Below are 44,728 nucleotides of genomic sequence, written 5' to 3' on the forward strand. Positions count from 1 at the left end.
GGGAGAGGGCTGGGGTGAGGGTGCTGTTGATCCTGACCTCAGGTTACCTGAGCCTTCAACGCCCGGCGCAACGCCACGAGCAATTTCACGATGTCCTGCGGATCCAGTCGCTGCGGCACTTTTACGTCCATGTTGTCTTCCTTGTAATGGTTTGGCCGGGGGAGTCTGGCCAAAAGCTGTTCGTCCTTGGAGGGCTTTCATGCAAAAAAGATCCTTCCTACAGCGCAAGGGAAAATAGCCTTCTTATTCCTTCCCGGCAAACCCACAGGATAGTTTTTTGCGTGATATCAATATGCTTTAACGGTATTTAAATTCTTGTTTTTATACCTATAAAGTCAGCGCCTGCCGGACAGTTACCCGCTGTCCATGGACTGCATGACCGTCGCTTACCGAGCGACGTCCAGGATGCTTCATGACTTTCGATTACGCATTTATCCTCAGTACCCTGCCGGCCTTTCTCAAGGCTGTGGGCGTGACGCTGCAAGTCGGGTTCATCGCCATCGGCACGTCGCTGCTGGTGGCGCTGCTCAACGCGACGATCCTGGTGTTCCGCACACCGTACCTGCAAAAACTGGTGGGCCTTTATGTGGAACTGGCGCGCAACACGCCGCTGCTGATTCAACTGTTCTTCGTCTACTTCGCCTTGCCGGCCATCGGCATCCAGGTTTCCGGATTCACCGCGGCAATCATCACCATGACTTTCCTTGGCGGCGCCTATCTCACCGAAGTGCTGCGCGCCGGCGTCGATGCGGTACCGCAGGCGCAACTCGAATCGGGGCGTTCCATCGGCCTGTCCCACGGCCAGTTGCTGCGCTACGTGATCCTGCCGCAAGCGGGGATTCTCAGCCTGCCGTCGCTGTTCGCCAATTTCATTTTCCTGCTCAAGGAAACCACCGTGGTCTCGGCGGTGGCCGTGCCGGAAATCCTCTACACCACCAAGAGCTACATCGCGCTCTACTACAAAACCTACGAAATGCTCGCCGTGCTGACGCAGATCTGCGTGCTGTTGTTCTTGCCGCTGTCGCTGTTGCTCAGCCGTCTGGAAAGGAGGCTCCAGCATGGCCAGTTCGGGTCTTGAACTGCTCTGGGTGTCGTTGCCGCAATTGGCAGCAGGCGCCGGACAAACACTTTCGATCTCGTTTCTGAGCATTGCCATCAGCACCATTGGCGGGGTGCTCTACGGCGTACTGCGCACGCTCAGCGTGACGTGGCTGAACGCGATCCTGCGGATCTATCTGGAACTGTTCCGGGCGATTCCGGTGCTGGTCTGGCTGTACCTGCTGTTTTTCGGCTTGCCGATTTTCTTCGGACTGAGTCTGCCGAGCTTCTGGTGCGCGGTGCTGGTGCTATCGCTGTGGGGCGCCAGCGAGGTCGGCGAAGTGGCGCGCGGTGCGTTGCATTCTTTGCCGCGCGGGCAGCGTGAAGCAGGGCTGTCGATCGGCCTGAACGCGGCGCAACTGTACGGCTACGTGCTGCTGCCGCAGGCGCTGAAACGCATGACGCCGCCGACCATCAACGTCTACACGCGAATCATCAAGACCAGCTCGCTGGCGGTGCTGATTGGCGTGGTCGATGTGATCAAGGTCGGCCAGCAGATCATCGAGCGCACTTACGAATCGGTGCTGATCTACGGCGCGCTGTTTCTGTTTTTCTTTTTCATCTGCTACCCGCTGTCGGCCGCTTCGCGCGTGCTGGAGCGGCGCTGGACGCAAGCATGAGCGCATTGATCGAGTTTCACGGTTTCAACAAATTCTACGGCGAACAGCAGGTGCTCAACGGCATTGATCTGCAAGTGCGCAGCGGCGAAGTGATCGTCATCCTCGGCCCCAGCGGTTGTGGCAAAAGCACGTTGCTGCGTTGCCTCAACGGCCTGGAAAGCGCCCATAGCGGCAGCCTGAAATTTGCCGGGCGCGAGCTGCTGGACAAGGCCACCGACTGGCGTGAAGTGCGTCAGCAGATCGGTATGGTGTTCCAGAGTTATCACCTGTTTCCGCACATGAGCGTGCTCGACAATTTGCTGCTCGGCCCGCTCAAGGTGCAAAAGCGCCAGCGCCGTGAAGCGCAGCAGCAAGCCGAAGCCTTGCTCGAACGGGTGGGCCTGGCGGACAAGCGCGACGCCTTCCCGCGCCAGCTCTCCGGCGGCCAGCAGCAACGCATCGCCATCGTCCGCTCGTTGTGCATGAACCCGCGGGTCATGCTCTTCGATGAAGTCACCGCCGCCCTCGATCCGGAGATGGTCAAGGAAGTGCTGCAAGTGATTCAGGGCCTGGCCCGCGAGGGCATGACCCTGCTGATCGTCACCCACGAAATGGCCTTCGCCCGCGCGGTGGCCGACCGCATCGTGTTCATGGATGCCGGACGCATCCTTGAACAGAACCCGCCCGAGATTTTCTTTACGAACCCGCAAACCGCACGCGCGCAGCAGTTTCTGGAGAAGTTCTCCTTCGTTGCAACACTGCCTGAAACGAATCCGACAAAGGAACTGGAACCGCTATGAAAACTGCCAAGTCATCCCTGTTTTTACTGCCGCTGCTGGGGCTCGCGCTGCTCGCTGGCTGCAACAAATCCGAAGAACCGGCCAAGCCGAAAGTCGCCAGCGAAAGCACCGCGCCGGCCAGCTATCTGGACAAGATCAAGGCCCGCGACAAACTGATCGTCGGCGTATTCACCGACAAGCCACCGTTCGGTTTCGTCGATGAGGCCGGGCGCTACGTCGGCTTCGACACCGACATCGGCCGGCGCTTCGCCAAGGATCTGCTGGGCGACGAGAACAAGGTCGAGTTCGTGGCCGTGGAACCGGCGAGCCGCATTCCGTTCCTGCAGAGCGACAAGGTCGACCTGATCCTCGCCAACATGACCGTGACCCCGGAGCGCAAGGAAGCGGTGGAATTCACCAACCCGAACCTTAAGGTCGCGGTGCAGGCACTGGTACCGCAAGGCAGCTCGGTGAAAAAACTCGATGACCTGGCGACCCGCACCACCATCGTCACCACCGGCACGACTGCAGACATCTGGCTGACCAAGAATCATCCGGACTGGAAACTGCTGAAGTTCGAGAAAAATTCCGAGTCGTTGCAAGCACTGGCCAACGGGCGCGGCGATGCCTACGCGCAGGACAATCTGGTGCTGTTCAGCTGGGCCAAGCAGAACCCGGGCTACCGCGTGCTGGACGAAAAACTCGGCGCAGAAGCACCGATTGCGCCGGCAGTGAAGAAGGGCAACGTCGAGCTGCGTGACTGGGTGAATACCGAGCTGGCCAAGTTGGGTGAAGAGAAATACCTGCTCAAGCTGTATGACCAATATGTGCGTAAAGAGCTGAGCGATGACACTAAGCCTGAGAGTGTGATTGTCGAGGGTGGCAAGTGGCAGGGGTGATTGGCCGTTAAATCTGCGCTGACCTGAAGGCCCTCTTCGCGAGCAAGCCCGCTCCCACAGGGGTACGCATTCCAACTGTGGGAGCGAGCTTGCTCGCGAAAGGGCTCGCTCAGGTGCCGCTCAATCCGGCCAGTTCCACGCCGGCTCATCCAGCACCCGCTGGCCAACAATTCCGGTCTGCCCCAGTGTCTTCTCCAGCACGATGCAGTTGCATTCGGGATCTTCCTGCAACGCCGAAATCAACCGTCGCGCATGGGACACCACCCACACCTGACAAGCCTGCGATGCGCGAATGATCAAGCGCGCCAGCGCCGGCAACAGATCCGGATGCAGACTGGTTTCCGGTTCGTTGAGCACCATCAATGACGGCGGGCGTGGCGTCAACAGCGCGGCGATCAGCAGCAGATAACGCAGCGTGCCGTCCGACAACTCTGCCGCCGACAATGGCCGCAGCAACCCCTCCTGAAAGAACTCGATGGCAAAGCGTCCGCCGGCCAGCGGTGCGATGTTCAGCCGTGCGCCGGGAAACGCGTCGCTGATCGCCGCCTGCAACGCCTCGGGGTCGCCGATTTCATTGATGGTCTGCAGGGCTGCGGCGAGGTCGCGACCGTCGTGGTGCAGCACCGGCGTGCGCGTACCCAGTTGCGGTTGGCGCACCGGGGCGTCGGCGTCGCTGCGAAAGTGATCGTAGAAGCGCCAGCGGCGAATGAACTCGCGCATCTGGAACACTTCCGGCGAACTGCGCAGGCTGCCGATCTGATCGAACAGACTGTCGAAATTCGGCGTGTGCTGTGCCAGCACGTCCCAGCTGCGGCCTTCGCGGGCGCGAATCATCGGGCCGTTGCGATCCACCAGCAGGCTGGCCGGGCGATAGAGCGGCCCGGCCCAGATGCATTCGCGCTTGATCTGCGGATCGAGACTGAAGCGCGAGGGGCTGGGATGAGTATCCCCCGGCAGCATGAAATGTCCGTTGGAGTCGGGCAATCCGAGGCTGATGGAGTAGCTGAAATCCTCGCCGGCAAACCCCAGGCGCAGACGTTTGACGCCCTGACGCACCGTCGGCTCGATCGCCACTTCGCCGTTGCGCATTCGCCGACTGATGGTTTCCGGCCCGGCCCAGAACGTCGAATCCAGCCCGCCCTCGCGGGCCAGCGCATTGACCACGCCGCCCTGGGCGGTCTCCGCCAGCAGGCGCAAGGCCCGATAGAGATTGGACTTGCCGCTGCCGTTGGGGCCGGTGATCAGGTTCAGCCGGCCCAGCGGAATCACCAGTTTGTTGATCGAGCGGTAATTGGCCACCGCGAGGGTCTTGAGCATGAAAATCCTTCTCTTGAGGCGACCATTGTAGGAGCTGCCGAAGGCTGCGATCTTTTGATCTTGCTTTTGTAAAGTCAAAAGATCGCAGCCTGCGGCAGCTCCTACAGGGGAAATATGGAGATCACGCAGGCGAACGTTGAACCCTGTTCTAAGCTCACAGTCGTATCGTCACTTGCACGTTCGTACACAGGAAGGAGTCTGCATGGCGAGTCCCGGATTGAAAACAGTTGTCGTGCTGAGCCTGCTCACGTTGCTGACCGCTTGCGGCAAGAAAGAAGCCCCGGCGGAGTACCTGCCACGGGTCTTTGTGCAAGAGGTCAAACCGGCGGACTATGCCGCTGCCGTGACTCTCACCGGTGACGTGCAGGCGCGGGTGCAGACCGAACTGTCGTTCCGGGTCGGTGGCAAGATCATTCAGCGCATGGTCGATGTCGGCGACCGGGTCAGCGCCAAGCAGGTACTGGCCAAACTCGATCCCAAGGATTTGCAGACCAACGTCGATTCCGCGCAAGCCCAGGTCATCGCCGAACAGGCGCGGGTCAAGCAGAGCGCGGCGGCGTTCGTGCGTCAGCAGAAGCTGCTGCCCAAAGGCTACACCAGCCAGAGCGAATTCGATTCCGCACAAGCCGCCTTGCGCAGCAGCCAGAGCGCCCTGAGCGCGGCGCAGGCGCAACTGGCCAATGCCAAGGATCAACTCAGTTACACCTCGCTGGTCGCTGACGCCCCCGGCATCATTACCGAGCGCCAAGCCGAAGTCGGCCAAGTGGTCCAGGCCACCGCGCCGATTTTCAAACTGGCCCGCGATGGCGATCGTGACGCGGTGTTCAACGTTTATGAATCGTTGCTGGCTGAGCGCCCGGCGGAGCGTTCGATTGTCGTCAGCCTGCTCGACAACCCCAACATCAAGACCACCGGTACCGTGCGCGAAATCACCCCGGCGGTGTCGGCGCAGTCCGGCACGGTGCAAGTCAAGGTCACCCTCGACAGCCTGCCACAGGGCATGCAGCTCGGCTCGGTGGTCAGCGCCACGGCCAAGGGCAGCGGCAAGTCGGCGGTGGAATTGCCGTGGTCGGCGCTGACCAAAAACATCAGCGATCCGGCGGTGTGGATGGTTGACGACAAGGGCGAAGCGCAGCTGCACAACGTCACCGTCAGCCGCTACCTGATCGGCAAGGTCATCATCAGCGACGGCCTCAAGGGCGGTGAGAAAGTGATTGTCGCGGGTGGGCAACTGCTGCACCCGGGCATGAAAGTCGAAATCGCCGAAAACACCTACGAAGGTCTGCAACCGGGAGCGCAGCCATGAAGCGTCTGGGGCTGTTGTCCATTGGTGTGCTGCTGGCCGCCTGCTCGAAAAGCGAGCCACCGCCGGAGCCGGTTCGGCCGGTATTGTCGATCAAGGTACAGGCGCTGAACGAGGAAACCCTCGGGCGTTTCGCCGGCAGCATTCAGGCGCGTTACGAGAGCAACACCGGGTTCCGCGTCGGCGGGCGCATTGCCAGTCGCAACGTCGATGTCGGCGCCGAGGTGCAAAAGGGTACGCTGCTGGCGACCCTCGACCCGTCCGATCAGCAGAACCAGTTGCGTTCGGCCCAAGGCGACCTGGCCAAGGTCCAGGCGCAACTGATCAACGCCCAGGCCAATGCCCGTCGGCAGCAGGCGCTGTTCGATCGCGGGGTTGGCGCGCAGGCGCAACTGGACATCGCCACCACCGACCTGAAAACCACTCAGGCCTCGCTCGATCAGGCGCGGGCGGCGGTCAACCAGAGCCAGGATCAACTCGCTTACACCGAATTGCGCGCCGACCACAAAGCTGTGGTCACCGCGTGGAATGCCGAGGCCGGTCAAGTGGTGACAGCAGGTCAGCAAGTGGTGACCCTGGCGCAACCGGACATCAAGGAAGCGGTGATCGATCTGCCGGACACGCTGGTCGATGAAATTCCTTCCGACGTGGTGTTTCTGGTGGCCGGGCAACTCGACCCGAGCATCAACACCACCGCAATTATTCGCGAAATCGAACCGCAGGCCCAAAGCGCCACGCGCACCCGCCGCGCGCGGCTGACCCTGGCCAACACGCCGGACGGTTTCCGCCTCGGCACGGCGATCAGCGTGACCCTCAGTTCAGCGATCAAGCCGCGCATCGAATTACCTGCCACCGCCCTGCAGGAAGCCGACGGCAAGACCCGCATCTGGGTGATCGACACCCAAAGCAAAACCGTCGCGCCCCGTGACGTCAGCGTGATCAGCCGCACCGACGGCACGGTGGTGCTGGCCGGCGGGGTCAAGTCCGGCGAGCAGGTGGTCACCGCAGGCGTTAACAGTCTCAAACCCGGACAAGCCGTGAAACTCGACGAGGACAGTCAATGAAAGGCTCTTTCAATCTCTCCGAATGGGCCCTCAAGCATCAGTCGTTTGTCTGGTACCTGATGTTCGTCGCGCTGCTGATGGGGGTGTTTTCGTATTTCAATCTGGGCCGCGAAGAAGACCCCTCGTTTACCATCAAGACCATGGTCATCCAGACCAAATGGCCGGGTGCGACCCAGGAGGAAACCCTCAAACAGGTTACCGACCGCATCGAGAAAAAACTCGAGGAGCTCGACTCCCTCGACTACGTGAAAAGCTACACGCGCCCCGGCGAATCAACGGTTTACGTGTACCTGCGCGACACCACCAGCGCCAAGGACATTCCAGAGATCTGGTACCAGGTGCGCAAGAAGATCGATGACATTCGCGGCCAGTTTCCCCAGGGCATTCAAGGCCCCGGGTTCAACGACGAGTTTGGCGATGTGTACGGTTCGGTCTACGCGTTTACCGCCGACGGCCTGACCATGCGCCAGTTGCGCGATTACGTGGAGCAGGCCCGCGCCGAGATCCGCAACGTCCCGGGGCTGGGCAAGATCGAAATGATCGGCCAGCAGGACGAAGTGATTTACCTGAACTTCTCCACCCGCAAACTCGCCGCGCTGGGCATCGACCAGCGTCAGGTGGTGCAGAGCCTGCAATCGCAGAACGCCGTGACCCCGGCGGGGGTGATCGAGGCCGGCCCGGAGCGCATTTCGGTGCGCACCTCGGGGCAGTTCGCTTCGGAGAAGGATCTGGCCGAGGTCAATCTCAAGCTCAATGACCGCTTCTATCGTCTGGCCGATGTCGCCGACATCAGTCGCGGTTACGTCGACCCGGCCACGCCGGAATTCCGTTTCGACGGCAAGCCGGCAATCGGTCTGGCGATTGCCATGCAGAAGGGCGGTAACGTCCAGGAATTCGGCAAGGCGCTGCACCAGCGGATCGACCAGATCACCGCTGATTTGCCGGTTGGCGTCGGCGTCCATACGGTGTCCGATCAGGCCGTGGTGGTGGAAGAGGCGGTCGGCGGTTTCACCAGTGCGCTGTTCGAAGCGGTGGTGATCGTGCTGGTGGTCAGCTTCATCAGCCTCGGCGTGCGCGCCGGGCTGGTGGTGGCGTGCTCGATTCCGCTGGTGCTGGCGATGGTCTTCGTGTTCATGGAATACAGCGGCATCACCATGCAGCGGATTTCCCTCGGGGCGCTGATCATCGCCCTTGGCCTGCTGGTGGACGACGCGATGATCACCGTGGAGATGATGGTCACGCGCCTGGAAATGGGTGAGACCAAGGAGCAGGCGGCGACGTTCGCCTACACCTCGACCGCATTCCCGATGCTCACCGGTACGCTGGTGACCGTCGCCGGTTTCGTGCCCATCGGCCTCAACGCCAGCTCCGCCGGCGAGTACACCTTCACCCTGTTTGCGGTGATCGCGGTGGCGATGCTGGTGTCGTGGGTGGTGGCGGTGTTCTTTGCGCCGGTGATCGGCGTGCACATCCTCAGCACCAACGTGAAACCCCATGAAGCCGAGCCGGGCCGCATCGGTCGGGCGTTCAACGGTGGTTTGCTGTGGTGCATGCGCAACCGCTGGTGGGCGATCGGCATCACCGTGCTGCTGTTTGTGCTGGCGGTGTTCTGCATGCGCTTTGTGCAGAACCAATTCTTCCCGTCCTCCGACCGCCCGGAAATCCTCGTCGATCTGAACCTGCCGCAAAACGCCTCGATCGACGAAACCCGCAAGGCTGTCGACAAGCTCGAAGCCACGCTCAAGGGCGACCCGGACATCGTGCGCTGGAGCACTTACATCGGTCAGGGTGCGATCCGTTTCTACCTGCCACTCGACCAGCAATTGCAGAACCCGTACTACGCGCAACTGGTGATCGTCAGCAAGGATTTCGAGGCCCGTGAGGCGCTGAGCCAACGCCTGCGCGAGCGTTTGCACAAAGACTTCGTCGGCATCGGCAGTTACGTGCAGGCGCTGGAAATGGGCCCGCCAGTGGGACGTCCGATTCAGTATCGGGTCAGCGGCAAGGACATCGATCAGGTGCGCAAGCACGCCATTGATCTGGCGACCGAGCTGGACAAGAACGAGCACATCGGCGAGATCATTTACGACTGGAACGAGCCGGGCAAAGTCCTGCGCATCGACATCGCCCAGGACAAGGCGCGTCAGCTCGGGCTGTCCTCGGAAGATGTGGCGAAGTTGATGAACAGCATCGTCAGCGGCTCGCCGTTGACCCAGGTCAACGACGACATTTACCTGATCAACGTGGTCGGCCGGGCGGTGAACTCGGAACGCGGCACGCCGGAAACCCTGCAGAACCTGCAGATCGTCACACCCAACGGCACGTCGATCCCGCTGCTGGCCTTTGCCACCGTGCGTTATGAGCTTGAGCAGCCGCTGGTGTGGCGTCGCGACCGTTTGCCGACCATCACCATCAAAGCTTCGGTGCGTGACGAGATCCAGCCGACCGACCTGGTGAAATTGCTCAAACCGAGTATCGATGCGTTCGCCGCCAAGCTGCCGGTCGGCTACAAAGTGGCCACCGGCGGTACGGTCGAGGAAAGCGGCAAGGCCCAGGGGCCGATTGCCAAGGTCTTGCCGTTGATGCTGTTCCTGATGGCGACCTTCCTCATGATTCAGTTGCACAGCGTGCAGAAGATGTTCCTGGTGGCGAGTGTCGCGCCGCTGGGGCTGATCGGCGTGGTGCTGGCGCTGGTGCCGACCGGGACGCCGATGGGCTTTGTGGCGATCCTCGGGATTCTGGCGCTGATCGGTATCATCATCCGCAACTCGGTGATCCTCGTGACGCAGATCGATGAATTCGAGCGCAACGGCTCTGCGCCATGGGATGCGGTGGTGGAAGCGACCGAGCACCGCCGCCGACCAATCCTGCTGACCGCGGCGGCGGCGAGCATGGGCATGATTCCGATTGCCCGGGAAGTGTTCTGGGGGCCGATGGCCTACGCGATGATTGGCGGGATCGTGGTGGCGACGTTGCTGACCCTGCTGTTTTTGCCGGCGCTGTATGTGGCCTGGTACAAGATTCGCGAGCCGCAGAAAGAGACCCGCTAAAAGCGAGTGCTGCGCACTCTATTCGCGAGCAAGCCCGCTCCCACAGGGGGTACGCATTCCAACTGTGGGAGCAGGCTTGCTCGCGAAGGCGTCAGAACTGACTACGCAGATTTACGCCAGACGCTGGCCAGCCAAGGCTGTTGCTCGCGCGGCAATCCCGCCGGCCGGTAGTAATGCTCAAGCTCGACAAACCCCGCTGCCGTGAGCAACCCGCGCCACGCGTCCAGGTCGTGATATGAGCCGTAGCGTGGCCCATTCCAGCCCTCACGGTTATCCCCGCGCGGATTGGAACTGAACAACACCCCGCCCGGTTTCAGCGTGCCATGCAACTGCTTGAGCACTCGCGGCAATTCCTGCAACGGCACATGAAACAGCACCGCATTGGCGAAGATCCCGTCGAAGCGTTCGGCCGGCAGATCGAGCTTCAGAAAGTCCTGACACCACACCTCGCAGCCACTGTCTTCGCGGGCCATCTGCGCAAATTTTTCCGCGCCGTCGAGGCCGACCGCGACATGGCCCAGGCGGGTGAACGTCTGCAAGTCGCGTCCCGGGCCGCAGCCAAAATCGAGAAGGGTGAACGGCGCAGTGCCGTGGATATGCCGTAGCAGCGCGTCGATGTTCTGGCTGACATCGTGGTCGCGGGTGCCTTCGCGGAAGTCTTCGGCCACCGCGTTGTAGTGGCCGAGGGTGGTGGCGGTGATCTGTTCCAGATCGGAGGGCGTTTGCTTCATGGTCGAGGGCTGCGCGGGCAATGAGGATTTGCCGAATATACGCCATCAGGTCTGGGGCTGCTGCGCAGCCATTCGCGAGCAGGCTCGCTCCCACAGGGGAACGCATTCCAATTGTGGGAGCGAGCCTGCTCGCGAAAGCGGTTTCAAAAGCGTCGAATGAGCCCTGCTGAAATCAGCGCTTGTTCAGGCCCCGTGCCAGACGATCTCCACCCAACTGAATCACCGCCACCAACGCCACCAGCAACACAATCACCGTCAGCATGATCTGGCTGTCAAAGCGCTGATAACCGTAGCGGTAAGCGATGTCGCCGAGGCCGCCGGCACCAATCGCCCCGGCCATGGCTGACGAGTTGATCATCGTCACCAGCGTAATCGTGAACCCGCCGACGATCCCCGGCAGCGCTTCAGGCAACAGCACATGCCAGACGATGTGCCAGCGTCGGCAGCCCATGGCCTGCGCCGCCTCGATCAAGCCGTGATCGACCTCACGCAGACTCACTTCGGCAATCCGCGCAAAGAACGGCGTCGCGGCGATGGTCAGCGGCACCACCGCCGCCCACACACCGTACGTGGTGCCGACAATCAGCCGGGTGAATGGAATCAGCGCGACCATCAGAATCAGAAACGGGATCGAGCGGAACAGATTCACGAACGCGCCCAGCGCCCGGTTGAGCAGCGGCGCCTGATAGATCCCGCCCTTGTCGCTGGTGACCAGAATCACCGCCATCGGGATCCCCACCAGCAACGCGATCAGCGACGACACGCCGACCATCAGGAAGGTGTCGATAAAGCCCTGCAGCAAACGATCAAACCACATAACCCGATACCTCCACTCGTTGCGCCCACTGCCCGGCGCGCTCGCGCAATTGTTCGGCGCTCAGGGCCGAGCCGCTGACCGCCAGTAACAGTTGTCCCAGCGCGTGGCCCTGAATCCGCTCAACGCCGCCCTGCAGCAACTTCACGCGTCCACCGAGGGCGGCGAACAGCGCCGCCAGATCCGGCTCGTCGGCGGCACTGCCAGTGAACTGCAAACGCAGCACCACCGCCGCGCCCGGGGAGGGTGGCTGAGCATGCAGACGGCTTTGCAATTCTTCCGGCAGTGCGTGTTGCAGCGGCGCGAGCAAGGTCTGGCTGACCTCGTGCTGCGGATTGCCGAACACTTCCCAGACCGGGCCTTGCTCGACGATCCGCCCGTGTTCCAGGACCACCACGCGGTCGCAGATTTCGCGGATCACCGCCATTTCGTGAGTGATCAGCACAATGGTCAGGCCCAGGCGCTGATTGATCTCGCGCAGCAGGCCGAGGATCGACTGAGTGGTCTCGGGATCGAGCGCCGAAGTGGCTTCGTCGCACAGCAGAATGTCCGGGTCATGCACCAATGCGCGGGCGATGCCGACACGCTGTTTCTGCCCACCGGAGAGCTGCGCCGGATAGGCCTTGTGCTTGGCTTGCAGGCCGACCAGTTCGAGCAGTTCACGCACCTTCTGTTCGCGTTGCGCCTTCGGTACGCCCGCGACTTTCAGCGGCAGTTCGACGTTCTGCCACACGGTCTTGGCCGACATCAGGTTGAAGTGCTGGAAGATCATCCCGATGCGCCGGCGCAGGGCGACCAGACGGTCTTCGTCGAACTCGCCGATGTCGATCTGATCAATCAACACCCGCCCCGCAGTCGGTTGTTCCAGACGATTGATCGTGCGGATCAGCGACGACTTGCCGGCGCCGCTGCGCCCGATGATGCCGAACACCTCGCCGCGCTGGATCGCCAGATCGATGCCTTGCAGGGCCGCCACCGGGCCTTGTCGACCTTCGTAGGTTTTACCCAGGCCGATGAAGCGCACATGGGCGCGATTCAGCTCGGGATGCAGTTCGGTTTTTTCAGCACTTTTTGGCTCTGGAATCTCCAGTCGCCGTTGGATCGCGGCCGTCATGCTCAGCTTTCCCAACCGGCCTGATACAGCTTGCCGTGAGCCTTATCCAGCGCAGCGCGAACGGCCGGCGAGTGCTGGTAGATGTCGACGAATTTGATCAGGCGCGGGTCGTCTTTGCTCTTCGGCTGGATGACGAACTGGATCACGTATTCCTTGTGGTCGAGACCGTCGAACAGCAGCGCCGAGCCGGCATCGAAGGTTTTCGCCAGACGGATGTAGGCCGGGTAGCCCTGGACCAGATCGGCGTCATCGTAGGCGCGCACCAGTTGCACGGCTTCGACTTGCAGGATCTTGATCTTCTTCGGGTTGGCGACGATGTCGTCTTCGGTGGCCTTGTAGCCGACCCCCGGTTTCAGGGTGATCAGACCAGCCTTGGCCAGCAGTTGCAGACCGCGACCGCTGTTGATCGGGTCGTTGGCGATGGCGACGCTGGCGCCTTCCGGCAACTCGTCGAAGCTTTTGTATTTTTTCGAATAGAGGCCGACGTTGTTGATGATCCCCGGGGCGAACGGCACCAGGTCAAAACCGGAGGCGGCCTTGGCGTTTTCGAGGAACGGGATGTGCTGGAAGTAATTCACATCGATGTCGCCGGCAGCGAGGCTGACGTTTGGTGCGATCCAGTCGGTGAACTCCACCAGCTCGACTTTCAGGCCTTGTTTAGAGGCCTCTTCGACGGCGGCTTCCAGTGGAATGGCGAAGGCGGCGGTGGTGCCGATTTTAAGGGGTGCATCGGCGGCGAACACCGCCGAGCTGAACAGGCCGAAGGCCAGGGCCAGTGCTTTGACTGGGTGGGACAGGAATTTCTGGGTCATGGTGTGGTTTCCAGTCAGTGCTGAATTTTGTGGTGTCTGGTCGGGCCTCTTCGCGAGCAGGCTCACTCCTACATTTGGAATGCATTCCCCTGTAGGAGTGAGCCTGCTCGCGATGCTTTTAGCGGCGGTATGAAGAGCCGGTGTGTTGCTCAGGCAAATGCGCCTCACCGTGAAACAGCTTTTCGCGCAAACTGCCGCTGTCATACGCAGTCTTGTACGACCCACGCCGTTGCAGCTCCGGAATCACCAGCTCAATGAAATCGACATAGCTTTCCGGGGTAACGATGCGCGTGAGGTTGAAGCCGTCCAGCCCGGTTTCGGCGATCCACGATTCCAGTTCATCCGCCACCTGCTCAGGCGAGCCGACCACGGTGATGTAGCGGCCACCGAGGGCGTGCTGCTCGAGCAATTTGCGTCGGGTCCAGTCGTTGTTCTGCAGGTTTTTGGTCGCGGACTGGATGGCATTGCTCTTGACGTACTGGATCGGTTCGTCGATTTCGTACTGGGAAAAGTCGATGCCGGTGGAGGCCGAGAAATGCGCGACGCCGGCCTCGGCGCTGGCATAACTCAGGTACTCGGCGTGCTTGGCCCACGCGGCCTCTTCGGTCGCGCCGACGATCACGTTGAGGCCCATGAACACCTTGATGTCCTCGGGATTGCGTCCGGCTTCGACGGCGCTGGCGCGGACCTTGTCCACCTGCACTTTGGTCGACGGTTTGTTCTGCCCGCTGATGAACACGCACTCGGCGTGACGTCCGGCGAACAGCAAACCGCGATCGGAACTGCCGGCCTGGAACAGCACCGGCGTACGCTGCGGCGACGGTTCGCAGAGGTGATAACCCTCGACTTGATAGAACTCGCCGTGGTGCTCGACCTTGTGCACCTTCTCCGGCTGCGCGTAGATGCGCTGCTCACGGTCATTGAGCACCGCGCCGTTTTCCCAACTGCCCTCCCAGAGTTTGTAGAGCACTTCGAGGTACTCGTCGGCCTGATCGTAGCGACGGTCATGCTCGACCTGTTCGCGCAGGCCCATGGCCTTGGCGGCGCTGTCGAGGTAACCGGTGACGATGTTCCAGCCGACCCGACCCCGGCTCAGATGATCGAGCGACGACATGCGCCGGGCGAACAGATACGGCGGCTCGTAAGTGAGGTTGGCGGTCAGGCCGAAGCCGAGGTTTTTCGTCACGGCGGCCATCGCCGACACCAACAGCAGCGGGTCGTTGACCGGCAACTGGATCGACTCTTTGAGCGTGACGTCCACCGAGTTCTGGTAGACGTCGTACACGCCGACGATGTCGGCGATGAACAGCCCGTCAAACAGCCCGCGCTCCAGCAACTGCGCCAGTTCGGTCCAGTATTCGATTGTGTTGTAGCGGGTCGAGGTGTCGCGCGGATGCGTCCACAGGCCATGGTTGATGTGGCCGATGCAGTTCATGTTGAACGCGTTGAGCAGGATCTTCTTTTTTGCGGCGCTCATCAGATCGTCCCTCGCAGCGGAGGGTTTTCATCGTTGAGGTAGTAGTTGCCCACCGCGTGATACTTCCAGCGTACCGGGTCGTGCAGGGTGTGCACCCGGGCGTTGCGCCAGTGACGGTCGAGGCCGTGCTCGATCAGGGTCGCCTGACTGCCGGCCAGTTCAAACAGGGTGCTGCCGGCCGCCAGGGAAATTTCAGTGCTGATCGCCCGTGCTTCGGCGACGGCAATCGACGCGGCAGCGACGGTTTCGGCATTGGTCTCGGCCTGGGCCTTGTCGAGGAATTCGCCAGAGCGCTCAAGCAGCGCTTCGGTGGCGTGCAGGCGAATACTCAAGTGGCCGAAGCTCTTCAGGGTCAGCGGGTCTTCGGTGGCCTTGTCGTTACCGGAGTCGATCCATGGCCGGGTCTTGCTGCGCACGAAGTGCAGCGCATCTTCATAAGCGGCGCGAGCGATGCCGGTGTCGATGGCGGCGTGAAGGATCTGCGCCAGCGGGCCGACCGTGGTCGGACGCTCGAAAGCGCTCTGAAACGGTATTACGTCCTCGGCGGCAACGTAGACGTCTTCGAACACCACGGATCCGCTGCCGGTGGTGCGCTGACCGAAACCACTCCAGTCGTCGATGACCGTCAGGCCTTGGCTGTCACGCGGGACGAAGGCCAGTTGCTGCACGCCATTTTCATCGACCACGGAGGTCGGGATACGCTGCGCGTAGATCGCGCCGGTCGCGTAAAACTTGCGCCCGTTGATGCGATAGCCGTCGCCGTCACGCTTGAGGCTGGTGACGCGGTCGTGGGCGGTTTTGGTACCCAGTTCCGCCAGGGCATTGCCGAAACGTTGACCGGCCAGCACCTCGGCGTACAGCCGCTGTTTCTGCTCGTGGCTGCCGTTAACGCGCAGCACTTCGAGGGCGTAGAAATGGTTCTGCGGAATCTGTCCGAGGGAGCCGTCGGCCTGAGCGATCAGGGCGATGACTTTGGCCAGGGTCACGTTGGACACGCCGGCGCCGCCGTATTCCTTGGGCACGCTGATGCCCCACAGGCCAGAGCGGGAAAACACGTCGAGCTCCGGCAGTGGCAGGCGGCGTTCACGGTCGCGCACGGCACTGTCGCGTTTGAAATCTTCGGCCAGGTCGCTGGCGACGATCAGGGCTTGCTCATCGCTGGTGATGACCGCGACGGGGTGAGAATAAGTCATATGCTTCTCCAGATGTCTGGTCGTTAAATCCAGGAATGGCGAGCCGGTAGAGTGCCGTTGAGGCGATAGGCGCCGACCGCGTGATATTTCCAGCGCACCGGGTCGTGCAGGGTGTGCACCCGGGCGTTGCGCCAGTGGCGGTCGAGGTTGAATTCGGCGAGGGTCGCGCGGCTGCCGGCCAGTTCGAAGAGTTTTTCGCTGGCCTGCAGCGAGATCTCGGTGGTCAGCACTTTGGCCTCGGCCACCGCAATTGAAGCGCGGGCGGCGGACTCGGCGGTCAGCGGCGCGGCATGGACTTGGTCGAGCACTTTGCCGGCCTTGCGCAACAGTGCTTCAGCCGCGTGCAGTTCGATTTTCAGTTTGCCGATGTCGGCGATCACGTAGAGGTCATCGCTGGCGCGTTCGACCTTGGCGTCGATCCAGGGCCGCGCGCGGGTTTTGACGAATTCAATGGCATCGTCGATGGCGCCACGGGCAATGCCGGCGTCGATGGCCGCCTGAATCAGCTGCGACACGGCGCCTTGAGTGTTTGGCTTCTCGTTGATTTTCCAGTTATCGACGACCAGGCTCGACTCTACGCGCACGTTGTTCAGCAGAATCGTGCCGCTGGCGGTGGTGCGCTGACCGAAGCCCGACCAGTCATCAACGATGCGCAGGCCCGGGGTGCCACGGCGGACGAAGGCCAGCACTTGTTTGCCGTCGTCATTGAGCGCCTTGACCGCCACCCAGTGCGCGAACAGCGCGCCGGTGGAATAAAACTTCTGGCCGTTGATCACGTAGTCATCGCCGTCGGCGGTGATGCGGGCTTTCAATTCCAGGGTATTTTTGGTTCCGCGCTCAGGACCCGCATTGCCGATGCGCCAACCTTCCAGAACACTCTGGAACAGCTGTTTTTTCTGCGCTTCGGTGGCGCTGCCGAGTACCAGGTTGATGATGCCGAACTGGTTCTGCGGGATCTGTCCCAGCGCCGGATCGGCCGCGGAAATGATTGCGAACACTTCGGCCAATGTGACGAATGAAACTTGTGGGCCACCGTATTCGCGCGGGATGGCAATGCTGCCGAGGCCGCTGCGGGTGAACTGTTCGATTTCCGACCACGGCAGCTTGCGCTGACGATCACGTTTGGCGGCCTGCGCGCGGGCGACTTGCGCCAGTTCGTGGGCAGCCTTGATGGCTTGGGCGTCGTTGCGCAAGACCTGCGCGGGCAACAACAACGGGGCGATGTCCAGATCAGACTGGAGATTTGCGTCTGCCAGACTGGACATCAGTGCCGCTCCTTGGCTGCACGCAATGCCCTGGCGATCTGCACTGGGGTGATTGTGTTCCGGACCATACTACCTACCTCACATCTCATGAAAAACGCCGCAAAAGTGCGGCGAACGAAAGAATGTCCGGTGGTCCGGTTCATATACCCTAAGCGTGTATAAATATTAAATAAACTAACTTTTAGGAATATGTATAGAAGGGTGAGTGGCCCGGCTGGTTAACAGGCTTTAAGCCATCGCATACAACCTGTGGTGAGGGGATTTATCCCCGACAGGCCGCGCAGCAGCCTTTTCTGAGTCCTGAAAAGTTGGACTGCTGCGCAGTCCATCGGGGGCGGTGCGACTTTTCACTGGATTCCCTCGCTACAGAGCCCCATGAGGACAGGGATGCGGTTTCAATCCTTGGTCGATTCAGCAGCCTTCAGCGCTTGGCGCAGCGGCACCTTCAGATAAGGATTCACGCAACCGATCTTCAGCGTCCGGGGCGGCGCCCAGCGTGAGTTGTTGCCCACCCAGTCGATGACGCAGTAGGTCACGTCCAGACGCAGATCCTCACCCCCCTCGACGATCACTGCCGGTGGCACCCAGACCTGAATCGGCAGGCCAACATCGGCAGCGGTGATCCGGGCCAGGTCCATACGCACGTCGCCCCAGCGCAAGGTGATGGCGTCGTCCTCGGCCATGTTCAGGTAGGGTTCGATGGTCAGTGGCACACCGCGTTTGATCTGATTGGGATTCACGCCCTGGCGGCGAATGGTGTCGGGCAGCGAGACGGGTGCCAGTTGCTGATTCTCGTCACCGCAGAGTGGCGAAGGCTGGCCGCCAGGGCAGTCGAGCTTGACCTGCACCCGCGTGGCCGCCGACAACGCCGGCCCCTGACCGACTTGCATCACTCGATAGTGAATCCGTGCGGTGCCACTGGCGATAAAGCTTTCCGGCACCCGCAGGCTGATCGAGGCGCCGACGTCTTCGCTGGTCAAGACTCGCGAGGCGACGTAGCAGTTGTTCCAGAACAGTTCGATCAGATCACCGGCGTCCATGCCGGAGTAGGGCAGGACATCGATCAGCAAATGCGCGGCAGCGGCCAGATTGATGGCGTTTTTGGATGCGGACGCCAGATTCGGCGCTGCCAGTTCGGGGGCGTGCGAAGTGCGGGTCATCGGGTTCTCTCCTTGAAGTCTTGCGGCGAAGTCCGTTTCTTGAAACAACAAAAGGCGTGATGAATCTGTAATACAACCGTGAACTTTGTTCGGGCTGAGCAAGCGTTGATTCAACTAATGGGTGCCGGTTGTCGACTAGATAAGAGCGTGCCGGAAAGAGTGTCAATAGAGTGCCTTAGTTAATCTGTGAATTACCGATTAATCAGAAGCGTCCTACGCTGGCGAGGCATCCTGCCTAGCGGTAATGGCGAATGGAACTACGGTTTTTCGCGAGTTTTGCGATTTTTGTGCCGGTCGATTTAGATCATTTCACAGGCACGAAAGCGCGCCGCAGATTACTTGTATCTGTTGCAGAACATATATGTATTGTTTTGACAGGTTTAAGCTGGAGGAATTTAGAAGTTTTCAGGCGCGGTAAGTAAAACTTCCGTCCATGGAAGTTGATGACTCAAGACAATAAGTATCTCAGGCGTGATTCAGGAACTTGCTGAGAAACTGTCTGGTGCGTTCTTCTTTCGGGTTGGCAAACAACGCCTTGGCTTCGCCTTGCTCGACGATCACGCCCTTGTCGAAAAACACCACACGGTTGGCCACGTCGCGGGCGAAACCCATTTCGTGGGTGACGATGACCATGGTGCGTTTTTCTTCAGCGAGACCGCGAATGGTCGCCAGTACTTCGCCCACCAGTTCCGGGTCGAGGGCCGAAGTCGGCTCGTCGAACAGGATCACTTCCGGCTCCATCGCCAGCGCCCGGGCAATCGCCACGCGCTGTTGCTGACCACCGGACAGACGACGCGGATACGCATCTTCCTTGCCGGCCAGACCGACCTTGGCCAGCAGCTTCATGCCCAGGGCAACGGCTTGCTCGCGCGGCATCTTCTTGACCACGATCGGCCCTTCGATGACGTTTTCCAGTGCGGTGCGGTGGGGGAACAGGTTGAAGTTCTGGAACACGAAACCCACGTGCTGGCGCAGGTTGCGCACCAGACTCTGCTGCTGACTCAGCGGGCGGCGGGTATCAATCTCGATATCGCCGACCTTGATCCGGCCGCTGGTGGGCTCCTCAAGGAAGTTCAGGCAGCGCAGGAACGTGGTTTTACCCGAACCGCTGGGGCCGATGATGGCCACGACCTCGCCTTCCTTCACCTCAAGATCGATGCCTTTGAGCACCTCTTGACCCTTGAACTGCTTTGTCAGTTTTTCCACGACAATCATGGGTCAGGACTCCTGGTCGTGCCGATTGGCCCGCTCTTCCAACTTGTTCTGCAGGTGCGACAGCACCGTGGCCAGAATCCAGTAGATCAGCGCGGCGGCAAGATACATGGTGAAGACTTCGAAAGTCCGGGCGGTAATCAGTTGCGCCTGGCGGAACAGTTCCGGCACCTGAATGGTGGCGGCCAGTGCCGTGTCCTTGACCAGCGAAATGAAGCTGTTGCCCAGCGGCGGCAGCGCTGTGCGCATCGCTTGCGGCAGGATGGCCCGGCGCAGGGTCTGCGCACGGGTCATGCCGATGCTCGCAGCGGCTTCCCACTGTCCACGCTCGATCGAACCGATCGCGGCACGCAGGATTTCACAGGCATAAGCGGCCATGTTCAGCGAGAAGCCGATCAGCGCCGCCGGCAGCGGATCCAGTTCCAGACCCAATTGCGGCAAGCCGTAATAGATCACGAACAGTTGCACCAGCAACGGCGTGCCGCGAAAGAACGACACGTAGATGCGGGCAATCCAGCTCACCAGTTTGAAGCGCGACAGGCGCATCAAGGCCAGGCCGAAGCCCAGCAGCAAGCCGAAGAACATGCCACCCAGACTGAGGATGACCGTGTAGTACGCGCCCTTGAGCAGAAAGGGCGCGGAATCCAGTGCGAGTTGGAAAGCTTCTTCCATTATTGGGTGACGTCAGCGTTGAAGTATTTCTTCGACAGCTTCTCAAGGGTACCGTCGGCACGCAGCTCGTCGAGAGCCTTGTTCACCGCAGCCAGCAGCTCAGGCTCGCCTTTGCGCAGGGCGATACCGGATTCCTGACGGGAGAACGCTTCACCGGCAGCCACGGTTTTCGGGGCTTTCTTGGCGTATTCAAGGGCAGCCAGACGGTCGATCAGGATGGCGTCGGTGCGGCCGTTGTTCAGGTCGGCGAACTTGGTCGGATCATCGTCGTAGGTACGCACGTCAGCGCCCGGCACGTTGGCGCGGACCCACTGTTCGTAGTTGGTGCCCAGGCCGACACCGACTTTCTTGCCGGACAGATCGGCGGCAGTCTTGATGTTCAACTTGGCTTCCTTGTCCTTCAGCACCAGCGCCTGAATCCCGGAAACGGTGTACGGCTCGGAGAAGTCATACTTCTTCTTGCGCTCGTCGGAGATGGTCACTTGATTGACCACGACGTCCAGACGTTTGGATTCCAGCGCAGCGAGGATACCGTCCCACTTGGTTGGCTGAATCTTGGCTTTGACGCCGAGTTTCTGCGCCAGGGCTTCGGAGAGTTCGACTTCGAAGCCGGACAGCTTGCCGTTCTCGTCAACAAAGCTGAACGGTGGGTAAGTGCCTTCCAGGCCGACGTTGATAACGCCTTTGTCCTTGATCTGTTGCAGCTGCTCACCGGCGGTTGCCTGGCCGATCAGGCCGGCGCTCAGTGCAAGGCCCAGCGAACCTACCAGCAGAGTGCGACGTAGTGCGGAAAAATTCATGACAAGCCCCTGTGTTTTCTTATGGAAGACGCTTAAGGAAGGTTGGCGAATCCGGGAATTGAACGACTGCGTTATCGTGCCCTAAAGCAGCTTATGCGTCTTGCCCGAAATTCGCCTGCGGCGAGACTATAAGATGTCTGCTTTAGACTTGAAAATACTTAATGATCTTTCTGTTATTCCAATTTCGAATATATATGATCAATAGTGGCGAGGGGATTTATCCCCGATGGGGCGCGAAGCGGCCCTCTCTTCTGACTTGAAGAGCAGGGGACTGCTGCGCAGTCCAACGGGGATAAATCCCCTCACCACAGAAATTCTTGCAGCTGGGAGGATCAGTTTGTCAGCGAATCCTTGTAGGCAAACAGCGCCGGCGCCCCACCGGTATGCAGGAAGATGATCGGGCCCTCGTCGAAACGCTGGCGGCCGATCCCGTCGAGCAACCCGGCCATGGCCTTGCCGGTGTATACCGGGTCGAGCAGCACCGCGTCCTGACTGGCCAACAGTTTCACCGCCGCCAGTGTCCCGGCATTCGGTTCGCCGTAACGCGGGCCGAAGTATTCGTCCCACAACTCGACCTTGAAGTTCACTGGTAATTTCACACCCAGCAGCTCCGCCGTGCGTTCGGCCAGACCCTGCACTTTCGGGCGCTGATCTTCTTCGCTGCGCGAGACGGTCACGCCGATCACCGGCAACTGCGGCAGCGCTTCGCTCAAGGCCAGCGCCAGACCGCTGTGGGTCCCGGCGCTGCCCGAGGCCAGCACCACGGCGGCGAAATTCAGGCCGGTGTCCTTGATCTGTTCCGCCAGTTCCAGACCGGCACGTACGTAGCCCAATGCACCGAGGGCATTCGAGCCACCGATCGGCACCAGATACGGTTTTTTGCCATTGCTGCGCAGGCGCACAGCGAGTGCGGCGAGTTGTTCGTCGGCGTTATCGAGGTTGTCCACCAACTCGACCTTGGTGTCGAACAGATCAAGTAGCAGGCGGTTGCCGTTGCCGGTGTAGTTGCTGTCGTCGGTGCCCAGCGGATTCTCCAGCAACGCCACGCAACCCAAGCCGAGTTTGGCCGCCAATGCGGCGGTCTGGCGTACGTGATTCGATTGCAAGGCGCCGGCGGTGATCAGCGTGTCGGCGCCTTGAGCGAGGGCGTCGGCGGCGAGGTATTCGAGTTTGCGCAGCTTGTTGCCGCCCATGGCCAGCGGCGTCAGGTCATCGCGTTTGATGTACACATCGCGACCCAGCCAGGCGGACAGACGTTCAAGTTTTTCCAGCGGCGTGGGTTGGCCGAGCAGGTCGAGACGGTTAAAGCGATCCAGCTGTTGTTTGATCATGAGTCCGTACTGGCGGAGAAAGATGACAGGACTATAGGCACGCCGTTTTAGCGGGGCAACCGTGAATCGCTTATAGCCAAATGTGCTTAGTCCAGCACTATCGGTTCTTAATTCGCCCTCACGGGCATGCCGTAAAGTAGTCGCCGTTGACGCGGCCAGACCGTCCGGCCGCCCGTGAGGAGTCTTTACCGTGAGCGAGCGTTCCAGCCATTGGCAATTGCAGACCATCGTCAGCCAACTGCGTACCGCGCGGGATCAGTGGCGTACCCAGAATGGCCGGGCCAGCGGCGAGCAGGGTGGCCGCGAGTTACCGTCCCGCGCGGCGATGGCCGAGATTCTCGAAGCGCTGTGTGGTGCGTTGTTCCCAATGCGGCTGGGGCCGGTGGATCTGCGTGAGGAGAGTGAGGACTTCTATGTCGGTCACACCCTCGATACCTCATTGAATGCCTTGCTGGCGCAGGCGCGGCTGGAGTTGCGTTACGTCGCACGGCACAGCGCTCAAGGTGATGCTGATGTCGAAGCTCAGGCGATCCGTATCATTCAGGATTTCGCCCTGGCCTTGCCGGGCCTGCGCAGCCTGCTCGATACCGACGTGCTGGCCGCCTATCACGGCGATCCGGCGGCGCGCAGCGTCGATGAAGTGTTGCTGTGCTATCCGGGAATTCTGGCGGTGATTCACCATCGTCTGGCGCACCATCTGTATCGCGCCGGGTTGCCGTTACTCGCGCGAATCAGCGCGGAGATTGCGCATTCGGCCACCGGCATCGATATCCATCCAGGCGCGCAGATCGGCCGCAGTTTCTTCATCGACCACGGTACGGGTGTGGTGATCGGCGAGACCGCGATCATCGGCGAGCGTGTGCGGATCTATCAGGCCGTGACTTTGGGCGCCAAGCGCTTCCCGGCGGATGAAGACGGGCAGTTGCAGAAGGGCCATCCACGCCATCCAATTGTCGAGGACGACGTGGTGATTTATGCCGGCGCGACGATTCTGGGACGGATCACTATCGGCCAGGGGTCGACCATCGGCGGTAATGTGTGGCTGACGCGCAGCGTGCCGGCAGGGAGCAACCTGACTCAGGCCAATCTGCAGCATGATGACGGGACGCAGAAGTAAGTTCCTGAATCTGCGTTGCCGCGTCAGGCCTCTTCGCGAGCAGGCTCGCTCCCACACTGGAATGCGTTTCAAATGTGGGAGCGAGCCTGCTCGCGAATGGTTTTTTGGGTCAGATCGAGATAATGGCATTCAGCCAATTCTCCATTGAACGAATCCCCTCAAACCCGCGTCATACCCCTCCTTGGGCTACTGTAGGAAAACTACCGCCTGGCCCTGCGATTAGTCCTTACCACCCTATCCATGTTTAACTTGAACGTTCATTCAAGTTAAACCGGTGGTTCGCTGCCCGCTCACAACAGGAGGCTTGCCTTTGCTGAGTCCGATCATTTCAGCCACGTTTCAACCCCTCGAGGTGCACGTTTCATGAGTGCATCGTCTACCCCCGCCAGCGGTCTGGTGCGCATGAATCCGCCGGTGTTCTACTTCGCCGCGACGGTGATTCTGCTGTTTGGTCTGGTTGTCATCGCCATGCCGGAGCAGGCCGGCGCCTGGTTGCTGGCTGCGCAAAACTGGGCGGCCAACACGGTCGGCTGGTACTACATGCTCGCGATGACCCTGTATCTGGTCTTCGTGGTGGTCACCGCGTTATCGGGCTACGGCAAGATCAAACTCGGTGCCGACCACGACGAACCCGAGTTCAGTTACCTGTCCTGGGCCGGCATGCTGTTTGCCGCCGGGATCAGCATCACGCTGTTTTTCTTTTGCGTATCCGAGCCACTGACGCACCTGGCCCAACCGCCGCAAGGCGAGGCCGGCACCGCCGATGCGGCGCGCCAGGCGATGCAGATTCTGTTTCTGCACTGGGGCCTGCACGGCTGGGGCGTGTTCGCCTTCGTCGGCATGGCGCTGGCCTATTTCGCCTACCGGCATAACCTGCCGCTGGCCTTGCGTTCGGCCCTGTACCCGCTGATCGGCAAGCGCATCAACGGCCCCATCGGCTACGCGGTGGACGGCTTCGGCATCATCGCCACGGTGTTCGGTCTGGGCGCCGACATGGGCTTCGGCGTATTGCACCTCAATTCCGGTCTGGACTACCTGTTCGGCATCGCTCACACCCAGTGGATTCAGGTCGGCCTGATCACGTTGATGATGGGTGCGGCGATCATCGTCGCCGTGTCGGGTGTGGACAAGGGTGTGCGGGTGATGTCCGACATCAACATGCTGCTGGCCTGTGCGCTGCTGCTGTTCGTGTTGTTCGCAGGTCCCACCCAGCACCTGCTCAACACCTTGATCCAGAACCTCGGCGATTACCTCGGCGCCTTGCCGATGAAGAGTTTCGACCTCTACGCCTACGACAAGCCAAGCGACTGGCTCGGCGGCTGGACCGTGTTCTACTGGGCCTGGTGGATCGCATGGTCGCCGTTCGTGGGCCTGTTCATCGCGCGGATTTCCCGTGGCCGCACCATCCGCGAATTCGTCTTCGGCGTGCTGCTGATTCCGCTCGGTTTCACCCTGGCGTGGATGTCGATCTTCGGCAACAGCGCGATCGATCAGGTCCTCAACCACGGCATGTCGGCACTGGGCATGTCGGCCCTCGACAATCCGTCGATGAGCCTTTACCTGCTGCTGGAAACCTACCCGTGGAGCAAGACTGTCATCGCGGTGACGGTGTTCATCAGCTTCGTGTTTTTCGTCACTTCCGCCGACTCCGGCACCGTGGTGCTCTCGACCCTGTCGGCCAAGGGCGGCAACCCGGACGAGGACGGGCCGAAATGGCTGCGAGTGTTCTGGGGCGCGATGACCGCGTTGATCACCAGTGCGCTGCTGTTCTCCGGCAGCATCGATGCGCTGAAATCGGCGGTGGTGCTGACCTCGCTGCCGTTCTCGATGATTTTGCTGCTGATGATGTGGGGCCTGCACAAGGCGTTCTATCTGGAGTCGCAGAAGCAGATCGCGCAGTTGCATTCGCTGGCACCGGTCTCCGGTTCGCGGCGTGGCACGGGCGGCTGGCGCCAGCGCCTGAGTCAGGCGGTGCACTTCCCGTCACGCGACGAGGTGTACCGCTTCATGGACACCACGGTGCGCCCGGCGATTGAAGAAGTGACGGCGGTATTTGTCGAGAAGGGTCTGAACGTGGTCACCCAGCCGGACCCGGCGCACGACAACATCAGCCTGGAAATAGGCCACGGTGAGCAGCATCCGTTCATCTACCAGGTGCAGATGCGCGGCTACTTCACGCCGTCGTTCGCCCGTGGCGGCATGGGTTCCAAGCAACTCAACAACCGCCGCTACTACCGCGCTGAAGTGCACTTGAGCGAGGGCAGTCAGGACTACGATCTGGTCGGCTACACCAAGGAACAGATCATCAACGACATCCTCGACCAGTACGAACGCCACATGCAGTTCCTGCATCTGGTGCGTTGATCGGCAACTGAGCGCCGGGACGTTTCACGACTCGGCGCTCAGCACCATAAACAACACCATCGCCGCCATCGGCACCCCGAACACCGCACTGCCCACCGCGATCTCCGAACCCAGCGGCTGCCCGGCATGCACCACCCCCACCGCACCATTGATCACCGTCAACGCCAGCCACAGCGCGGCGAAGCTGTAGGCCAGAGTCTGCCGGCTGAAGCCAATGCGCTCGCCGATGTAGAGCATCAGGGCGAGCAGGACCAGGCCGAAGAAGATGATGATGGCGGTGTGCATAGGCGTGCCTGCGGGTCATGCGGTGCCTGATCGGACGCCTTCGCGGGTAAGCCCGCTCCCACAGTGATCTCGGTCATTCACAGATTCTGCGTACAACCAAGATCCTGTGGGAGCGGGCTTGCCCGCGAAAGGGCCCCCTCGGTGTCATTTAGAGCATAGACAAGTCAGCCCACAACCATACGAGCCAACCCTTCTCGATCGACATATTTCGCGACTCATTCAAATGTATCTGGACGAGAAGGCCCTTTCTCGCTGGCCCGCGTCTGCCGTTGGTCGAACCAATAATCGGGTGTTTGTTCACTCAGCTAATATTTATCCGAGTGTGTATTGTGTGTATCAATCGGTTGTCCACGCCCTAGAGTGACCAGCTCTTGCTGTCGAAAAGGGCGAAGGAAATGCGTAGTCGGGAAATGATCAGGATGATCGAGGAGGATGGTTGGTATCTGGTTGCAGTGAAGGGTAGTCACCATCAGTACAAGCATCCGCGCAAGCCGGGTCGGGTGACGATCAAGCATCCGGATTCAGACCTTCCCAAAGGGACGATCAACAGCATTTTGAAACAGGCGGGGTTGAAATGAAGCCCGTTATTGGAAGTGAAAGTCCTGTTATGGACACGTCAGAGGAAGGATTCACGTTTATGAAATTCCCGGTCGTTTTGCACAAGGATGCCGACTCGGACTACGGAGTGATTGTCCCGGATGTACCGGGGTGCTTCTCCGCAGGGAGCACGGTAGCCGAAGCTTTTGAAAACACTCAGGAGGCTCTGGCCCTGCACTATGAGGGGCTGGTGGCTGATGGTGCACCGTTGCCTCGAGTTCAGGATATTGATGCACATCTCGACAACCCGGATTACGCGGGTGGAATCTGGGGTGTTGTCGACTTTGATATCACGCCCTATTTCGGCAAGTCGGTACGCTTCAACGCCACGCTGCCCGAGCAACTGCTGGAGCGTATTGATCAAACAGTCCGGCGTGATCAACGCTACAGTTCCCGCTCCGGATTTCTGGCCGCAGCTGCGTTACGCGAATTGTCGGCATGACGAACAACCTGTAGGGGCTGCCGCAGGCATGTATGTCAGGTGCTCTCGCGCTCGATCACGTTGCACTGCAACAGATTCAGGCGCTGCACATCATCGCTCGGCAACACCCCAAGGCTTTCCAATACCCGCGTTGCCGCCAGTACGCCGATCTCCAGTGCCGGTGGCTTGATCGTGCTCAGGCTGGGCAACAGCATCTCGGCGAACGGGTAATCGCCGAAGCCGAGCACGGCGCAGTCTTCGGGGATCTTGATGCCTGCGCGTTGCCCGGCGAGCAAGCCGCCGGCGGCGAGGTTGTCGTTGGCGAAGATGATCGCGTCGGGGCGCGGGGAGGCGTTCATCAGCGCTTCCATCGCTTGCTTGCCGGCTTCGAACGGCGCGCGGTCGGCGTCCGGGGCGAATACCCACGGTTGCAGTCCGAACTCGCGAACGGTGCCAGCGTAACCGTCGCGACGTTCGAGGGCACTGAGGTCACCGGGGGCGCTGTTCTGTACGAAGGCGATGCGGCGATAGCCTTTGTCGTGCAGATAACGCGCAGCGGTCACGCCGACCTCATAGTGCGAAAAGCCGATCTGCATCGGCTCGCGGTCCGGCTGGTAATCCCAGGTTTCGATCACCGGAATATCCGCTTCGGCAATCATCTTTTCCGTGCCCGCACTATGGAAATGGCTGGTCAGCACCAACGCTGCCGGCGACCAGCCGAGAAACGCGCGCACGGCGTTTTCTTCCTGTTCGGTACTGAAGTAACTCGATGCCAGCAGCAGTTGGTAACCGTGGCGGCTGAGGGTGTCGCTGAAGCCCTGAATGGTGTTGGCAAAGATCGGCCCCGAGATGTTCGGAATCACCATGCCGACGATTTTCCCTCGCGCCGAGGCCAGGCCGCCGGCCACCAGATTCGGCACATAACCCATCTCGGCCACTACCGCTGCAATGCGCTCGCGACGTTCCGGCGAGACGGTTTCCGGCTGATTGAAATAGCGCGACACGGTGATTGCCGAAACTCCCGCTTCGCGCGCCACCGCATTCAGGGTCACGCGTCCGGCGCCACGGCGTTTGCGTGTTTTTTCCTGGCTCAAGGCTCGATCCTTCTTAAAAACCAAAATGCATATAAAAGTAATTTTTCAGTATTGGACGCTCTATGCCAAGCTTGCCAATACTGGCGATGTTAGCGCTAACAAAGCGCATTGTCTGCTACTCGCTCGAGCGAATGTCCAAGACACCGATTCAGGCGCTGTCGTCGCAGAACGGCAGCGGTTCAGGGCCAATTTCGAGCGGGCAACCATGCACAATATTCCTGGGGCGACACACAAACTGGCGCAGTCGATTCGCGCCGCTGGCTGGATTTTCACCGGGCTGGCGGTGTTGCCGCTGCCCGATGCTTTTGCCGCCGACAGCAGCGATCAAGAGCCGACCCTCAAGTCCGTCACGGTCACCGCCACCCGCCGTGAAGAGTCGCTGCAGAAGGTGCCGGTGGCAGTCTCGGTGATCGACGGCGAACAACTGGAACGCGACAACCGCAACGGCGTGGCGAGCATCGTCCAGCAAGTGCCGTCGCTGAATTTCCGTACCGGTGCGTCGAACAAGGACACCTCGTTGTTTGTGCGAGGCGTCGGCACGATTTCCACCTCGCCCGGCGTCGAGCCAACAGTGGCCACGGTGATCGATGGCGTGGTCTATGCGCGTCCCGGTCAATCGACCCTAGACCTGCTGGATCTGGAGCGCGTCGAAGTGCTGCGCGGCCCGCAGGGCACGTTGTTCGGCAAGAATGCCTCGGCCGGTGTGCTCAACATCACCAGCAAGGCGCCGACCAACGAGACCCACGGTTACATCGACCAGTCGTACTACAGCGGCAATGAAAGCCGCACCCGCTTCGGCATTGGCGGTAGCCTGATTCCGGATACGTTGAAGGGCTCGATCAGCACCCTGGTCAGCAGCTACGACGGCAACGTCGACAACAAATACAACGGCCAGGAGGTCAACGGCTACAACCATCGCGGGGTGCGCGGCAAGCTTGAATTCACCCCGAATGACGACGTCACCTTCACCCTGATCGCCGACTACATGCAGTCCCACGACGACGGTCCCAACGGCGTCGTCAGCAAGTCGTTGACCCCGGCCTTCGCCAACGCGCTGAGCCCGGTCTATGCGAGCAACCACAACCGCGACATCAACACCGATACCCGCAGCCATGTCGAGGACACCAACAAGGGCCTGTCCGGCCAGCTCGACTGGCAACTGGGCGATTACACACTGACCTCGATCACCGCGTGGCGCGGCTGGGACAACACCCAATATCAGGATGGCGATCGGCTGAGCACGATCACTGCAGCGTTCCCCGGCACCGCCGACAAGGGCGAGCTGGTCTTCGACCAGTACTCGCAAGAGCTGCGCCTGGCCTCGCCGAAAGGTGAGTTCCTTGAATACGTTGGCGGCCTGTTCTACATGCACGGCAAGGATGACGAGACCTATCAGCGCACCTTGACCACCACCACACGCACCGACCGTGGCGTCGCCGATTACAGCACCACCAGCGACAGCTACGCCGCGTTCGGCGAAGCCACGCTGAACTTCACCTCGGACTTGCGTGGCATCGCCGGCCTGCGCTACACCCACGATGATCTTGAATACGATCACCGTCGCGTCTCGACCTCGGCGACCACGGTCAGTGGTATTCAACCTGCAACCAGCAGTTCCGGTTCGGTAGACGAGGACGGCTGGTCCGGTCGGCTAGGTGTGCAGTACGACCTCAGCGATGCGGTCACCACGTATCTGACCTATTCGCGTGGCTACAAAGGCCCGGCGTACAACGTGTTCTTCAACATGCAGCCGCGTGACACCGAAGCGCTGAAACCGGAGACCTCGAACACCTGGGAGGCGGGCATCAAAGCGACGAGCTGGAACAATCGGCTGACCACCAACCTTGCGGTGTTCCACAGCGATTACGACAACTACCAGGCGAACTTTTTCGACACCGTCGCCGGGCAAGTGGTGACGCGTCTGATCAACGCCGGCAGCGTCAGCACCGAAGGCGTCGAACTCGATTACGCCTTGCAGGCGACCCAGCAACTGAAGTTCTCCGGGGCGCTGGCCTACACCCGCGCGCGCATCGACCAATTCAGCTGCCCGGCGGGCGCTGCAGCCTCGTGCAACGTCAATGGCAAGCCACTGCCGTTCAGCCCGGACTGGAAAAGCTACGTGCGTGCCGACTACAGCATCCCGCTGGACAACGGCCTCGATATCGAACTCGGCACCGACTACAGCTGGCAGAGCGAAGTGCAGTACGACATCAGCCAGAATGCCGACACCAAACAAGGCGCCTACGGCATCTGGAACGCCAGCGTCGCGCTCGCCGACTACAGCAACGGCTGGCGCGTGGCGCTGCTGGGCAAGAACCTCACCGACAAGTCCTACTCACCGTTGCTGGCCAGCGGCGGCAACTACATCTACCGCGCCGTGCCACGGGATGATGAACGCTACTTCGGCGTGCAACTGCGCAAGGATTTCTGAGATGAGCAGACAGCTGAAACTCGGCGCCTTTCTCATGGCCACCGGGCACCACGTCGCCGCGTGGCGTCACCCGCAGGTACCGGCGAATGCCGGTCTGGATTTCGCCCACTACAAGCGTCTGGCGCAGATTGCCGAGGCGGCGAAGTTCGACACGCTGTTCGTCGCCGACAGTGTGGCCGCGCCGACGCAGGACATCGCCAGCCGCATGGCGCGCTCCGATCACTTCGAACCGCTGACCTTGCTCTCGGCTCTGAGCGCGGTGACCGAGCGCATCGGCCTGATCGCCACGGCGACCACCAGCTACAACGAGCCGTACCACGTGGCGCGTAAATTCGCTTCGCTCGATCATCTGTCGGGCGGCCGTGCCGGGTGGAATCTGGTGACCTCGGACAACGCTGCCGAGGCACTGAATTTTGGTCGCGACGAACACATCGGCCACGCCGAACGCTACAGCCGTGCCCGCGAGTTTCATCAGGTGGTCACCGGGCTGTGGGACAGTTGGGAAGACGATGCCTTTGTCCGCGACAAGGCCAGCGGCGCCTATTACGCCCCGTCGAAGTTGCACGTGCTGGATCACGTCGGTGAGCATTTTCGGGTAAAAGGCCCGCTGAATGTGGCGCGCTCGCCGCAGGGGCAACCGGTGATTGTGCAGGCCGGTTCATCCGAAACCGGGCGTGAGCTGGCGGCACAGACCGCTGAGGTGGTGTTCACCGCGCAGACTTCGCTGGCCGGCGCACAGGCGTTCTACGCCGACCTCAAGGGCCGCCTGGCCAAGTACGGACGCAGTGCCGATTCGCTGAAAATCATGCCCGGGGTGTTTGTCGTCGTCGGCCAGACAGAAGCCGAAGCGCAGGAAAAATGTGAAACGTTTCAGCAATTGGTCGAACCGGAGGTTGGCGTCGCCTTGCTTGGGCGTATGCTGGGCAACTTCGACTTGTCGAAGTACCCGCTGGACGGCCCGTTACCGGAGTTGCCGCTGACCGACAGCGGCCAGCGGAGCCGGCAGAGATTGCTGACTGAACTGGCGGGCCGGGAAAATCTGACCCTCGCCGAATTGGGCCGCAAGATTGCCGGCGGACGAGGGCATTACAGTCTGGTCGGCACACCGGCGCAGATCGCCGATCGCTTGCAGGAGTGGTTCGAACAGGGCGCGGCGGATGGCTTCAACGTGCTGGTGCCGCACCTGCCGGGCGGGCTCGAAGATTTCGCTAATGGCGTGGTCCCGGAACTGCAGCGCCGTGGGCTGTTCAGAACCGAGTATGAGGGCCGGACCTTGCGCGAAAACCTGGGCCTTGCCCGACCGCAAAACAGATTTGTGTAAACACCCTGTGGTGAGGGGATTTATCCCCGATGGGTGGCGAAAGCCACCCCCAAATCTGTATTCAAATTCGCGATTTTTTTTGGGACGGCTACGCCGTCCATCGGGGATAAATCCCCTCACCACAAAGTTGAAATTCACCCTCAATTTGCTGTTAATCAAACAAGAGAGGATTCGATGACTTACACCGCTGCCGAAAATCGCTACGACTCCATCCCTTACCGCCGCGTCGGCCGCAGCGGTCTGGTGCTGCCGGCGCTGTCGCTGGGCCTGTGGCACAACTTCGGCGACAGCACGCCGATCGACACCCAACGTGCCCTGCTGCGCACCGCGTTCGACCTGGGCATCAACCACTTCGACCTGGCCAACAATTACGGCCCGCCGTACGGCAGCGCCGAGATCAATTTCGGTCGCCTGCTGCGTGAAGACTTCAAGCAGTACCGCGATGAACTGATCATCTCCAGCAAGGCCGGCTGGGACATGTGGCCCGGCCCTTACGGTCAGGGCGGCGGCTCGCGCAAATACGTGCTGGCCAGCCTCGACCAGAGCCTGCAGCGTCTCGGTCTGGACTATGTGGATATCTTCTACTCGCACCGCTTCGACCCGGACACCCCGCTGGAAGAAACCGCCAGCGCCCTCGCCACCGCCGTGCAACAGGGCAAGGCGCTGTACATCGGCATCTCGTCGTACTCCGGGGTGAAAACCCGCGAGATCGCTGCGCTGCTCAAGGAATGGAAAGTGCCGCTGCTGATTCATCAGCCGGCGTACAACCTGCTCAATCGCTGGGTGGAGAAAGACCTGCTCGACACCACCGACGAGCTCGGCACTGGCGTGATCGCCTTCACCCCGCTGGCGCAAGGTCTGCTGACCGACAAGTACCTCAACGGCGTGCCGGCGGATGCGCGGGTCAATCGCCCAGGTGGCGGTTCGCTGCAGGCTTCGCACTTGTCCGAGGCCAACATTGCCCACGTGCGCGCGTTGAACGAGATCGCCAAACGTCGCGGCCAGAGCCTGGCGCAACTGGCACTGGCCTGGACCCTGCGTGATCCGCGAGTGACCTCAGCGCTGATCGGCGCGAGCCGGCCGGAGCAGATCATCGAGAACGTCGGGGCGTTGAACAACCTGAGTTTCAGTGCCGAGGAACTGGCGGAGATCGACCGGTTTGCCCTGGAGGGCGGGATCAATCTGTGGGAGAAGCCGTCGACCGCTGAATAAGCGTTCCGCGCCGGATCACCCGGCGCCGGTACTGACGCCTTCGCGAGCAAGCCCGCTCCCACATTGGATCGATGGTGAACACTGGTTTCGTGTGCACCACAATCCCACAGTGGGAGCGGGCTTGCTCGCGAAGGGGCCTTTGAAAACAACACAGCAATCAGGCCTTATTTGAAAAACGGCACATCCCCCAACACCGTTGCTCGCTGCATCACCCGCCGCGCCGGACGGTAATCATCCACCGCATAATGCTGGGTCACACGGTTGTCCCAAAACGCAATGTCGTCCTGCTGCCAGCGCCAGCGAATGGTGAATTCCGGCCGCGTTGCGTGGGTGAACAGGAACTTCAGAATCGCCTCGCTCTCGGTATCCGACAGCTCGTTGATCTTCGAGGTGAAGCCTTCGTTGACGAACAACGAACGGCGTCCGCTCACAGGATGGGTGCGGATCACCGGGTGCGACAGCGGCGGATTCTTGCGTCGTGCCTCTTCCCACTGTGCCAGCGCTTCCGGCGTGTTGCCGTAACGCTCCAGCGGAAACGAACGGGTGAAATCGTGAGTCGCGGTCAGTCCTTCGAGCAGCTTTTTCATCGGTGCCGACAGTGCTTCATACGCGGCAATCCCGCTGGCCCACAGGGTGTCGCCGCCGAACTCTGGCAGCAGCTTGGCGCTGAGCACCGCCCCCATCGCCGGGGTCGGCAGGAAGGTCACGTCGGTGTGCCAGATCGCGTTGTCGCGCACGTCGGTGACGGCGGTGTCGAGGATCAGCACTTCGGGCTGCTCGGGCACGTTCGGGTAGATCGGGTGAATGTGCAGGTCGCCGAAGTACGCGGCGAAACGTGCCTGTTGCGAAGGCTCGATCGGCTGGTTGCGGAAGAACAGCACCTGATACTTGAGCAACGCCTGCTCGATGGCGTCGCGCTGTTCCAGGTTCAACGGCTGGCTGACGTCGACGCCGCTGATCTGCGCGCCGAGAGCCGAACTTAATGGGGTGATGGTCAGGCTGCTCATGGTCTTTCTCTTCGAATTCGGGGTGTCATGCTTTTGTGGGAGCGAGCCTGCTCGCGAATGCTGAGTGTCAGGCGACAGTGCGGTGACTGATCCGACGCTTTCGCGAGCAGGCTCGCTCCCACAGGGGGCACATGAAATTTGTCAGTGGGTTTGGCCGTGCCACGGCACCAGTTTGCGCTGCAGGGCGCGCAGACCCATTTCCATGGCGAAGGCGATCAGGGCGATCACCAGAATCCCCAGCACCACCACATCGGTGACCAGAAATTGCGCAGCCGACTGCACCATGAACCCCAAACCGCTGGTGGCGGCGATCAGTTCGGCGGCGACCAGGGTCGACCAGCCAACGCCCAGACCAATGCGCACACCGGTGAGAATGTCCGGCAGGGCGCTCGGCAAAATCACATGGCGGATCAGTTGTGCGCGAGTGGCTCCGAGCGACTGCGCAGCGCGCAATTTCGCCGGGTCTACAGTGCGCACACCGGTGGCTGTCGCGATGGCGATCGGCGCAAAAATCGCCAGGTAGATCAGCAGCACTTTCGACAGCTCGCCGATACCGCACCAGATCACGATCAGCGGCAGATAAGCCAATGGCGGAATCGGCCGGTAGAACTCGATCAACGGATCAAGCACACCACGGGCAATACGGTTGGCGCCGATGGCAATGCCCACCGGCACCGCGGTCAGAATCGCGAAACCGAGACCCAGACCGATGCGGCTCAGGCTCGCGCCCAGGTGCTGCCACAGAGTTGAATCCATATAGCCCGTGGTCGCCAGCAACCAGCCTTTTTGCAGCACGGCGGAGGGTGGTGGCAGGAACAGCGGTTCGATCAAACCAGTGGCGGTCACGGCCCACCAGATCACCAGCAAGGCGAACAGGGTCAGCAGGCTGATCCACCGCGTGCTGAGGCTGCGCCGCACGGGAGTCGCCACCGATGGGGTTTTCACTGCCGGGGCGGAAACGTCGTAACTGCTCATGCGCGCTCCTGCCGTTGTACGGCGCTGCGTTGCGAGAACACTTTGCTCAGCACGTGCTCGCGGGTTTGGATAAAACGCGGGTCGGATTTGATCGCCCGCGCCGACTCACCGGCGGCGTAGCGTTGACCGAAATCCAGCTGCAGACGCTCGACGATCTGCCCCGGATTCGGCGCCAGCAGAATCAGGTCAGTGGCGAGGAATACCGCTTCTTCGATGTCGTGGGTAATCAGGAATACCGGTTTGGCGGTGCGCTGCCAGACTTGCAGCAACAGCTCCTGCATCTGCTCGCGGGTGAATGCGTCGAGGGCGCCGAAAGGTTCGTCCATCAGCAGCACGCGCGGGTCGGCGGCGAGGGCGCGGGCCAGGCCGACGCGCTGTTTCTGGCCGCCGGAGAGTTGCCAGATTCGGCGGTTTTCAAAACCTGTGAGGTCGACCAGCGCGAGCATTTCCCGGGCGATCTTTTCGCGTTTGTCCTTGGCGACACCGGCCAGTTCCAGACCGAACGCGACGTTGGCCAACACATCCTGCCAAGGCAACAGCGCGTCATCCTGGAACACCACGCCACGTTCGGCGCTCGGGCCTTTAACCGGCACGCCGTCGAGGGTGATGCGCCCGGCGCTGGGTTCGACAAAGCCGGCAATCAGGTTCAACAGCGAAGTCTTGCCACTGCCGGACGGGCCGAGGGCGACCAGCAATTGCTGCGGCCCGAGGGTCAGGGAAATGTCCGCCAGCACCGGTTCCGGGCTGCCGGGATACTGTGCGCTGATGCGCTCCAGCTGTAGCAAGGCCATCGCAGTGAACTCCCGATCAGTTGGTGATGTATTTGGCGCTGACGTACGGCGCGTAGTCCTGCAGTACGGCTTCGACCTTGCCTTGCTCCTTGAGGAACGCGGCGGTGTCGGTAATGGCTTTGGTGGTCGGCGCGCCGAGGCTGATCACTTGATCAGCTGCCAACGGGTAGACGTTGCCCTGCAGCAGCAATGGAATGTCGCTGGCCTTGGCGCCGGAAAGCTTCACCAGCTTGTCGACGTGGGACTGGTCGGCGAGCCAGGCTTGTGGATCCTTGCGGTAATCGGCGTAGGCGTCGAGGGTGACCTTGGCGAACGCGGTGACGATTTCCGGGTGCTTCTCGGCGAAGTCCTTGCGCACGATCCACGCATCGAAGGTCGGCGCACCGAACTTGGCCAGTTCACCGGAAGTGATCAGCACTTTGCCGTTTTCCTTGGCCACACCGAGCGCCGGATCCCACACGTAAGTGGCGTCGATATCACCGCGTTTCCACGCGGCGATGATCGCTGGCGGGGCGAGGTTGAGCACGGTGACTTTCGACGGATCGATGTTCCAGTGCTTCAGCGCGGCGAGCAGGCTGTAGTGACCGGTGGACACGAACGGCACGGCGATTTTCTTGCCGACCAGATCCTGCGGGGTCTTGATTCCGGAACCGTCGCGGGCGACCAGTGCTTCAGCAGCGCCGATCTGGGTGGCGATGAGGAAGGTTTCCACCGGCACCTTGCGAGTGATCGCAGCGGTCAACGGGCTGGAACCGAGGTAGCCGATCTGCACGTCACCGGAAGCGATGGCAGCGATGATGTCGGCACCGTTGTCAAATTTGCGCCAGCTGATGTCGGCCTTGGTGGCTTTTTCATAAGCGCCGTCGGCCTGGGCGACTTTCGCCGGGTCGACGGTGGTCTGGTAGGCGACGGTGAGGTCGGCGGCCTGCGCCAGAAAGCTCGCAGCAGCCAACGAGGCTACGGCCAGCAGACGAAGCGGGAAGTTCAGTTTCATGGGGGAGTGCTCCAAATCAGGCGACCGACGATCGGCGTGAAAGGAGACTAATTGATCTAAGAATCTAAAAATAAATAACTTTTTAGACTTAGCTTATGAGCGGAAAAATCTAAGCCCGGCCGCTGCGCGGTCATTCGCGAGCAAGCTCGCTCCCACAGGAGATTGCAATCTAATGTGGGAGCGAGCCTGCTCGCGAAAAGGTTCGAAGAGCCTTCTGATGTCAGTTGCTGATCGCCAGAATGCTCGCCTGATACGACCCGACAAACACATCGAAATCACCGACCTCGTTCTGCTCCAGCTCCGCCTGTTGCGCCAGCGAAGAACGCGCCAGCTCCTCAAACTTCGCCTGTTCATCCGCCGCCAATGGCTCGCTGCGGAAGAACTCGGCATGCGCCTGACTCTGGCGCAGGGAGAATTGCGCGAAGCTTTCCTTGTGCTCGGCCATGGTCGCCAGCACTTGGGCCGATGGGGTCAGGGACGAATCCTTGACCTTGGCCAGTTGCGCGTCGAGCGCCTTGCTGTGTGCGTCGCCGCCATGGCTCTGATCGAGCAATGCCGCCAGCGGTGCGATTTTTTCCAGCAGATCGGCTGCCCAAACCTTCAATTCGACCGCTTCACCGTCGCGCTGCAATTGCAGGCCCGGACGGCGACCTTCCTTGACCACGCTGAGGAAGTTCGAAGTGGCATTGCCGCACGAAGTGTTGGTCAGCAGCGGACTGTCGTTCAGCGCGCAATACAGCAGGAACGCGTCGAGGAAGCGCGATTCGGTGACGTCGATGCCCATCGGCAGGAACGGGTTGATATCCAGGCAACGCACTTCGACGTACTGAATGCCCCGGGCCATCAGCGCCTGGATCGGCCGCTCGCCGGTGTAGGTCACGCGTTTCGGGCGGATGTTGGAGTAGTACTCGTTTTCGATCTGCAGGATGTTGGTGTTGAGCTGTACCCACTCGCCATCCTGGTGCGTGCCGACTTCCACGTACGGCGGGTATGGCGTGGCCACGGCCTTGCGCAGGCTGTCGGTGTAGCTCGCCAGATCGTTGTAGCACGGCGTCAGGCCGGCCTGGGCGTTGCTCTGGTAACCGAGGTCGCTCATGCGCAGGCTGGTGGCGTACGGCAGATACAAAGTATCCGGATCGAGCTGTTCCAGTTGATGCGAGCGCCCACGGAGGAAACCGGCATCCAGCGCCGGCGAAGCACCGAACAGGTACATCAGCAGCCAGCTGTAGCGGCGGAAGTTGCGGATCAGCGCGATGTAGGACGACGACTGAAAATCGCGGTCGGTGCCGACGAAACCTTCGGCTTCGCGCAGCAGCGGCCAGAGCTTTTCCGGCAGGGAAAAGTTGTAGTGAATCCCGGCGATGCACTGCATGGTCTTGCCGTACCGCAGGGCCAGGCCCTTGCGGTAGACGTACTTGAGCTGACCGATGTTGGAGGTGCCGTAATAGGCGATCGGGATGTCTTCCTCGGCCGGCAACGGGCACGGCATCGATGGACTCCACAGGTACTCGTTGCCGAGCTTGCTGTAGGCAAAGCGATGAATCTTGTCCAGGCTCGCCAGCGTATCGGCCGGATCGGGCAGGGCGGGGGTGATGAATTCCAGCAGCGACTCGGAATAGTCGGTGGTGATCTGTTCATTGGTCAGCGCGGAACCCAAGGCTTCCGGGTGCGGCGTTTGCGCCAGACGACCTTCACTGGTCACGCGCAGGCATTCACGTTCGATACCGTGGAGGCACTGTTCGAGCAGAGAGAGGTTGGCGCGCTCGCCGAGCAGAGCCAGGCGGCGGTTGAGAAGTTCGCTCAATTTGGATTCCTTCACGCGTCAGTCGCCCCAATATGGGGGTGGGCAGGACGGTCTACAAGGGTGAAGTTGAAACTGGCGTTTTCGCCTGGTTTTTCGGGCTCACGAAGCCCCTTTCGAACCGCCGACTTCAATCCCTGAATCTGGCAGATGCACGCGAAGATTATGCGATCCCTGTGGGAGCGGGCTTGCTCGCGAAGAGGGCGTGTCAGTCAACATCAATTTGCCTGACACACCGCCTTCGCGAGCAAGCCCGCTCCCACAGAAAAGCTCGACGCTGCGATCACAGCGCCGAAATTAACTCAAAATGATGAACAACATCTACAGGACAGCGAACGTGCCTTGCGCTTTTGCGACCAGTTTGTCGCCCTGCATCACGTCGGCCTCGACCACCAGCGTGCGGCGGCCCGGGTGGATCACCCGCGCCGTGCACAGCACCTCGCCGTCGGATACGGCGCGGATGTAGTTGATCTTGCACTCGATGGTCGCGCTCTGCTGATCGAAGCCGTGGGTGCTGGAACAGGCCAGCCCCATGGCGATATCGACCAGACTGAACAGCGCGCCACCGTGCAATTTGCCGCCGCGATTGCGCAGTTGCGGTTCCAGCACCAGGGCGACTTGCGCCACCCCGGTTTCCAGGCTGTGCAGGCGGCAGCCCAACAGCTTGAAAAACGCGCTCTCGACGAGCCCGGCCGGAATCTCCATCAGCGTTTCTTCAACTGCTTGGCGTTGGCGAACAGTGAAGCCATGGCGTTGTTCACCGGCGCCGCTGCGGGCGTTTCCTTGCGCGGCGTGTTGCCCGAAGACTGGCGCGGTGCCGAGCCCGGACGCGAACCACGGGCACCGTCGATCTTCTCGCCCGGGGTGTCGCTCATGCGCATCGACAGACCGACGCGTTTGCGCGGGATATCGACTTCCATGACCTTCACTTTCACCACGTCACCGGCCTTCACTGCTTCGCGTGGGTCCTTGATGAACTTCTCCGACAGCGCCGAGATGTGCACCAGGCCGTCCTGATGCACGCCGATGTCGACGAATGCGCCAAACGCGGTCACGTTGGTGACGACGCCTTCGAGGATCATCCCCAGTTGCAGGTCTTTCAGGTCTTCGACGCCTTCCTGGAACTCTGCGGTCTTGAACTCCGGACGCGGGTCGCGACCGGGTTTTTCCAGTTCTTGCAGAATGTCGGTGACGGTGGGCAGACCGAAGGTCTCGTCGGTGAACTTCTTCGGGTCCAGACGCTTGAGGAACGCGGCGTCGCCGATCAGCGAGCGAATGTCGCGGTCGGTTTCAGCGGCGATGCGCTGTACCAGTGGATAGGCTTCCGGGTGAACAGCCGAGGAATCGAGCGGGTTGTCGCCGTTCATCACGCGCAGGAAACCTGCGGCCTGTTCAAAGGTTTTCTCGCCCAGACGCGCGACTTTCTTCAGCGCCGCACGGGTCTTGAATGCGCCGTGCTCGTCACGGTGAGCGACGATGTTCTGCGCCAGGGTCGCGTTGAGACCGGAAATCCGCGCCAGCAAGGCCACCGAGGCGGTGTTTACATCGACGCCGACGGCGTTTACGCAGTCCTCGACCACCGCATCCAGACCACGCGCCAGTTTCAGCTGCGACACGTCGTGCTGGTACTGGCCGACACCGATGGATTTCGGATCGATCTTCACCAGTTCGGCCAGTGGATCCTGCAGACGACGGGCGATGGAAACGGCGCCACGGATCGACACGTCCAGATCCGGGAATTCCTTGGCAGCCAGTTCCGACGCCGAGTACACCGATGCACCGGCCTCGGAGACCATGACCTTGGTCATCTTCATCGCTGGATACTTTTTGATCAGCTCGATCGCCAGTTTGTCGGTTTCGCGGCTGGCGGTGCCGTTGCCGATGGCGATCAGGTCAACCGAGTGCTTGGCGCACAGGGCGGCCAGAATCGCGATGGTCTGATCCCATTTGTTGTGCGGCACGTGCGGGTAAACCGTGGCGTGATCGAGCAGCTTGCCGGTGGAGTCGACCACCGCGACTTTGCAGCCGGTACGCAGGCCCGGGTCGAGGCCCAGAGTTGCACGCGGGCCGGCCGGCGCGGCCAGCAGCAGGTCGTGCAGGTTGTGGGCGAAGACGTTGATCGCCTCGGTTTCGGCGCCGTCGCGCAGCTCGCCGAGCAGGTCGGTTTCCAGGTGCGTGTAGAGCTTGACCTTCCAGGTCCAGCGCACCACTTCACCGAGCCATTTGTCGGCCGGGCGGTTCTGATTCTGGATGCCGAATTGCTGGCCGATCATGCCTTCGCACGGGTGCATGGTGCCCGGCAGTTCGTCGCCGACTTTTAGCGCGGAGCTGAGGATGCCTTCGTTGCGGCCCCGGAAAATCGCGAGTGCGCGGTGCGACGGCATGCTTTTCAGCGGCTCGTCGTGTTCAAAGTAATCGCGGAACTTCGCGCCTTCTTCTTCCTTGCCGGCGATCACGCGGGCGCTGATGGTCGCTTCCTGCTTGAGGAAGTTGCGCAGCTTTTCCAGCAGGCTGGCGTCTTCGGCGAAACGCTCCATCAGGATGTACTTGGCGCCTTCCAGCGCAGCTTTCACGTCGGCTACGCCTTTCTCGGCGTCGACGAAGCGTGCGGCTTCGGTTTCTGGCGTCAGGCTCGGGTCGTTGAACAGGCCATCGGCCAACTCGCCGAGGCCGGCTTCCAGGGCAATCTGGCCCTTGGTGCGGCGCTTCTGCTTGTACGGCAGGTACAAGTCTTCGAGGCGGGTCTTGGTGTCGGCGAGCTTGATGTCGCGCTCAAGGGCAGGGGTGAGTTTGCCCTGCTCCTGGATGCTGGCGAGGATGCTGATGCGCCGTTCGTCGAGTTCTCGCAGGTAGCGCAGACGCTCTTCCAGATGACGCAACTGGGTGTCATCGAGGCTGCCGGTGACTTCTTTCCGGTAACGGGCGATGAAGGGAACGGTAGAGCCTTCATCGAGTAGCGCGACGGCCGCTTCGACCTGTTGCGGGCGTACGCCGAGTTCCTCGGCGATGCGGCTGTTGATGCTGTCCATAAAACCACCTGACATATTGTGAAAGCAGGCTCGCAGGCACGGAAATAAAGGCCCGGAGTCTGGTTGAGCGGCTAGAAAATTGCCGCTGCCTGGGTCAAAAGGCACCCCATTGACCCGTGAAATCGAATAATTACTGCGCAGGCCCGGAAAATATCGCGGCCACCTGCGGTAACGATTCAGACGTTGCCTGGCACAAAACGCCGCGCATTATAACCAGCGTTCTGTCATTCGGGGGTGTAGCAGTCTGTAGGTAGAAACCCCGGTTTTCTGGCAGTGAAGGAAAAATCTGCTAACAATGCACACGGTGCGTATAACGGCAGCTACGCCATAATGCGCGCCGAGCTAAAAGGAGCATCCAATGAGCAGCACTGCAAACAATGCTGAAGGCGAAAAAATTCTAATTGTTGACGACGATCCGGGGCTGAGCAGCCTGCTGGAACGCTTTTTCGTCAGCAAGGGCTACCGTGCCCGTGCCGTACCGAACACCGAGCAAATGGACCGTCTGCTGTCGCGTGAAGTGTTCAATCTGGTCGTCCTCGACCTGATGCTGCCGGGCGAAGACGGCCTGACCGCCTGCCGTCGCCTGCGGGCGGCGAACAATCAGATTCCGATCATCATGCTCACCGCCAAGGGCGATGAGATGAGCCGCATCAAGGGCCTGGAACTGGGCGCCGATGACTATCTGGCCAAGCCGTTCAACCCGGACGAGCTGATGGCACGGGTCAAAGCCGTTCTGCGGCGTCAGGCCGCACCGGTGCCGGGCGCGCCGGGCAGCGAAGACGAAAACGTCACCTTCGGTGATTACGTGCTGTCGCTGGCCACCCGCGAGCTGAAGCGTGGCGAAGAAGTGCATATGCTCACCACCGGTGAGTTTGCGGTACTCAAGGCGCTGGTAATGAACGCGCGTCAGCCGCTGACCCGCGACAAACTGATGAACCTGGCCCGTGGCCGCGAGTGGGATGCCCTGGAGCGTTCCATCGACGTGCAGATTTCCCGCCTGCGCCGGATGATCGAGCCGGATCCGTCGAAACCACGCTATATCCAGACGGTCTGGGGTGTGGGCTACGTGTTCGTACCGGACGGCGCCGCCACCAAGTGATCGGCGATTTGTAGGAGCGGGTCTGCGCATCGGGTTGATCGACCCTCTACGCAGACTCGCAATCCGCAATATGCGAGCATGGCTCGCTCCTGCAAGTGTGTAACGGTTATCGATGAAAACCCCCGTCTGGTTCCCCCAAAGTTTTTTCTCCCGCACCCTGTGGCTGGTGCTCATCGTCGTGCTGTTTTCCAAGGCGCTGACCCTGGTTTATCTGTTGATGAACGAGGACGTGCTGGTGGATCGCCAATACAGCCACGGCGTCGCCCTGACGCTGCGCGCCTATTGGGCGGCCGATGAAGAAAATCGCGCGAAGATCGCCGATGCCGCGACCCTGATCCGGGTGGTCGGTGCTGGTGTGCCAGAGGGCGAGCAGCACTGGCCGTACAGTGAAATCTATCAGCGGCAGATGCAGGCGGAACTGGGCGCCGACACCGAAGTGCGCTTGCGCATGCACTCGCCGCCGGCGCTGTGGGTGCGTGCGCCAAGCCTCGGTGACGGCTGGCTGAAAGTGCCGTTGTACCCGCATCCATTGCGCGGCCAGAAAATCTGGAACGTACTCGGCTGGTTCCTCGCCATCGGTTTGCTGTCCACGGCCTCGGCGTGGATTTTCGTCAGCCAGCTCAACCAGCCCTTGAAGCGCCTGGTGTACGCCGCCCGACAACTCGGTCAGGGCCGCAGCGTGCGTTTGCCGATCAGCGACACACCGAGTGAGATGACCGAGGTGTATCGCGCCTTCAACCAGATGGCCGAAGACGTCGAACAGGCCGGTCGCGAGCGCGAGCTGATGCTGGCGGGGGTCTCTCATGATTTGCGCACGCCGCTGACCCGCTTGCGTCTGTCGCTGGAGTTGATGGGTGATCGAAACGATCTGACCGACGACATGGTGCGCGATATCGAAGACATGGACGCGATTCTCGACCAGTTCCTCGCGTTCATTCGCGACGGTCGTGACGAGTCGGTGGAGGAAGTCGATCTGAGCGATCTGGTGCGTGAAGTGGCCGCGCCGTACAACCAGAGCGAAGAGAAAGTGCGTCTGCGTCTGGAACCGATCCAGCCGTTTCCACTGCGCCGGGTATCAATGAAGCGGCTGCTGAACAACCTGATCGGCAACGCCCTGAACCATGCCGGCAGTGGCGTCGAGGTCGCGGCTTATGTGTCCGGTGACACGAGCGCGCCGTACGTGGTGCTGAGCGTGATGGACCGAGGGGCGGGGATTGATCCGTCGGAGCTTGAGGCGATCTTCAACCCGTTCACCCGTGGCGACCGTGCCCGGGGCGGGAAAGGTACGGGGCTGGGGTTGGCGATCGTGAAGCGGATTGCTTCGATGCATGGCGGCAATGTCGAGCTGCGCAACCGCTCCGGAGGCGGACTGGAAGCGCGGGTGCGGTTGCCATTGGGGTTGATGTTGCCGCGCGATGCGGTCTGACGATCGGGATATTCAGCGGGGCTGATGGCCCCTTCGCGAGCAAGCCCGCTCCCACAGGGGAACGCATTCCAAAA

Annotated in this window: 38 protein-coding genes; 16 read left to right on the top strand and 22 right to left on the bottom strand. The window is 61.1% G+C overall.

What is annotated here, in order from left to right; genetic code table 11:
* Positions 1 to 412: 412 nt before the first annotated feature.
* The 4 genes from ACM6I7_RS11300 to ACM6I7_RS11315 are packed head-to-tail and all read left to right on the top strand — an operon-like array spanning position 413 to position 3,375.
* Entirely contained in the window at positions 413 to 1,078 is a 666-nt protein-coding gene (locus ACM6I7_RS11300; protein ID WP_414888591.1) for an amino acid ABC transporter permease, read from the top strand.
* The gene (locus ACM6I7_RS11305) at positions 1,059 to 1,718 is read left to right on the top strand and encodes an amino acid ABC transporter permease (protein ID WP_414888592.1); all 660 of its coding nucleotides are present in this window, start codon (positions 1,059 to 1,061) and stop codon (positions 1,716 to 1,718) included. Before ACM6I7_RS11300 ends, ACM6I7_RS11305 begins: the two co-directional genes overlap by 20 nt.
* On the top strand, positions 1,715 to 2,497 hold the full coding sequence (locus ACM6I7_RS11310) for an amino acid ABC transporter ATP-binding protein (RefSeq protein WP_414888593.1): 783 nt from the start codon (positions 1,715 to 1,717) through the stop codon (positions 2,495 to 2,497). The genes ACM6I7_RS11305 and ACM6I7_RS11310 overlap by 4 nt, the downstream gene beginning before the upstream one ends.
* On the top strand, positions 2,494 to 3,375 hold the full coding sequence (locus ACM6I7_RS11315) for a transporter substrate-binding domain-containing protein (protein WP_027611176.1): 882 nt from the start codon (positions 2,494 to 2,496) through the stop codon (positions 3,373 to 3,375). The genes ACM6I7_RS11310 and ACM6I7_RS11315 overlap by 4 nt, the downstream gene beginning before the upstream one ends.
* Positions 3,376 to 3,495: 120 nt before the next feature.
* On the opposite strand, the gene ACM6I7_RS11320 is transcribed toward ACM6I7_RS11315, so the two are convergent.
* Positions 3,496 to 4,692 (bottom strand): AAA family ATPase, encoded by a 1,197-nt coding sequence (locus ACM6I7_RS11320; RefSeq protein WP_150369401.1) that lies wholly within the window; start codon positions 4,690 to 4,692, stop codon positions 3,496 to 3,498.
* Positions 4,693 to 4,894: 202 nt separating this feature from the next.
* On the opposite strand from ACM6I7_RS11320, the gene ACM6I7_RS11325 reads away from it, so the two are divergent.
* The 3 genes from ACM6I7_RS11325 to ACM6I7_RS11335 are packed head-to-tail and all read left to right on the top strand — an operon-like array spanning position 4,895 to position 10,109.
* Entirely contained in the window at positions 4,895 to 5,998 is a 1,104-nt protein-coding gene (locus ACM6I7_RS11325; RefSeq protein ID WP_096797448.1) for an efflux RND transporter periplasmic adaptor subunit, read from the top strand.
* Positions 5,995 to 7,059, top strand: a complete 1,065-nt coding sequence (locus ACM6I7_RS11330) for an efflux RND transporter periplasmic adaptor subunit (RefSeq protein ID WP_027611179.1) — start codon at positions 5,995 to 5,997, stop codon at positions 7,057 to 7,059. The genes ACM6I7_RS11325 and ACM6I7_RS11330 overlap by 4 nt, the downstream gene beginning before the upstream one ends.
* The gene (locus ACM6I7_RS11335; protein WP_414888594.1) at positions 7,056 to 10,109 is read left to right on the top strand and encodes an efflux RND transporter permease subunit; all 3,054 of its coding nucleotides are present in this window, start codon (positions 7,056 to 7,058) and stop codon (positions 10,107 to 10,109) included. The genes ACM6I7_RS11330 and ACM6I7_RS11335 overlap by 4 nt, the downstream gene beginning before the upstream one ends.
* A gap of 101 nt (positions 10,110 to 10,210) precedes the next feature.
* Here the strand turns inward: ACM6I7_RS11335 and ACM6I7_RS11340 are convergent, their stop codons facing one another.
* The 12 genes from ACM6I7_RS11340 to ACM6I7_RS11395 all read right to left on the bottom strand — a co-directional run bounded on the left by ACM6I7_RS11340 (position 10,211) and on the right by ACM6I7_RS11395 (position 22,690).
* Positions 10,211 to 10,840 carry a class I SAM-dependent methyltransferase gene (locus tag ACM6I7_RS11340; RefSeq protein WP_414888595.1) on the bottom strand — a complete coding sequence of 210 codons (630 nt, stop codon included), beginning with the start codon at positions 10,838 to 10,840 and terminating at the stop codon, positions 10,211 to 10,213.
* 172 nt (positions 10,841 to 11,012) lie between these two features.
* Positions 11,013 to 11,657, bottom strand: a complete 645-nt coding sequence (locus tag ACM6I7_RS11345; RefSeq protein WP_027611182.1) for a methionine ABC transporter permease — start codon at positions 11,655 to 11,657, stop codon at positions 11,013 to 11,015.
* Entirely contained in the window at positions 11,647 to 12,768 is a 1,122-nt protein-coding gene (locus ACM6I7_RS11350; RefSeq protein ID WP_414888596.1) for a methionine ABC transporter ATP-binding protein, read from the bottom strand. The genes ACM6I7_RS11345 and ACM6I7_RS11350 overlap by 11 nt, the downstream gene beginning before the upstream one ends.
* A gap of 2 nt (positions 12,769 to 12,770) precedes the next feature.
* A complete protein-coding gene (locus ACM6I7_RS11355) occupies positions 12,771 to 13,580 on the bottom strand; it encodes a MetQ/NlpA family ABC transporter substrate-binding protein (RefSeq protein WP_083367342.1) in 810 nt (269 codons plus the stop codon).
* A gap of 118 nt (positions 13,581 to 13,698) precedes the next feature.
* A complete protein-coding gene (locus ACM6I7_RS11360; RefSeq protein ID WP_414888597.1) occupies positions 13,699 to 15,057 on the bottom strand; it encodes an LLM class flavin-dependent oxidoreductase in 1,359 nt (452 codons plus the stop codon).
* Positions 15,057 to 16,250: an SfnB family sulfur acquisition oxidoreductase gene (locus tag ACM6I7_RS11365; RefSeq protein WP_414888598.1), complete on the bottom strand. Its 1,194-nt coding sequence runs from the start codon at positions 16,248 to 16,250 to the stop codon at positions 15,057 to 15,059. The genes ACM6I7_RS11360 and ACM6I7_RS11365 overlap by 1 nt, the downstream gene beginning before the upstream one ends.
* A 23-nt stretch (positions 16,251 to 16,273) precedes the next feature.
* Positions 16,274 to 17,515 carry an SfnB family sulfur acquisition oxidoreductase gene (locus tag ACM6I7_RS11370; protein ID WP_097086876.1) on the bottom strand — a complete coding sequence of 414 codons (1,242 nt, stop codon included), beginning with the start codon at positions 17,513 to 17,515 and terminating at the stop codon, positions 16,274 to 16,276.
* Between the two features lie 395 nt (positions 17,516 to 17,910).
* A complete protein-coding gene (locus ACM6I7_RS11375) occupies positions 17,911 to 18,675 on the bottom strand; it encodes a hypothetical protein (RefSeq protein WP_139053614.1) in 765 nt (254 codons plus the stop codon).
* Positions 18,676 to 19,140: 465 nt separating this feature from the next.
* Entirely contained in the window at positions 19,141 to 19,890 is a 750-nt protein-coding gene (gene tcyN, locus ACM6I7_RS11380) for an L-cystine ABC transporter ATP-binding protein TcyN (RefSeq protein ID WP_095137897.1), read from the bottom strand.
* 3 nt (positions 19,891 to 19,893) lie between these two features.
* Positions 19,894 to 20,559 (bottom strand): cystine ABC transporter permease, encoded by a 666-nt coding sequence (gene tcyL, locus ACM6I7_RS11385; protein ID WP_003220607.1) that lies wholly within the window; start codon positions 20,557 to 20,559, stop codon positions 19,894 to 19,896.
* Positions 20,559 to 21,359, bottom strand: a complete 801-nt coding sequence (tcyJ, locus tag ACM6I7_RS11390) for a cystine ABC transporter substrate-binding protein (protein WP_414888599.1) — start codon at positions 21,357 to 21,359, stop codon at positions 20,559 to 20,561. Before tcyJ ends, tcyL begins: the two co-directional genes overlap by 1 nt.
* A 332-nt stretch (positions 21,360 to 21,691) precedes the next feature.
* Positions 21,692 to 22,690: a D-cysteine desulfhydrase gene (locus ACM6I7_RS11395; protein ID WP_115988453.1), complete on the bottom strand. Its 999-nt coding sequence runs from the start codon at positions 22,688 to 22,690 to the stop codon at positions 21,692 to 21,694.
* Between the two features lie 190 nt (positions 22,691 to 22,880).
* On the opposite strand from ACM6I7_RS11395, the gene epsC reads away from it, so the two are divergent.
* Both epsC and betT read left to right on the top strand, forming a co-directional pair.
* Entirely contained in the window at positions 22,881 to 23,807 is a 927-nt protein-coding gene (epsC, locus tag ACM6I7_RS11400; protein WP_095137901.1) for a serine O-acetyltransferase EpsC, read from the top strand.
* 402 nt (positions 23,808 to 24,209) lie between these two features.
* Entirely contained in the window at positions 24,210 to 26,171 is a 1,962-nt protein-coding gene (gene betT, locus ACM6I7_RS11405) for a choline transporter BetT (protein ID WP_166496387.1), read from the top strand.
* 24 nt (positions 26,172 to 26,195) lie between these two features.
* On the opposite strand, the gene ACM6I7_RS11410 is transcribed toward betT, so the two are convergent.
* On the bottom strand, positions 26,196 to 26,456 hold the full coding sequence (locus ACM6I7_RS11410) for a hypothetical protein (protein ID WP_025110994.1): 261 nt from the start codon (positions 26,454 to 26,456) through the stop codon (positions 26,196 to 26,198).
* Positions 26,457 to 26,851: 395 nt separating this feature from the next.
* On the opposite strand from ACM6I7_RS11410, the gene ACM6I7_RS11415 reads away from it, so the two are divergent.
* Together ACM6I7_RS11415 and ACM6I7_RS11420 are read left to right on the top strand one after the other, a co-directional pair.
* Positions 26,852 to 27,034, top strand: a complete 183-nt coding sequence (locus ACM6I7_RS11415) for a type II toxin-antitoxin system HicA family toxin (RefSeq protein WP_027611194.1) — start codon at positions 26,852 to 26,854, stop codon at positions 27,032 to 27,034.
* 59 nt (positions 27,035 to 27,093) lie between these two features.
* The gene (locus ACM6I7_RS11420) at positions 27,094 to 27,495 is read left to right on the top strand and encodes a type II toxin-antitoxin system HicB family antitoxin (protein ID WP_003220616.1); all 402 of its coding nucleotides are present in this window, start codon (positions 27,094 to 27,096) and stop codon (positions 27,493 to 27,495) included.
* Between the two features lie 35 nt (positions 27,496 to 27,530).
* On the opposite strand, the gene ACM6I7_RS11425 is transcribed toward ACM6I7_RS11420, so the two are convergent.
* Positions 27,531 to 28,568 (bottom strand): LacI family DNA-binding transcriptional regulator, encoded by a 1,038-nt coding sequence (locus ACM6I7_RS11425; RefSeq protein WP_414888600.1) that lies wholly within the window; start codon positions 28,566 to 28,568, stop codon positions 27,531 to 27,533.
* Positions 28,569 to 28,773: 205 nt separating this feature from the next.
* On the opposite strand from ACM6I7_RS11425, the gene ACM6I7_RS11430 reads away from it, so the two are divergent.
* The 3 genes from ACM6I7_RS11430 to mgrA all read left to right on the top strand — a co-directional run bounded on the left by ACM6I7_RS11430 (position 28,774) and on the right by mgrA (position 33,532).
* Positions 28,774 to 30,999, top strand: coding sequence for a TonB-dependent receptor (locus ACM6I7_RS11430; protein ID WP_414888601.1), 2,226 nt, complete (start codon positions 28,774 to 28,776; stop codon positions 30,997 to 30,999).
* A gap of 1 nt (position 31,000) precedes the next feature.
* A complete protein-coding gene (locus ACM6I7_RS11435; RefSeq protein WP_414888602.1) occupies positions 31,001 to 32,320 on the top strand; it encodes an LLM class flavin-dependent oxidoreductase in 1,320 nt (439 codons plus the stop codon).
* A 174-nt stretch (positions 32,321 to 32,494) separates the two neighbouring features.
* Positions 32,495 to 33,532, top strand: a complete 1,038-nt coding sequence (mgrA, locus tag ACM6I7_RS11440; protein ID WP_414888603.1) for an L-glyceraldehyde 3-phosphate reductase — start codon at positions 32,495 to 32,497, stop codon at positions 33,530 to 33,532.
* Positions 33,533 to 33,696: 164 nt separating this feature from the next.
* On the opposite strand, the gene tauD is transcribed toward mgrA, so the two are convergent.
* From tauD to ACM6I7_RS11475, 7 genes are all read right to left on the bottom strand, one after another.
* Positions 33,697 to 34,539, bottom strand: coding sequence for a taurine dioxygenase (tauD, locus tag ACM6I7_RS11445; RefSeq protein ID WP_414888604.1), 843 nt, complete (start codon positions 34,537 to 34,539; stop codon positions 33,697 to 33,699).
* A gap of 141 nt (positions 34,540 to 34,680) precedes the next feature.
* Positions 34,681 to 35,514 (bottom strand): taurine ABC transporter permease TauC, encoded by an 834-nt coding sequence (gene tauC, locus ACM6I7_RS11450; protein ID WP_096797464.1) that lies wholly within the window; start codon positions 35,512 to 35,514, stop codon positions 34,681 to 34,683.
* Entirely contained in the window at positions 35,511 to 36,305 is a 795-nt protein-coding gene (tauB, locus tag ACM6I7_RS11455; RefSeq protein WP_414888605.1) for a taurine ABC transporter ATP-binding subunit, read from the bottom strand. Before tauB ends, tauC begins: the two co-directional genes overlap by 4 nt.
* Before the next feature lie 16 nt (positions 36,306 to 36,321).
* Positions 36,322 to 37,299 carry a taurine ABC transporter substrate-binding protein gene (gene tauA, locus ACM6I7_RS11460; protein WP_414888606.1) on the bottom strand — a complete coding sequence of 326 codons (978 nt, stop codon included), beginning with the start codon at positions 37,297 to 37,299 and terminating at the stop codon, positions 36,322 to 36,324.
* 220 nt (positions 37,300 to 37,519) lie between these two features.
* Positions 37,520 to 39,103 carry a glutamate--cysteine ligase gene (gene gshA / locus ACM6I7_RS11465; protein WP_096797466.1) on the bottom strand — a complete coding sequence of 528 codons (1,584 nt, stop codon included), beginning with the start codon at positions 39,101 to 39,103 and terminating at the stop codon, positions 37,520 to 37,522.
* Between the two features lie 318 nt (positions 39,104 to 39,421).
* Complete coding sequence (locus ACM6I7_RS11470; protein ID WP_086793980.1) at positions 39,422 to 39,805, bottom strand: PaaI family thioesterase; 384 nt, start codon at positions 39,803 to 39,805, stop codon at positions 39,422 to 39,424.
* Positions 39,805 to 42,129, bottom strand: coding sequence for a Tex family protein (locus tag ACM6I7_RS11475; protein WP_414888607.1), 2,325 nt, complete (start codon positions 42,127 to 42,129; stop codon positions 39,805 to 39,807). Before ACM6I7_RS11475 ends, ACM6I7_RS11470 begins: the two co-directional genes overlap by 1 nt.
* A 358-nt stretch (positions 42,130 to 42,487) precedes the next feature.
* Here ACM6I7_RS11475 and ompR point away from each other — a divergent pair, with 358 nt between their 5' ends.
* On the top strand, positions 42,488 to 43,228 hold the full coding sequence (gene ompR / locus ACM6I7_RS11480) for a two-component system response regulator OmpR (protein ID WP_003220637.1): 741 nt from the start codon (positions 42,488 to 42,490) through the stop codon (positions 43,226 to 43,228).
* Positions 43,229 to 43,340: 112 nt separating this feature from the next.
* Positions 43,341 to 44,654 (top strand): ATP-binding protein, encoded by a 1,314-nt coding sequence (locus ACM6I7_RS11485; protein WP_027611205.1) that lies wholly within the window; start codon positions 43,341 to 43,343, stop codon positions 44,652 to 44,654.
* Positions 44,655 to 44,728 lie beyond the last annotated feature (74 nt).

Origin of the sequence: Pseudomonas sp. IT-93MI4 (assembly GCF_949767635.1) — a bacterium.
In the GTDB taxonomy this organism is placed as follows: Bacteria; Pseudomonadota; Gammaproteobacteria; order Pseudomonadales; family Pseudomonadaceae; genus Aquipseudomonas; species Aquipseudomonas putida_A.

Excerpts from the sequence above, each read along its gene's own strand:
- tcyL (WP_003220607.1), bottom strand. The coding sequence starts at position 20,559 with ATGGAAGAAGCTTTCCAACTCGCACTGGATTCCGCGCCCTTTCTGCTC.
- ACM6I7_RS11340 (WP_414888595.1), bottom strand. The coding sequence starts at position 10,840 with ATGAAGCAAACGCCCTCCGATCTGGAACAGATCACCGCCACCACCCTC.
- ACM6I7_RS11305 (WP_414888592.1), top strand. The coding sequence starts at position 1,059 with ATGGCCAGTTCGGGTCTTGAACTGCTCTGGGTGTCGTTGCCGCAATTG.
- ACM6I7_RS11365 (WP_414888598.1), bottom strand. The coding sequence starts at position 16,250 with ATGACTTATTCTCACCCCGTCGCGGTCATCACCAGCGATGAGCAAGCC.
- ACM6I7_RS11300 (WP_414888591.1), top strand. The coding sequence starts at position 413 with ATGACTTTCGATTACGCATTTATCCTCAGTACCCTGCCGGCCTTTCTC.
- mgrA (WP_414888603.1), top strand. The coding sequence starts at position 32,495 with ATGACTTACACCGCTGCCGAAAATCGCTACGACTCCATCCCTTACCGC.
- ACM6I7_RS11370 (WP_097086876.1), bottom strand. The coding sequence starts at position 17,515 with ATGTCCAGTCTGGCAGACGCAAATCTCCAGTCTGATCTGGACATCGCC.
- ACM6I7_RS11350 (WP_414888596.1), bottom strand. The coding sequence starts at position 12,768 with ATGACGGCCGCGATCCAACGGCGACTGGAGATTCCAGAGCCAAAAAGT.
- ACM6I7_RS11310 (WP_414888593.1), top strand. The coding sequence starts at position 1,715 with ATGAGCGCATTGATCGAGTTTCACGGTTTCAACAAATTCTACGGCGAA.
- ACM6I7_RS11315 (WP_027611176.1), top strand. The coding sequence starts at position 2,494 with ATGAAAACTGCCAAGTCATCCCTGTTTTTACTGCCGCTGCTGGGGCTC.
- ACM6I7_RS11420 (WP_003220616.1), top strand. The coding sequence starts at position 27,094 with ATGAAATTCCCGGTCGTTTTGCACAAGGATGCCGACTCGGACTACGGA.
- tauA (WP_414888606.1), bottom strand. The coding sequence starts at position 37,299 with ATGAAACTGAACTTCCCGCTTCGTCTGCTGGCCGTAGCCTCGTTGGCT.
- ACM6I7_RS11410 (WP_025110994.1), bottom strand. The coding sequence starts at position 26,456 with ATGCACACCGCCATCATCATCTTCTTCGGCCTGGTCCTGCTCGCCCTG.
- ACM6I7_RS11345 (WP_027611182.1), bottom strand. The coding sequence starts at position 11,657 with ATGTGGTTTGATCGTTTGCTGCAGGGCTTTATCGACACCTTCCTGATG.
- ACM6I7_RS11330 (WP_027611179.1), top strand. The coding sequence starts at position 5,995 with ATGAAGCGTCTGGGGCTGTTGTCCATTGGTGTGCTGCTGGCCGCCTGC.
- ACM6I7_RS11475 (WP_414888607.1), bottom strand. The coding sequence starts at position 42,129 with ATGGACAGCATCAACAGCCGCATCGCCGAGGAACTCGGCGTACGCCCG.
- tauB (WP_414888605.1), bottom strand. The coding sequence starts at position 36,305 with ATGGCCTTGCTACAGCTGGAGCGCATCAGCGCACAGTATCCCGGCAGC.
- ACM6I7_RS11375 (WP_139053614.1), bottom strand. The coding sequence starts at position 18,675 with ATGACCCGCACTTCGCACGCCCCCGAACTGGCAGCGCCGAATCTGGCG.
- ACM6I7_RS11355 (WP_083367342.1), bottom strand. The coding sequence starts at position 13,580 with ATGACCCAGAAATTCCTGTCCCACCCAGTCAAAGCACTGGCCCTGGCC.
- ACM6I7_RS11470 (WP_086793980.1), bottom strand. The coding sequence starts at position 39,805 with ATGGAGATTCCGGCCGGGCTCGTCGAGAGCGCGTTTTTCAAGCTGTTG.
- ACM6I7_RS11325 (WP_096797448.1), top strand. The coding sequence starts at position 4,895 with ATGGCGAGTCCCGGATTGAAAACAGTTGTCGTGCTGAGCCTGCTCACG.
- ACM6I7_RS11335 (WP_414888594.1), top strand. The coding sequence starts at position 7,056 with ATGAAAGGCTCTTTCAATCTCTCCGAATGGGCCCTCAAGCATCAGTCG.
- ACM6I7_RS11430 (WP_414888601.1), top strand. The coding sequence starts at position 28,774 with ATGCACAATATTCCTGGGGCGACACACAAACTGGCGCAGTCGATTCGC.
- ACM6I7_RS11485 (WP_027611205.1), top strand. The coding sequence starts at position 43,341 with ATGAAAACCCCCGTCTGGTTCCCCCAAAGTTTTTTCTCCCGCACCCTG.
- tcyN (WP_095137897.1), bottom strand. The coding sequence starts at position 19,890 with ATGATTGTCGTGGAAAAACTGACAAAGCAGTTCAAGGGTCAAGAGGTG.
- tauD (WP_414888604.1), bottom strand. The coding sequence starts at position 34,539 with ATGAGCAGCCTGACCATCACCCCATTAAGTTCGGCTCTCGGCGCGCAG.
- betT (WP_166496387.1), top strand. The coding sequence starts at position 24,210 with ATGAATCCGCCGGTGTTCTACTTCGCCGCGACGGTGATTCTGCTGTTT.
- tauC (WP_096797464.1), bottom strand. The coding sequence starts at position 35,514 with ATGAGCAGTTACGACGTTTCCGCCCCGGCAGTGAAAACCCCATCGGTG.
- ACM6I7_RS11360 (WP_414888597.1), bottom strand. The coding sequence starts at position 15,057 with ATGAGCGCCGCAAAAAAGAAGATCCTGCTCAACGCGTTCAACATGAAC.
- ompR (WP_003220637.1), top strand. The coding sequence starts at position 42,488 with ATGAGCAGCACTGCAAACAATGCTGAAGGCGAAAAAATTCTAATTGTT.
- tcyJ (WP_414888599.1), bottom strand. The coding sequence starts at position 21,359 with ATGAATTTTTCCGCACTACGTCGCACTCTGCTGGTAGGTTCGCTGGGC.
- ACM6I7_RS11395 (WP_115988453.1), bottom strand. The coding sequence starts at position 22,690 with ATGATCAAACAACAGCTGGATCGCTTTAACCGTCTCGACCTGCTCGGC.
- ACM6I7_RS11435 (WP_414888602.1), top strand. The coding sequence starts at position 31,001 with ATGAGCAGACAGCTGAAACTCGGCGCCTTTCTCATGGCCACCGGGCAC.
- ACM6I7_RS11415 (WP_027611194.1), top strand. The coding sequence starts at position 26,852 with ATGCGTAGTCGGGAAATGATCAGGATGATCGAGGAGGATGGTTGGTAT.
- ACM6I7_RS11320 (WP_150369401.1), bottom strand. The coding sequence starts at position 4,692 with ATGCTCAAGACCCTCGCGGTGGCCAATTACCGCTCGATCAACAAACTG.